Below are 57671 nucleotides of genomic sequence, written 5' to 3'. Positions count from 1 at the left end.
TCGTCCATCACCACCATCAGATATTGTCCTGCCTTGAATGAAACCGGCGCTTCCGGCACCAGACGTACCCGATAAACGGTATCGGTAATGGCCTCTACCGAGGTCACTGTACAGCTCAATATTGTCATGCGTTCCCTCTGTCGGGTCATCTATGCAAAACTGAGAACAAAGCCTGACATACCCACCATAGTTGCAGCCGCATCTTCGTTGGCTTCCCCACACACCCCAGCCTCTTACGCGAGTAAGCGGTCAGGAATGCGTTGCGTTACCGCCGCAATGCCACTCCAATTACGTTGGCTACATTATAATGTCGGTTCTCTGTCACTGAAAATTGCGAGCTCATCCCAGATTTCATCGACGCGCGCGCGCACCTTTTCATCCATCTGGATCGGACGGCCCCACTCGCGCTGGGTTTCACCCGGCCATTTATTGGTGGCGTCCAGCCCCATCTTCGATCCCAGCCCGGAAACCGGCGAGGCGAAGTCCAGATAATCGATTGGCGTATTCTCCACCATCACGGTATCCCTTGCCGGATCCATTCGTGTGGTGATCGCCCAAATCACATCATTCCAGTCACGTGCGTTGACGTCGTCGTCGCAGATAATGACAAACTTGGTGTACATAAACTGACGCAGGAACGACCAGACCCCCATCATCACTCGCTTGGCGTGACCAGGATACTGTTTTTTGATGGTCACCACGGCCAGGCGGTACGAACAGCCCTCCGGCGGCAAATAGAAGTCGACGATTTCCGGGAACTGCTTTTGCAGGATCGGCACGAACACTTCGTTCAGCGCCACCCCCATTACTGCCGGCTCGTCCGGTGGACGGCCAGTGTAAGTCGAATGATAAATGGCATCGCGACGCTGGGTGATATGGGTGACGGTGAATACTGGGAAATGGTCGATCTCGTTGTAATAACCGGTATGGTCACCGTACGGGCCTTCAGGTGCCATCTCGCCCGGCTCGATATAGCCTTCAAGGACGATTTCCGCACTGGCAGGGACTTCGAGATCGTTGGAGATGCACTTGACCACTTCGGTCTTGTTACCGCGCAACAGCCCGGCGAAGGCGTATTCGGACAGGTTGTCCGGCACCGGCGTCACCGCACCAAGAATGGTCGCCGGATCGGCTCCCAACGCCACCGCCACCGGGAAACGCTCACCGGGATGCGCCTGACACCATTCCAGATAATCCAGCGCGCCGCCACGATGCGACAGCCAGCGCATGATGACCTTGTTCTTACCCAGCACCTGCTGACGATAGATACCAAGATTTTGACGCTCCTTGTGCGGCCCACGGGTAACGGTCAGGCCCCAGGTGATCAGCGGCGCGGCGTCTTCCGGCCAGCAATGCATCACCGGAATGCGGCCGAGATCGACGTCATCCCCTTGCCACACCTGCTCCTGACAGGGTGCGGAACCCAATACCTTGGTCGGCATATTCAGTACTTGTTTAAACTTCGGCATCTTGTCGAACAGATCGCGGAAGCCTTTCGGCGGCTCTGGCTCTTTCAGGAAAGCCAGCAACTTGCCCACGTCACGCAGCGCGCTGACGTCTTCCTGGCCCATGCCCATCGCCACGCGATTGGCGGTGCCGAACAGATTGCACAGCACCGGCATGTCGTAACCTTTCGGGTTTTCGAACAGCAGCGCCGGGCCGCCCGCACGCAACGTGCGATCGGCAATTTCTGTCATTTCCAGATAGGGATCGATCGGCTGGCTGATGCGTTTTAGTTCCCCTCTCTTTTCCAGCAACGAGAGGAAATCGCGTAAGTCACGGTATTTCATGCTGATCATTATAACGGCCAGTGAGGAGGGCATTATAAGCCCTCTTCACGGTTGTTGCTGCAATTTTGTTAAACAAAGGGCGATGCTTCGACACTCTGTCAGTGACAATCAAACGACACCAGCGGGCGCAATGCCAGCGTATCGTGATATTCCTGCGGCTCCTGCCCATGGCGGAAAATCTTGAAACCCTGCTCGCGCGCGCTGAAATAATGCAGATCGTTGCCGCTGACTCGCAGCAGACTGCCCTCACGCAACGCCACCACCGATTCACTCGGATTCACCGCACAGAACTCCGCCAAACGTTCATCACGCGTTTCCCCCATATGGCCGCTGATATGCGCGTCAATATAGTGCGGGTTGATTTGCAGCGGAAACAGCCCCAGCGCCGGCAACACCACGCTGTTGCGCACCGGCATATCATTGGTGGTGCGAATACTTGGCGTCGCCACGTTACAACCGGCGCTCCAGCCGACATAAGGCACATTACGCTCGCGTACCGCACGCTGGATAGGCACGATCAGCCCCTGCTCATGCAGTTGCTGGTTCAGCATCCAGGTATTACCGCCGCTGATCAGAATACATTCAGCCTGCTCGATAGCCGCTGCCGGCGATGCCGCATGATGAATGCTGCTGACCGCGATACCCAGCGTTTGTGCCAATTCCTCGGCCCTTTGATCGTAATCACTGCGGATAAGCGCATAGGGAATCAACAGCGCTGAAGTGATGTTACGGCGCTCAATCATCGCCCGCAACTGAGGCTTGGCATACCCCAACAGTTCGGATTCACCTGAAAGTTTGCCGTTACTCAGCAGAAATAGCTCCATTTCTCTCCCTCGTTCGTAGAATGATGAATAGCGTCACATAGGCAACAGCGCCAGCTTGCCATACTGTCACGGTAACAAATTTTTAGCCCCCTGTTATACCCGAGCAGGTTGGCAAAGAGTGTGACAAGGCGCAAAAGCTGCCAATTCAAACAGATAGACGCACATAGCGCGCGAATTCGCTTCACTAGGTATCCGTAATAGCTTTTGTTATGCTTACCTGCTGACTGAAAGGCATGTGAAATTATGGAATCTTGGTATCTACTGTATTGCAAACGCGGCCAGCTGTTGCGGGCGCAGGAACATTTGGAACGGCAGGCGGTGAACTGCCTGAGTCCGATCATTACGCTGGAAAAAATCGTGCGTGGCAAACGTACCGCGGTCAGCGAACCCCTGTTCCCCAATTACCTGTTTGTGGAATTTGACCCTGAGCGCATCCATACCACCACCATCAGCGCCACGCGCGGCGTCAGCCACTTTGTGCGTTTCGGTTCACTACCGACGATGATTCCACTCAAGGTAATAGAAGAACTGCGGGCACATACCAGCGACAGCTATGTCGATCCGGAAACGCCACAGCCGGGCGATACCGTGCTGATTACCGACGGCGTGTTCGAAGGGCTGCACGCGATTTACACCGAACCCGACGGTGAAGCTCGCTCGATGCTGCTACTTAACCTGATCAATAAACAGGTCACACAAAGCCTGGATAATCGCCAGTTCGAAAAAATGTAAACGTAGCGGGCGTGTTTTGTGCCCGATAGCGGCTTACTCAGGTCAATTGGAAGATGCGGCGCGCATTTTGATCGGTTATCTGCCCCAGCCACTGAGGATCTTCCTGCCGCCAGGCGGCGACCTGTCGGACAAGGTGGGGCAAAAAACCCGGTTCGTTGCGGCGAGATGCCGGTTTGGGCTGTAAATCCCGTGGCAGCAGATAGGGAGCATCGGTTTCCAACAGCAAACGGTCCGCCGGGATCTGCGGCAATAATGCGCGCAACGCCAATCCACGCCGCTCGTCGCATACCCAGCCGGTAATGCCGACGGACAACCCAAGGGACAAACAGTCCGTTAACTCTTCTGCCGTACCGGTAAAACAATGCACTACGGCAGCGGGCAATTTATCCAGCCATGGCGACAGCAGTGCAACAAATCGCGAGTGCGCTTCACGGCAATGCAGAAACACCGGCATCTGCAAATCGGCAGCTAACGCCAACTGCGCGCTGAATGCCGCTTCCTGTTGGTCGGGCGTAGAAAAGTTTCGATTGAAATCCAATCCACATTCACCGATTGCCACCACCTCTGGCCTACCGGCCAACGCCCGTAGCTGCTCGGCGGTCTGCGTATTCCATTCACTGGCATGATGAGGATGCACACCGGCAGTCGACCAGCAATAATCGCGATAATCTTGCGCCAGCGCGCTGGCGGCCAGACTATCCTGTACGCAGGTGCCGGTTATCAGCATACCGGTTACGCCAGCCTGACGCGCGCGATCCACTACCTGTGCGCCATCTTTGGCAAATTGAGAACTGGTCAGATTAACGCCAATATCAAACATGGTTTTTCCAAAGCAAAAACCGCCCAATCAGGGCGGTTCAGAGAAACAGATCAAGGCACCGGGTGCTCATCACCCTCGTCTTCTTCTTCCGGCTGTGGCCGGCGCTTGCCAACGTAGAACCTGGCGCAGAACACCCCGACTTCAAACAACAGGTACATCGGGATCGCCAACAGAGTTTGCGAAAATACGTCCGGCGGCGTCAGCAGCATTCCTACCACAAAAGCCCCGACCAGAACGTAAGGCCGCTTCTTGCGCAGATCTTCAGGCGTGGTGACACCGCTCCAGCAAAGTAGAATGATTGCCACCGGCACTTCAAACGCCACGCCAAAGGCCATAAACAGCGCCATGACGAAATCAAGATAGTTATTGATATCGGTAGCAATCAGTACGCCAACCGGCGCGGTTTTGGCAAAAAAACCAAACGCCAGCGGGAACACGATGAAATAGGCAAATGCCATGCCCAGATAGAACAGCAGGCTGCTGGAAAACAGCAGCGGCATCATCAGGCGACGTTCGTGTTTATACAGCGCCGGAGCGATAAATGCCCAAACCTGATACAGAATGACCGGGGCAGAAACGAACACCGAAACAATCATCGTCAGTTTGATCGGCGTAAAGAAAGGCGAGGCCACGTCGGTGGCTATCATACTGGCCCCTGCGGGCAGCTGCTTGATTAACGGTGCAGAAACCAGCTGGTAAATATCATTGGCAAAAAACACCAATGCGATAAAAATCACCAGTACGCTGATAATCGAGTTCAACAGACGCTTACGCAGTTCAATCAGATGACTGATAAGCGGCTGGGTTTCTTCAACAGCCATGTTTTAACGATCGCCATTAGGTTGGTGAGACGCAGGGGTTTTACCCACAACAGGTTCGATGCTGGCCTTGGTCGCGTGTTCGGCAGCCGGCAGCGACTCAGGCGGCGCTACCGGCGGCGAATTTTCCACTGCTTTAGGCGTGGCGGCCGGAGCCGTCACGCTACTTGCCGCCTCAGCAGGGGTGACGCCGTCATGTAGCGCCTCCGGCTCGGTTACCAGCGGATTATGAATCGTCGGAGCAGGGTCATCGCCATGGTCGGTATACGAGCGTTTCAGCGATTCAGCCGCATCTTTCAGTTCATCCATCGATGCCTTCAGCTCTGGCGTCAGATTCTGCAACCCGGCCTGCTCGGCCTTTTTCAAACTGTCCTGCAGTTCTTGCAGCTTCAACTCTTGAGACAGTTCGTTTTGCACCGACGCGGCCAGCGAACGTAGCGCGCGGATCCAGCCCGCAACCGTTCTTACCGCGACTGGCAATCGTTCCGGCCCAAGCACCACCAAACCGATTACCAATACCAGCAGCAGTTCACTAAACCCAATGTCAAACACGGTTTATACCTGCTCTTTGTTCTTCGACTCTTCAGTTTTCGCTTCCGGCTGCTTATCGGTGATAGGCTTAGCCGTAAAGTCAGCATCGTGACTGTTTTTTTCAGTGGTGTTCGCTGGCGGTGTATTATCATCGCCAATCGCTTTTTTGAAGCCCTTGATTGATGCACCGAGATCTGACCCCAGAGTACGGAGTTTATTGGTACCGAACAGCAGCACCACGATCACTGCGATGATCAACAATTGCCAAATACTAATACCGCCCATTCCAATTACCTCTATCTTTACAGGGGTTATTTCAATTTGCCGCATTATACGGCAATTTTTAACCAGGTTACGAGCCCCTCAGCGCCATTCTCGTCATACAGCGGCACCGAGAACGTGGGCAAAGGGGAATATATTCAGCTCGCGCGTTTCCAACCCACTAGCCAGGCGACGACTCCGCCGGCCATCATCCAGGCCGGGAGCACCTCGGTGCCCCCCAACAGTAGCATCGTGCCACTGACTAACAGTGTAGCGCCAACGCCGAACAAATAACGTGATTGGCCTTGGCGAACGCGCTGCGCCTGCATTTGGTGAGTCAGCTTATCGACGCTTTGTTGCAACAGTTTGTGCTGTTGCAAACTGTCATAAAATAATTCAGGTAATTCAGGAAGTTTCTCCGCCCAGAACGGGGCTTTTTCCTTCAGCGCGCGCACCACTGCGGGGATGCCGACCTGATCGCGCAGCCAGCTTTCCAGGAACGGCTTCGCCGTGGTCCACAGATCCAGTTGCGGGTAGAGCTGCCGCCCCAGACCTTCAACATACAACAAGGTCTTCTGTAATAACACCAGTTGCGGCTGGACTTCCATATTGAAACGGCGCGCGGTATTAAACAAGTTCAGTAATACGTTGCCGAAAGATATTTCCGCCAGCGGCTTTTCGAAAATGGGCTCGCATACGGTGCGAATGGCAAACTCAAAGTCCTCGACGTTGGTATCACGCGGTACCCAGCCGGAATCAACGTGCAACTCCGCCACCTTGCGATAATCCCGGTTAAAGAAAGCAATAAAGTTTTCAGCGAGATAGCGCTTGTCGTCTTTGTTAAGGGAACCGACGATGCCGCAGTCGATGCCGATATAGCATGGATCTTCCGGATGTTCGTAGCTGACAAATATGTTGCCTGGGTGCATGTCGGCGTGGAAAAAGCTGTCACGGAACACCTGGGTAAAGAATACCTGGACACCACGTTCTGCCAGCAGCTTCATGTTGGTGCCCTGCTTTTCCAGCGTAGGGATATCGGAAACCGGTATGCCATAGATGCGTTCCATCACCAGCACACTTTCGCGACAGTAGTCCGAATAGACTTCCGGCACGTACAGCATCGGGCTGCCTTCAAAATTACGGCGCAGTTGGATGGCGTTCGCCGCTTCACGCAGCAGGTTCAACTCATCCAGCAGGGTCTTTTCATATTCGCGCACCACTTCACGCGGGCGCAGACGGCGGCCGTCCGGCAACAGCTTCGGCACCCAGCCGGCCAAACGGTACATCAGGCGTACATCGGCCTTGATAATCGGCCCAATATCGGGACGAATCACCTTCAGCACCACTTCCTGACCGTTGCTTTTCAAGCGCGCGGTATGCACCTGGGCAATGGAGGCGGAGGCCAGCGCCTGCTGGTCAAAATCGTCAAACCATTGTTCCAGTGGGCCCCCCATCGCCAGTTCAATATGCTGGCGCGCCAACGCGCCGTCAAACGGCGCTACCCGATCCTGCAACAGGGTCAGTTGATCGGCAATCTGCGGCGGGAACAAATCACGCCGCGTCGACATCATCTGGCCAAACTTGATCCATACCGGGCCCAGCTCTTGCAATGCCAGCCGTAAACGCTCGCCCAACGGTTTGTCCTTGTGACGATTTGGCATCCAGAACAGCAGACGGCGACCAATACGCAACGGCAGCGTCAGCCGTATCCTGGGAATCAGTTCATCCAGGCCATAACTGAGAAAAACACGCACGATCAAATACAGGCGGCGTAGTTCGCCAGGGGTCATCGCTTACCCTCCAACTTGTCCATGCGGACTAACAGGGATTCAACATCGCGGCTCACCGCATCCACTTCTTCATTGAACCACACGACTTCCAGGGAACCTGGCGCCACGCGCCATTCTTCGGTCAACGTTTCCGCCACGTAATGCAGTTGGCTTTGCACCCCCGCTCTAAGCAGGCCGGCGCCTTTGCCGAACACCTGGGTGATACCTTGCGCTGCGATATCGCCGACGTAAGGAGCCAGCCATTCCGCCGGATCCCATTCAGCCAGATCGAGTAATCCCACCAGTTGTTGGACAACCTGTATATCGCCTTCGACAATCAGCTCGCCGCTACGCATCAGCGGTGACAGCTGCTGACGATCGCGCAACTTCAGCAGCACCGGTATTCGGCTTTGCACCGTACAGTCGGCGCTGTCTTCCGATTGGCCGAGCACGTCTACCCGCTGCTCGCTGAAGATCAGTATCAGCGGCGAGGAAAACTCTTGCAGTTCGATACGCAGCACTTTGCCGGCCAAGCGCTGACGGGCCATCTTCATGCTACGATCGCGGAACAGCAGACTATTGAGCGTGGTTTCCAGCACGCCGGTCAGCAAGGGGGTTAACAGCATCGGCATATCCATATCAGAACTTGAAGCCGCGATGTAAAGCGACAATGCCGCCGGTCAGGTTGAAATAGCTGACGTTTTCAAAACCGGCGGTCTGCATCATGCCTTTCAGCGTTTCCTGATCCGGATGCATGCGAATCGACTCGGCCAGGTAACGGTAACTGTCCGGATCTTTCACCACCAGTTCGCCAATCTTCGGCAATACGTGGAAGGAGTAGGCGTCGTAGGCTTTGCTCAACGGCTCCAGCAGCGGCTTGGAAAACTCCAGCACCAGCAGACGGCCGCCCGGCTTCAGGACGCGGAACATGGAACGCAGTGCCTTGTCTTTGTCGGTGACGTTGCGCAACCCGAAGGAAATGGTAATGCAATCGAAATAGTTGTCCGGGAACGGCAGCGCTTCGGCGTTGGCCTGCACATAGCTGATGTTGCCGACAATGCCACGGTCGCGCAGTTTTTCGCGGCCCATCTTCAGCATCGATTCGTTGATATCCGCCAGCACCACCTGCCCTTGTTCACCCACCATGCGGGAGAACTTGGCGGCCAGGTCGCCAGTACCGCCGGCCAGATCCAGCACGCGCTGGCCCCGGCGCACGCCGCTGCAATCGATGGTAAAACGCTTCCAGACACGATGGATGCCAAACGACATCAGATCGTTCATCACGTCATATTTTGCGGCTACCGAGTGAAAAACGTCAGCAACCATGGCCTGTTTTTCTTCACGGGCTACGGTGCGAAAACCGAAATCGGTGGTTTCCTGCGATTGATCTGCCATTGTCCTGCCTGCTATTCAGTCAATTTTGTGTTGTGGAGTGTACCAGAACCCGGCGAAATACCCCACCTTGCAGCGGCGTTCAGCCTTGCGATGCGTGGCGTGATTCCCGGCCGTCCTGGTCATCATGGGCTTCTGACAGCGCGCTGATGTGTTCCTCGTCCGCCGCCGGCGAATCCCCCCGATCCTGAGCGCTGGCCTGCTGCGCCAACAGCGGGTTGATCGGGCGTTTTACTTCGACCCCCAGCGCGCGGAAACCTTCAGTCTGGCCGATAAGATTACCACGGCCTTCACTCAGTTTGTTCATCGCCTGGCGATAGCTCCCCTGCGCTTTGTCGAGGCTTTGCCCCAACGCCGACATATCATCGACAAACAGCCGCATTTTGTCATACAACCGCGCAGCACGATCGGCGATACGCTGGGCGTTCTGGCTCTGATGCTCATAGCGCCACAGGTTGGTGATGGTACGTAACGCCACCAGCAGCGTGGTCGGACTAACCAGCATGATATTGTGCTTCAGCGCTTCGCTGATCAATTCGGGCTCCCGATCTATCGCCAACAGGAAGGCCGGTTCGACCGGGATAAACATCAGCACGTAATCGAGCGAGCGCAAGCCCGGTAATTGCTGATAATCCTTGCGGCCCAGCAAACGAATATGCCCGCGCAGCGATGCGATATGTTCGCTCAACGCCGCTTCTCGCTCCGCGTCGTCTTCGCTGTTGAAATAGCGCTCGTAGGCCACCAGCGACATTTTGGCGTCGATCACCACGTCTTTCCCCTGCGGCAACCGCACTATTACGTCCGGCTGCATACGACTCTGGTGATCCAGCCGCACGTTGACCTGGGTTTCGTATTCATGACCTTCGCGCAGGCCGGACGCTTCGAGTACCCGGCTCAGCACCACCTCGCCCCAATTGCCCTGGGTTTTGTTATCCCCTTTCAACGCCTTGGTGAGGTTGATCGCCTCCCGAGCCATCTGGGCATTCAACTGTTGCAGATTACGGATTTCATGCGTCAGGGTATGGCGCTCCCGTGCCTCCTGACCAAAGCTGTCCTGCACCTGGCGGCGGAAACCGTCGAGCTGTTCACGCAGCGGCAGCAGCAGGCGATCCAGACTCTGCCTGTTCTGTTCATCCACTTTACGACCGCTGTGCTCAAATATTCGGTTGGCCAGGTTTTCGAACTGGGTAGTCAGACGCTGCTCGCTATTGATCAGCAGGCGCTGTTTTTCCTCTGCGGCCATGCGCGTTTCTTCCAGACGGATAGTGACTTCGCGCAGCTCGGCTTCCTGCACGCTGTTCACCTCACGCTGGGCGCGCAGTTCCTGATTCAGCAGTTCGCATTCGTTGCGCCAGTGCTCGAGCTGGCTCAGCTTTTCCTGCGTCGCCGCCAGTTGCCCGTGCACGTTGCGCAGCTCGAGATCGTTTTGCCGCAACTGCTGTTCCTGGCGCTGTAGCGTTTCCTGGCGCAGCGTGATGTCCTGCTGCGCCTGATGCAGCGACTGCTCCAGCAGGCGCAGTTCGGTTTCGTGCTGCGCCTGATTTTGCTGAACCCGCAAATTGGCGATCAACCACCCGAGCAATAAGCCGACCACGCTCCCGCCAATACCGTAAATCAGACTGGTATCCACCCTGCCTCCCGTTACCCTGTTCTATTCCAGCGCGTAACACGCCCGCTGCGGTCACGTTAAGGGGAGACTGTATGGATGTCCAGCCTGATTTGCATGTTGCAGGTAATAATGCGAAACGCTGAGCAAACAGCAAAAGCGCTAACCAAACCACTGGCTTAGCCACTTGATACCAAATGCGCCCGGCGCAAGAATGCCGAACGCCCAAATCATCGCCGAGGTAATATTGGCCAATTGAAAATAGCGCTGCGGCATGGCACAGATGCCGCCGACCAGCGGCACTACGGCGCGCAGGGGGCCAAAGAAGCGCCCGAAGAAGATGCCGAGCACGCCCCAGCGTTCAAAAAACGCGTGGCCACGCACCAGCAGTTGCGGATTGCGTGACAGCGGCCACATATGCGCCACCCGCTGCTGATAATGGTAGCCGACCCAATAGGAAAGCCAATCGCCAAAAAAGGCGCCCGCCGCCGCGGCAGCCCAAATCGGCCAGAACGCAATGCCGCTTTCGCCAATCAGCGCCCCCAACGCCAGCAGGATCACCGTGGCTGGCAGCAACAGCGACAGAAACGCCAGCGATTCGCCAAAAGCCAGGAAGAAAATGATGGGAATGGCCCAGCCCTCGTGCTGCCGCACGACTTCGCTGACCCAGTGGATAATGTCGTTCAGATTCAAACCCGTCTCCTTGATACCGGATATCCTTTGCCCAAGGATACGCAATGCCCGCCGACGTTGGTTAAACCCCGGCTAAACATTGCGCTTGCTGTACGACTATTCCAGATAGTGCGCCCGCAGGGTTTCGCGCTGGCTGTCCCCCAGCCCGTACTCCGCTTCCAGCCAGCGATCGGTGCTGCCGTACTGTGTATCGATGCAGCCAAGCGCAGTCATCAGGAACTCTTCGCGAGCGCTCAATACGAAGGCAAACTGCGCCAGCGCCGCGTCGTTCAGGCGAATGGACAGCTGATCCAGCATATGTTCGCGGAAGCTGGCCAGCGTGGTTTCCGTCAGCAGATAGTCTTCCACAACCGTGGCCCGGTCTGCCCCCAGCGCGAACAACACCAGTGCCGAACCGATGCCGGTACGGTCCTTGCCCACCGCACAGTGCTGAACAATAGCGCCGGCGTCCGGCTGCGCCAGCAGGTTGGCCAACTGCCGATATGCCGCATTGCCAAACGGCAATCGACGATACAGTTCCAGCATGAAGGCCCGCGCGTCAAAGTTTGCCAGGGTTTCGCTGGTCAGGCTTTCCAGGTTGGCGTTAACCTCGTTGCTCAACGGGTTGGCCGGGAAATGGTGGTAATCGGCACCGCTCCACAGCACATCCGGTTTGGCTTGTACTTCGTCGGCATCGCGATAGTCGAGCACTGACCGTACCGGCACGCCGGCCAGAAAGGTACAGTCATTTTCGGTCAACCGTTCGAGCGAACCGGAACGAAACAGTAAACCGCGTTTGATACGGCGGCCATCGGCCACGCTGTTGCCGCCCAAGTCACGGAAGTTGATACCACCGTCAAGCGGCGCAAGTGAAGGATGAAGCAGAATCTGGGCAGTCATAGACATCCTCTTGATTATTGTCGAAGAAAGCACCAGCGGTGCCAAGACAACGCGGCAATCATGACGATCTGCCGACGCCGGAGAAGACCACCGTAACAGATTACGCCTGAATGGAGAAACGGGCCGCGTGAGGGCCCGTTGCATTGGAGGATTACAGCAGGCGACGCGCCGCGTCCACCACGATTTGCACCGCATGGCTTTCGGTTTGCTTCATGGTTTCCGCATTCGGAATTTCCTGCTGGGTACGGTTAACGATCACGCCGGCCACCATACCGGCACGCAGGCCCTGACTGGCGCACATGGTCAACAGCGTCGCGGATTCCATTTCATAGTTCATTACGCCCATGGATTGCCACTCTTCCATCGAGCCTTTGAACCGGCTGACCACGCGACCGGAATAGGTATCATAACGTTCCTGGCCCGGGTAGAAAGTATCGGAGGACGCGGTCACGCCAATATGCGTGTTGGCACCGCTGGCTTTGGCTGCTTCAACCAACGCGGTGGTGCAGGCGAAGTCCGCTACCGCCGGGAATTCCATTGGCGCAAAATGCAGGCTGGCACCGTCAAGGCGTACCGCCGCCGTGGTCACCAGCACATCACCGACGTTGATATGCGGCTGAATCGCGCCAGTAGTACCAATGCGCAGGAAAGTGCGAATGCCCAGTTGCGCCAATTCCTCTACTGCGATAGAAGTGGAAGGGCCGCCGATGCCAGTCGAGCAAACGATAACCGCTTTGCCGTCCAATTCTGCACGCCATGAGGTGAATTCACGATGGGACGCCAGATGCACTGGGTTTTCCATCAATTTGGCGATTTTCTCTACACGCTGCGGATCGCCAGGAACAATCGCAAGCTGAGCCCCTTGTAAATCATTTTTGGTGAGGCCGAGATGGAAAACATCAGACTGAGACATAAGAGACTCCTCATAGATCAGATTATTGGGAGGAACAAAAAAGTACTCTACTGAAAATCAACGCCCTTTTTCGTGACCAACATCACCACCAATAAAGAAACGAATTACGATCTACATAATTTTTGTGATTTATATCACAGAAATGGCCGTTCTCACCGCTGCGTTTTGTCCAAGTCTAGCCACTACAGGCACACGCACCACGATGACAACCGGGCGCAATCTTACCTATAGTTACTTGCAGAACTGCTTTTCTCTTGCATGGAGACCGCAATGAAAACCGAATACGTGATGACATTAAAACAGGCCAAAGAGGGTTTTAATCCGGCCACCACGCCGTTGGCTGCAACCACTGTTTATACTGACGACGCAGGCATTCATGCGGGTGAAACCACCATTCCGTCACAGGGTGACGACCTGCCGGCCTTTATCGCCAAACCGGCCGCTCATAACGGCCCCTTCCCGGTGGTACTGGTGGTACAGGAAATCTTCGGCGTTCATCAGCATATTCAGGATCTGTGCCGCCGGCTGGCTAAAGAGGGCTATCTGGCGATCGCGCCTGAGCTGTATTTCCGCCAGGGTGAAGCACGAGATTACAGCGATATCAGCGAACTGCTGCAAAAACTGGTCAGCAAAGTGCCAGATAAGCAAGTGCTGATCGATTTGGATCATACCGCCAATTGGGCCATACGCCATGGTGGCGATGCCAGCAAGTTGGCGATCACCGGTTTTTGCTGGGGTGGGCGCATTACCTGGTTGTATGCGGCGCATAACCCGCAACTGAAAGCCGCCGTCGCCTGGTACGGCAAATTGGTGGGAGAGAAAACCCTCAACTCACCGAAACACCCGGTGGATATCGCCACACAGCTGACGGCGCCGGTATTGGGGTTATACGGCGGGCAGGACGGCAGTATCCCGCAGGAAACGGTGGAAAGTATGCGCCAGGCGATCCGCGCCGCCAACGCGGATGCCGACATCGTGGTCTATCCGCAAGCGGGCCACGCGTTTAACGCCGATTACCGCCCCAGTTACCATGCCGAATCGGCGCAGGACGGCTGGCAACGCATGCTGGACTGGTTTATCCAGCATGGCGTGGTGGGGGTGAAATAAGCACCGCACGGGCTCGGCCACGCCGGGCCCTGAGAGTTACTCCAGTTGCAGCGTGCCAAATGCCGCCTGCCAATCCTGCTCAAACTTGACCACCGCCGCCTGTACCGCAGGCGCATTAATAAACTGCTGCGCAATTTCCGGTGGCAAGGTTATCGCCCCGCACCCCGCCAGCAGGCAATCCAATGCCTGACGCGGGGTTTTGAAACTGGCAGCCAATACCTTCGCTTGCGCAGCGTGACGTTCCAGTAACTGCTGCAGCTCTGCGACGGTGGCAATGCCGTTGCCTCCCTGCGCATCGATGCGATTAACATACGGCGCCACATAGTCCGCCCCGGCCAATACCGACAGCAGCCCTTGTGCCGCACCATAAACCGCGGTGCCCAAGGTAGGTATCGCCAAGCTTTTTAACGTCTTGATCGCCGCCAGCCCTTCCGCGGTCACCGGCACCTTCACCACCAGCCCCGGCACCCGTTCATTCAGGCGTAGCGCCTCTTCGACTATCTGCGGCGCATTGTTTGCCATGGTCTGGGCAAATAGTCTGCCCTCTCCCCCTAACGCTTCATGCAGCGCCGGTAACACCTCCCACAGACTGGTGCGTGAGCTGGCAATAATGCTCGGATTGGTGGTTACGCCCTGCAAAGGCAGAATACGTGCCAGCCGTTTTACTGCGCCGACGTCGGCGGTATCGAGATAGAGTTCCATCGATGTTCTCCAAAAAATAGGGTGCCAACGCGCCCTGCGGTGAATTACAGTTCAAGCTCTTGTTGCAACAATGCTTCTACCTGTGGTGCCGACGCCGCATTGACCAACGCCGTGCGAAACTCGTCATGCATGATGCGCCGGGCCAATTTAGAAAAAATACGCATATGCCGGTCGCCTGCCGCATGTTTATTCAACGTCAACATAATGACGAATCGCACCTCTTCCTCGCCCCATATCACCGGTTGTGACAGCCTGGCGACGCTGATGGTCGACTGCTCAATATGTTCGGATTTGCTATGCGGTATAGCGAAGCCAAAACCCAGTCCGGTGGAAAACACCGCTTCGCGCGCCCACAGATCGGCTGCCAGCTTGCGCGGGTAACGGCAGCGCCCCGCCAGCAGCAGATTATCCGTCATGCCCTTGATCACCTCCTCTTTACTGCGCCAGTCAGCGCCGAGCGCAATGCAGGATGGCGAAATCAATGGGACATCGCGTTGCTCCATGCGGAACTGCGCCAGCAGGTGTTCAACTTCCAACGAGGTGCGGCACGCCATCGCCCGGTTGAGCAACAGGCGGCATTCGCGGCTATCCAGCTTGACCAGCCGCGTCTTGGTCGCCGGGATCGAGGGGGAGCTCATGCTGATTTCATCCAGTCCCAGTCCCACCAGCAACGGCAATACCGAACCTTTTGCCGCCAATTCGCCGCACAGCCCGATCCATTTGCCATGGCGATGCACCGCAGCTACCGCATGGTCCAGCGCGCGCAGGAAAGCCGGGTTCAGACTGTTGTAATGCTTGATGACTTTGGCGTTATCGCGATCCACCGCCAGCAGATATTGGGTCAAGTCATTGCTGCCAATGCTGAAGAAATCGATCTCCTCGCAACACTGATCGATGATGAACATCACCGACGGCACTTCCAGCATGATGCCCAGTGGGATTTTTTCATCGAACGGGATTTGCTCGGCACGTAACGCCTGCTTAACCTCGGCCAGCTGTTCCTTGACCCACAGGATCTCCTCCATTGACGAGATCATCGGGATCATGATTTTCAGCGCTCCGTGCGCCGAGGCGCGCAGGATCGCCCGCAGTTGGGTATGAAACAGCGGCAGAAACTCCTGGTAGATGCGTACCGCGCGATAACCGAGAAACGGATTGTTTTCTGAAGGAATATTCAGGTAATCCACCGGCTTGTCACCGCCGATGTCCATGGTACGAACGATAATCGTCTTGCCGTCGGCGGCCTCTACCGCCTGGCAGTAAATATTGTAGAGTTCGCTCTCCGTAGGCGCGCTTACCCGATCCATATACAGCATTTCAGTGCGAAACAGCCCAATCGCCTCAGCGCCGTTGCCAAATGCCGCACTGGCCTCCACGGCGTGCGCAATATTGGCTGCCACCTCCATCTTCACGCCGTCACCGGTGCGGCCAGGATGATGCAGATAGGCACTTTGCTGTTGTCGCAACTGGTCATTCAGCCACTGCTCCTGCTGATAGTAACGCTGCACCGGCGGGTTCAATTCGCAGACCACCAGGCCAAGGTCGCCATCGATTTGCACCTGCTGGCCAAGATAGTTTTGCAACAGTTCGGCATTCACCCCCACCAGCATGGGGATATTGAACGATCTGGCCAGAATGACGGTGTGCGACGTGCTGCCGCCGCTGGCTAGCAGCAACCCCTTCAGATGACGTTTATCCAGTTCGAGGAACTGGCTCGGCGTCAGTTCCTCCGCCATGCAAATGCTGGCTTCGCTCAACGCCCGTTGAGAGGGAAAACGCTGGCTGCCATAGATTTGCTGCAGCAGTTGGAAACCGACGTCACGTATATCCAGCTGGCGTTCGCGCAGATAAGCGCTATTTGAGCGCGCCAGACGCTGGCTGAAATAGGCCGCGGCAGCAACGATCGACCGGGCACAGCTTTCTCCGGCTTGTACTGCGTCCAGCAACCGCTGGCGGAAAGCGTCATCGCGTACCAGCGAGCGGTGTGCGACCAACACCGCACTGGTTGCGCCATTCCCTTCCATCAGTTGAAGTTCCAATGCCTTATCCAATTGTTCCAACCCGTCCAACAGGCGGCTTTGCTCCTGCTCCAGGCCGTCGGCTGGCGGTAAATCCGCCAAGGCATTGAGATCGATAGCCGCCAGATGCAGCAGTTTACCGCTGGCGGTGCCCTGACATACCGGGCGGCCACGCACCAGCGTCGGCTGCAGATTGGCCAGCGACAGCGGGACAGGTTCCTGTTCGGCGCAGGGTTCAATCGTCGGCAAGGCATCATCGCAATGCCTGAATTCGTGTGCGATAAACTGGCTCAATCTGTCGAATGCCGCTTGTTCATCAACCCCTTCAATGGTGACCTGGCAGCTATCTCCCAGCAAAATATCCGCGCCAATCAATGACAATACGCTCTTGCCATCGCCGGTCAGCTCATTACGGGTGTTATGCCACTGAAAGCATGATTGAAAACCGTTGCACAGGGTTTCGATGTGGCTGGCGGGACGAGCATGAACGCCGTTAGGCAGCTCGCAGGTAAACGTGACGATTTTGGCCATTGGAATGTCCTCCTACCCTGACAATGATGAACCACAGCGGTTTACCCTCAGAATAAAAGCCGTTCCGCGCTACGCCTATGCGACAAAAATGCCAAATACTGGACAAATGTAATCTAAACACTTAAATGCGATATCGCTCACAAAGCAATACTGAACTCACCGGCAAGTCATTTCGTCGCAATTTGCGTTTGATCTCATTTTTCCACTGACATTACAAAAATCCAGTAAATGGCAATTTTTTCCACTGTTGGCGGCGTGGCCGGATGCCTATGGTGATAGACAACAACCTTTCTCCGTCAGGGGTTATTTCTTACTGATGGTTTGTGTTCTCAAAACCCTCGTGTTCTGACCAGGGAGTGAATGATGAAAGACCTGCTCAACATACTCAAAAACACCCGCCAGCATTTGATGTCCGGCGTTTCCCATATGATCCCGTTCGTGGTGGCCGGCGGCATTCTGCTGGCGGTTTCCGTCATGCTGTATGGCAAAGGCGCGGTGCCTGACGCCGCAACCGATCCCAACCTGAAAAAGCTGTTTGATATCGGCGTTGCCGGCTTGACGCTGATGGTGCCGTTCCTGGCGGCCTACATCGGTTATTCGATCGCCGATCGTTCGGCACTGGCGCCGGCAGCGATTGGCGCCTGGGTAGGTGCCTCATTCGGCGCCGGTTTCTTTGGTGCCATCATTGCCGGCCTGCTGGGCGGCATCATCGTGTTTTACCTGAAGAAAATCCCCGTCCCGAAGATCCTGCGTTCGGTGATGCCGATCTTCGTGATCCCGATTGTCGGCACGCTACTGACCGCCGGCATCATGATGTGGGGTCTGGGGGAACCGGTCGGCGCGCTGACTACCGGCCTGACCCGCTGGCTGCAGGGTATGCAGCAGGGCAGCATCGTGGTGCTAGCCATCATCATGGGCCTGATGCTGGCTTTCGACATGGGCGGGCCGGTGAACAAGGTGGCCTATGCCTTCATGCTGATCTGCGTGGCGCAGGGCGTCTATTCGGTGGTGGCGATTGCCGCCGTTGCCATCGCCACTCCGCCACTGGGGCTGGGTTTCGCCACGCTGATTGGCCGCAAATATTATTCGCTCGAAGAGCGTGAAGCGGGCAAGGCCGCACTGCTGATGGGCTGCGTTGGCGTAACCGAAGGGGCGATACCCTTTGCCGCGGCCGATCCGCTGCGGGTGATCCCTTCCATCATGATCGGTTCAGCCTGCGCGGCGGTCGTCGCCGCGCTGTTCGGCGCTCAATGCTATGCCGGCTGGGGCGGGCTGATCGTGCTACCGGTGGTTGCAGGCAAGCTCGGTTTTATCGCCGCCTTGCTGACCGGCATGGTGATCACCGCCCTGCTGGTTAACCTGCTGAAAAGCCGGGCAGCCAAACAGCAAACCGCTGCTACCCGCGAACAAAACGATCTGGATTTGGATTTTGAAATCAACTGACTACATTGAGGAAATGACCATGGCCAACATTATTGCCGTCACCGCATGCCCCTCCGGCGTCGCACATACCTACATGGCCGCCGAGGCCATTGAACACGCCGCTACCGCCAGAGGCTGGCCATGCAAAGTGGAAACCCAGGGTTCCATCGGGCAGGAAAACCCGCTGACGCCAGAAGACATCGCCGCCGCCGACATCGTGATCCTGACCAATGACATCGGCATCAAGTTTGAAGAGCGTTTTAAAGGCAAAACCGTGGTACGGGTCGCCATCAGCGACGCGGTCAAACGCGCCGACGCCATCATGAACAACATTGCCGCTCATCTGGCGCCCACCGCCTGACGCCCTGTCCCGACGCCGTTGGTCGGGATTACCCCCGGTTTGTCGCAGAAGGATAAAAAGATGACCTCTCGTATCGAACGCCTGAAAGCCGCTTTATTTTCCGCCCCACGTGAAATTTCACTGGAGCGTGCGCTGTTGTACACCGCCAGCCATCGACAAACCGCTGGGGAACCGACCATTATCCGGCGGGCGAAGGCCAGCGCGCATATTTTGGATCGCGTCGCCATCAGCATTCGCGACGATGAACTGATCGCCGGCAACCGTACCGTCAAACCTCGGGCCGGCATCATGTCACCGGAAATGGATCCCTACTGGCTGCTTAAAGAGCTGGATAGCTTTGCCACGCGTCCGCAGGACCGCTTTACTATCAGCGAAGAAGACCAGCGGATTTACCGCGAGCAACTTTATCCCTATTGGGAAAAACGCTCGATGAAGGACTTTATCAACGGCCAGATGCCAGAGGAGGTGCAAGCCGCCACCCAGACGCAAATCTTCAGCATCAACCAAACCGACAAGGGCCAGGGGCATATCATTATTGATTACCCACGGTTACTCAACCTCGGCATGGACGCACTGCTGGCGGAGTTGCAACAGTACCAGCAGCAACGGCCGGAAAACGCCTTCTACCAAGCCGCCCTGCTGCTGCTGCAAGCCGCTCAGCGTCATATGCTGCGTTATGCGCAACTGGCACGCGACATGGCTGCGCAGGCGGCCCTGCCACGGCGCCAGGCCGAACTGCTGCGCATCGCCAACGTCACCGAATGGGTGGCGCATCACCAGCCGCAGGATTTCTACCAGGCCTGCCAGCTGTTTTGGTACATAAACATCATTCTGCAATATGAATCCAACGCCAGCTCGCTGTCGCTTGGCCGTTTCGATCAATACATGTTGCCGTTCTATCAGGCATCGTTGAGTCAGGGGGAAGATCCCGCCTGGTTGCGTGAGCTGCTGGAAAGCCTGTGGGTGAAGTGCAACGACATTGTGCTGCTACGCTCAACCGCCAGCGCCCGTTACTTTGCCGGTTTCCCCACCGGTTATACCATCCTGCTGGGCGGGTTGACCGAAGCTGGCCATAGCGCGGTCAACGCCCTGTCGTTTCTCTGTCTCGACGCCTACCAGAGCATTCAACTGCCGCAACCCAACCTGGGCGTGCGAGTGAATGAATTTATCGATCGGCCATTCCTGCTGAAAACCGCCGAAACCATCCGGCTCGGCACCGGCATACCGCAAATATTCAACGATGAAGTGGTGGTGCCGGCGTTTCTCAACCGCGGCGTATCGCTGGAAGATGCGCGTGATTATGCGGTGGTCGGCTGCGTCGAACTGTCGATACCCGGCAAGACCTACGGCCTGCATGACATCGCCATGTTCAACCTGCTGAAAGTCATGGAACTGGCGCTGCTGGACAACGAAGGCAATACCACGCTGGGCTATCCGCAACTGCTGGAGCATATCCGCAACAAAATTTGCCATTACGTCAGGCTGATGGCCGAAGGCAGCAACGTTTGCGATATCGGCCACCGAGACTGGGCGCCGGTACCGCTGCTGTCATCGTTCATCGCCGACTGCCTGCAAAACGGCAAGGACATTACCGAAGGCGGCGCGCGTTATAATTTCTCTGGCGTTCAGGGCATCGGCATCGCCAACCTGAGCGATTCGCTGTATGCGCTTAAAGGGCTGGTGTTCGATCAACAACGCCTGAGCTTTGACCAACTGTTAGCCACGCTGAAAACCAACTTCGCTACCCCCGAAGGCGAGAAAATCCGTGCACGTTTGCTCAATCGTTTTGCCAAATATGGCAATGACGTTGATGACGTTGACCTTATCAGCGCCGATCTGCTGCGCTTTTACTGTAAACAGGTAGAACAATACCGTAACCCGCGCGGTGGGCAATTCACCCCCGGATCCTATACCGTATCGGCCCACGTACCGCTGGGGGCAGTGGTCGGCGCCACGCCGGACGGGCGTTTCGCCGGCGAGCAATTGGCAGACGGCGGCCTTTCGCCGATGTTGGGGCAAGATGCGCAGGGCCCGACCGCAGTGCTCAAGTCGGTCAGCAAACTGGACAACTACCTGCTTTCCAACGGCACGCTACTCAACGTCAAGTTCACGCCAGCCACGTTGCAGGGCCAGCAGGGGCTGAACAAACTGGCGGATTTCCTTGGCGCGTTCAGCAGACTCAAGCTTCAGCACGTGCAATTCAACGTCGTCAACGCAGAAACGTTGCGTGAAGCGCAGCAGCGACCACAGGACTTTGCCGGCCTGGTGGTGCGCGTCGCCGGGTATAGCGCATTCTTCGTAGAACTATCGAAGGAGATCCAGGATGACATCATCCGTCGTACAGCGCATCAACTGTAGCCTGATCGCTCCCGGCGTCACCCGAACCGACGGACTGCCGCCGCAGGGTCGCATCTTCAATATTCAACGCTATTCGTTGAATGACGGTCAGGGCATCCGCAGCGTAGTGTTTTTTAAAGGCTGCCCGCATACCTGCCCATGGTGCGCCAACCCGGAATCGATGTCCGCCGGCATCCATACCGTGCGCCGCGAAGCCAAATGTCTGCGCTGCCAGCCGTGCCTGAATGACGTTGATGAGTGCCCGAGCGGCGCGCTGGAGCGTATCGGGCAAAACGTGACGCTGGAGACGCTGTTACAGCAATTGCTGCAGGACGAGGTGTTTTATCGCGCTTCCGGCGGCGGCGTCACGCTCTCGGGCGGTGAAGTGCTGATGCAGGCCGGATTCGCCACCGCGCTGCTGGCGCGTTTGCAGGCGCTGGGGATCAACACCGCGATTGAAACCGCCGGCGACGCGCCACTGCGCAGCCTGCTGCCATTGGCAGCGCACTGCGATCAGGTGCTGTTTGATCTGAAAATCATGGATACGGCGCAGGCCAAACGGCTGCTGAATATCAATCAACCACGGGTGTTGGCCAACTTTGCCGCGCTGTCGGCAGCGGGCGTCGCGCTGATCCCCCGCCTGCCGCTGATCCCGCATTACACCCTGCATAAGGAAAATGTGGCGCAGATCCTGGCTTTTCTCGCGCCTTTCGCGTTAAAAGAGATCCATCTGCTGCCTTTCCATCAATACGGTGAGGCCAAATACGCGCTACTTGGACGCGACTATGCGATGCGCGGCGTTGCGCCGGCCAGCGAACAGCAGATAGCGCCGCTACGTGCGATGGCGGAAGCGGCAGGTTATCACGTCATCATCGGCGGTTAACTCAACGCAAAGGGGGTGAGTATGTCGATCAAACTGGTAGCGGTAAGCGCCTGTGTCAGCGGCGTCGCGCACACCTATATGGCGGCAGAAAGGCTGGAAAAACTGTGTGCACAGCAGAAGTGGCCGGTCAAAATTGAAACCCAGGGCGCGCTGGGTATCGTTAACACCCTGACTCACGAGGATTTGGCACAAGCCGACGTGGTACTGTTGATTACCGATATTCTGCTGGCTGACAGTGAGCGCTTTATCCACCATCGCTGTGTGAAAATCGGCATCAATACGTTTTTACGTTATCCGGAAAAGGTCTTGAGCGCGGTGCGTAAGGCGGCCTCTTCGCCGCAGGAGACCCATATCCAGATGGGGTGATTATTCGCGTTGTTTCAGCTCGCTACGGTACTGTCCGCGATATTCAGACGGCGAGCGTTCGGTGTTCTTACGGAAAATCCGGCAAAAATAGTTGCTGTCGACAAAACCACAGGCGTGCGCCACTTCCTTCACCTTCATGTCGTAACGCTTCAGTAAATGCTTTGCCTGTTCCAACCGTACGTGGTTCAAATACTCATTAAAACCGACGCCGCCAGCCTTTTGAAACAGATGCGACAGATAATTGGGCGAGATATAAAACGCCTGCGCCACGGATTCACGCGTCAGTGGTTCCCGATAATGCTCCTCCAGGTAATCACGTACCGCACCGAACAGTGCCTGGCTGCGTGACGCAGTCTGCACACACGAGCCAAACAGGTCGAGCGCATGGCTCAGCAAACCTTTAACCAGAAAACGCGCGGTGCCCTGATCGCTCTGGTGCCACGCCAGTTCATGCAATGCCTGTAACATGAACGAACCGATGCGAGGCCCGCGTCGGGCGACGTTATCCTTGCCCAGCAGCACGGTGTTTTCACCGTCCCATTTCAGCAGGCTATAACCAAGCTGCTGTTTGCCAAACAGCAGGCTCAGCGTGGTCACCGGCCGCTGCCAATGGGGAATATTCCATCCCTGCGCCGGAACGAACAGCACATCTCCTGGCCGCAACGCTTGCTGGACCACATCCAGGTTGCCCTCCCATTCAACCCGCAGTTCGCCGTCGATCACCAGCTCCAGCCGGGGAAAATTGACCTGGTACGCCAGCTCCGGCGCCGGTTTTTGATTACCGGCAAAATAAACCTGACCGATGCCTTTAACATCGTCCAGCATGGGTGACAACACGCTCACCAGTGGATGCTTCATTGCCTCGATCCTGCATCAAAATAGCGATATCACTGGATAATAACGGATTGCCGCAGTGAAAAAGTACCCACAGGACAATAAAAACATCTGACATCAACGCTTGAACAGCATCATCAAGACAAACAGCCCGCCCAGCCCACCGGTGATCACGCCGATTGGCAACTCCTGCGGCGCCATCAGGGTGCGACTGAGCAGGTCGCCAGCGGCCAACAGCACGGCTCCGAGGATCGCCACCAGCGGCAGCAGCGCCCGGTGACGCACACCGCATAACGGGCGAGCCAGGTGCGGCACCATCAGGCCGACAAAACCAATCACTCCGGTAAGGGCCACCAGCGTGGCGGTTGCCAGCGCGCAGCACAGGAAGACTTCACTACGCAGGCGCGTCAGATGTACGCCAAGCGAAACGGCGGTCTGTTCACCGCTCAGCAAGGCGTCCAGCGCTCGCCAACGCCAGCAGATGAATGCCGCCAACAGCAGATTGGCAGCAGCAGCCAGCCACAGATTATCCCAGGCTGCCAGACCCAGCCCCCCCAGTGACCAAAACAGAATAGCGCTCGCCGCACGCTGATCGCCGGTGAAAACCAGGTAATTGGTCAGGGCGCCAAATAAAAATGAAATTGCCAGACCGCTGATAACGATGCGCTCGCTGCCTCTCTCCTGTTGCAAACGTAGCAGTATCATCACCGCCAGGGCAGACGCCAGACCGCCGGCGAAGGCCGATACCGGCAAGGTCCAGTGGCCCAGCCGATCGCCTAACCGGGTTATCACCGCCACCGCCCCTGCCGACGCCCCGGAGGACAGACCAAACAGAAAAGGATCCGCCAGCTCATTACGCGTGGCGGTTTGCAACAGTGCGCCCACCATGGCCAGCCCGGCACCGGTCAAGGCCGCCAACAGCACCCGCGGAATGCGTAGCTCAATCACGATGCGCGCGGTCATCGGCGACACCGGCTGATGGTTGAGCCCCAGCATCGACAGCAGTTGCGTCAACGGTACCCGGGTGGTGCCAATGGCAATACCGGTCAACATCAATGCCGCCAATATGACCAACAAGATCCCCACGACGATGACATAACGCAGCCGCCGGTCGGTCAATGCAGCACTCCCGGGTACAGCACCTGCGCCAGTTTCTCTATCGCCGCGACGTTAGCCGGCCCGGGAGTCAGCTCGGCGTATTGCAGGCGTAAATAGCGCTGATGGCGCACCGCCGGGGTATGTTTCATCAGCGGATGCGTGGCGAGAAACTGCTGTAACCGGTCTGCGCTGCCGGCCTGTTGATAGTCCAGCAGCACAATCACGTCCGGTTGCCGAGTGGCCACCTCTTCCCATGAGGTGGTCGCCCAACTGGCCGCCAGCGTATCCATCACGTTTTTGCCGCCGGCCGCCTCAATCAAGGCAGTTGGCATGGCATATTTGCCGCTGGTAAAGGGTTTATCCTCGCCTGAATCATAAACAAAGACCTTTTGCACCGGCCGTTGGCCAATACGCTGCCGCAGCGTGGCCAGCCGCTGCTGCCATTGGCTGACCAATTGCTCGGCGCGCCGTTGCTGGCCGAATATCTTGCCCAGCTTGAGCATGTCGTCGTACAGCAACGCCATACTGGCACGTGGCCGCGCGTGCTGGGTCCAGATGCAGCTTTCGCTCAATACCAGGGTTTTGACGCCGTATTTCGCCAACGAGCGCGGCGTGACGTCACCGCCAATTTTCATGCCGTAATTCCAACCGGCAAAGAAAAAGTCCGGGTTAACCGCCAGCAACGTCTCCAACGAAGGGTACTTGGCCGCCAACTCGGGAATCTCCCCCTGCTGTCGCTTGAATTCAGCGCTAGATTTATACCAGCCGGAAATGCCGGTCACCCCGACAATCTGCGGTTGCAGCCCTAGCGCAAACGCCATTTCAGCCATATTCAAATCGTTGATCACCGCCCGTTGCGGTGCTGCAGTGAAGGTCAGCGGCTCGCCGCAGCTGTCCACCGTGACGGGAAAGGCCAAAGCCGAGATCGGCGATGCCAGCAGGCCCAGCAAGTACCATAATGTCCTTTTCATCGTATTGTTATCCTGCGCGCTGTGGCGCTTCAAAGATATGTAGCGGTTGGCCGGTGTGTGGGTGGGCAATCACAAAACTGTCGAGGCCAAACACCGGGTTGATACAGTCGGCGGCCAGAGCGCGAGACGGGATATCACAGCGGACCAGCCGGCCTCGTTCGATGACCGCCACCCGATCGGCAAACGGCGCCACCAGCGCCAGATCGTGCAATACGGCGATCGCTGCGATGCCCTTGCGTTTCACCCAGTTCAGCAGGCTGGCGCGGGCCAGTGGATCGAGATGGTTGGTCGGCTCATCCAGCAACAGCAGCTGCGGCGTTTGGGCAAAGGCGCGAGCCAGTGCCGCCCGCTGTCGCTCCCCTCCCGACAGTCGCCCAAGACGTTGATGTCGTAATCCCCGCATGCCGGTTTCGGTCAACGCGTGTTCAACCAGTTGCCGATGACGCTGCGCGCTGTCTCGCCCCTGGTACGGCAATCGGCCCAGTTCGACGTATTCGCTGACGCTAAGCTGTGGATGCGCACTGTCACTTTGCGCCAACAGCGCAATGGTTCTGGCTCGCTGCAAGCGGCTCAACTGCGAGAGAGGACGACCGTCAAAGTACAGGTCACCAGAGGTCGGCGTAAGCTCGCCGGTCAACGTACGCAGCAGCGTCGACTTGCCACTGCCGTTCGGCCCGATGATCGCCAGGCATTCCGCCGGTCGCAGATCCAGGTTGATATCAGACAGCAACGGCTTGCCGCACCCCGTGGTGTAGCCGAGCCGCTGCAGTTGCAATAACGCACCGCCGTGAGAGTCAATGGACAACAGAATACACCCCTAAACAAAAGATATGTTATAACATAACATACATAGCTCATGTGCTTCCTGCAATCCCCTCATTGCGCCACGGCGCGATGTGGCAAAAAAAAGGGAGCCGAAGCTCCCCATCATGATCAACAACCGCAACGCCCCGCGGGTCGGCCGCCAGAGGTCATTATGCGGTTGCGCGCAGACGCTGGGCAGCCAGCACCATATTCGCCAGCGATTGGCGCGTTTCCGGCCAGCCACGGGTTTTCAGGCCACAGTCCGGGTTCACCCACAGGCGTTCCGCTGGAATGTTTTGCGCTGCCTTGCGCAACAGCTCTTCAATCCATTCCACGCTTGGTACGTTTGGCGAGTGAATGTCATATACGCCCGGGCCGATTTCATTTGGATATTCAAACTCTTTAAACGCCTCCAGCAGATCCATATCAGAACGTGAGGTTTCAATGGTGATCACGTCCGCATCCAGCGCCGCAATGGAGTCCATGATGTCATTGAACTCGCAGTAACACATGTGGGTGTGGATCTGCGTATCATCACTGGCAACCGCAGCGTTGAGTTTGAATGCATCCACTGCCCAATCCAGATAGGCCGCCCAGTCGGACTGGCGCAGCGGTAAACCTTCACGCAGCGCAGGCTCGTCAATCTGGATAATGCCGATGCCGGCCTGTTGCAAATCGTCGACTTCGTCGCGCAGCGCCAGGGCGATTTGCCTGGCTATCACATCGCGAGTGACGTCTTCACGCGGGAACGACCAGCACAGAATGGTCACCGGACCGGTCAGCATGCCTTTTACCGGCTTGTCGGTCAGCGACTGGGCAAACGTCGCCCATTCGACGGTGATTGCTGCAGGGCGGCTGACATCACCGATAATCACCGGCGGTTTCACGCAGCGCGAGCCGTAACTCTGTACCCAGCCGTTCTGAGTGAAGGCAAAGCCGTCCAGGTTTTCACCGAAGTATTCCACCATGTCGTTACGCTCGGCTTCGCCATGCACCAGCACGTCCAGGCCGAGACGTTCCTGTTCAACGATCGCCTGTTTGATATGCTCGCCGATGCTGGTGCGATAGTTGCCGCCGTCCAGCCGCCCCTGCTTGAAATCAAGACGCAGACCGCGGATTTCAGTGGTTTGCGGGAACGAACCGATGGTGGTGGTTGGCCACGCTGGCAGATTGAAACGTTCGCGCTGCGCCTGGGCGCGCTGTGGGTACCGGCTACGGCGTTCACTGTCCTGCGCGCTGACGGCGGCCAGGCGTTTTTCTACCCGTGGGTTATGTACCCGACTGGATTGTTGGCGAGCGCGGATTGGCGCGCTGTAGGCGTCCAGCTTCGCCTGTTTTTCCGCATCAGGCGCATTTAACGCGGCGCTCAACAGCGCCAGTTCGGCACATTTCTGTAATGCGAAGGCAAACCAGCTCTTCACTTCTTCATCAAGACGCGTTTCCACGCTCAGATCGATTGGGCTGTGCAGCAGCGAGCAGGAGGTGCCGATCCACAGCGGACGGCTGCCCACCAACGGTTGCAGACGCTCGGCCCAGCGGCTCAGATCCGCCCGCCACACGTTGCGGCCGTTAACCACCCCCAGCGACAGCAGCCAATCTTTTGGCAGCGCGTTATTAACCGCGTCGATATCGTCATCACCGGCAACCAGATCCACATGCAAACCTTGCACCGGCAGGGTCGCGATGGTGGCCAGATTGTGGCCGATGCTGTCGAAATAGCTGGTTAGCAGCAACTTGACCTGGCCTTGCAGCGCGGCGTAAGCCGGCTGGTAAGCGTCCAGCCACGCCTGCGGCAGCTCCAGCACCAGTGCAGGTTCGTCGATCTGTACCCATTCGATGCCGCGCTTTGCCAACTCCGCCAGCAGTTGCTGGTATACCGGCAGAATGGCGTTCAGCAGCGACAGGCGGTCAAACTGCTCGCCCTTGACCTTACCCAGCCACAGATAGGTGACCGGCCCCAGCAGCACCGGCTTGACCTTGTGGCCCAGCGCCAACGCTTCATCAACTTCGTCCAGCAGTTGGGTCCAGCCCAGTTTAAATTGCTGGCCCTGGTGGAATTCCGGCACCATGTAGTGATAGTTGGTATTAAACCATTTGGTCATTTCCGCCGCCGCCGCCGGTTCACCGGTCGGCGCACGGCCACGGCCAATGCGGAATAGCGTATCCAGATCGATGGAACCATCCTGATTCTGATGGCGTGCCGGTACGTTGCCCAGCAGCAGGCTGGTAGTCAGAACATGATCGTACCAGGCAAAGTCGCCGACCGGCACCAGATCCACTCCGGCCTGCTGTTGCTGTTGCCAGTGACGGGCGCGCAGTTCGCGGCCAACCGCCAGCAGTTCTTCCTGCGTGGAGTTACCAGCCCAGTAGCTTTCTTGCGCTTTTTTCAGCTCGCGACGCAGGCCAACGCGTGGAAAACCCAGAGTGTGATTCAAAATTGCCATCGTCATATTCCCCATTTAGCCGTCCAGATGTTTACACATCCATAATCAGCAGGTAGTGTATTAACCACAAGCGCAATTTATTCACTGTCACTGTGAAGGACTCTCATGATCGAACTGAAACACTTACGGACGCTGCAGGCACTGCGCAATACCGGCTCTCTGGCCGCAGCGGCTGCTCAACTCCATCAGACGCAATCGGCTCTTTCGCATCAGTTCAGCGATCTGGAGCTGCGTCTGGGCTTTAAGCTGTTCGTTCGCAAAAGCCAGCCGCTGCGCTTTACCGCGCAGGGAGAGATTCTGTTGCAGTTGGCAGAGCAGGTATTGCCGCAGATTCAACAGGCGTTACAGGCCTGCCACGAGCCGCATCAGGCTACGCTGCGCATCGCCATCGAATGCCACAGTTGCATCCAATGGCTGACGCCGGCGCTGGATAATTTCCGCCAGCGCTTCCCGCAGGTGGTGATGGACTTCAAATCCGGGGTGACGTTTGATCCGCAGCCGGCGTTGCAACAGGGCGAGCTGGATCTGGTGCTGACGTCCGATATTTTACCGCGTAGCGGGCTGCATTATTCGCCGATGTTCGACTTTGAAGTGCGGCTGGTGCTGGCACCGGATCATCCGCTGGCCAACAAACCGCATATCGAACCGCAAGACCTGATTGATGAAACCCTGATGATTTACCCGGTACAACGCCAACGTCTGGATATCTGGCGCCATTTCCTGCAGCCGGCCGGCATTAGCCCGGCATTGAAGAGCGTCGACAATACCCTGCTGCTGATCCAGATGGTCTCGGCACGCATGGGCATTGCCGCGCTGCCACACTGGGTGGTGGAAAGCTTCGAGCGCCAGGGGCTGGTGATCACCAAAACGCTGGGGGACGGTCTGTGGAGCCGGCTGTACGCCGCGGTACGTGACGGCGAGCAGCGACAGGCGGTGACCGAAGCGTTCATCCGCTCAGCGCGCCAGCACGCCTGCGATCATCTGCCGTTCGTGCGCGACGCCGCCCGCCCCAACGCCAGCGTAGCTACGGTGAAACCTTTGGCGCCACCCAACGGCGATGCACCCATAGCGAAGCTATAATCACCGCCCCGCCGATGATAAAGCTCGGCCAGTGCGGTTGCTGTTGCCAAATCGCCAGATTGACCAGCAATCCGGCGGGTACATGCATATTGTTCATGATGCCGAGCGTACCGGCATCCACCTGGGTCGCGCCGTAGTTCCACATGAAATAGCCCAGCCCGGACGCCACCACGCCCAACCACACCAGAATGCCCCATTGCAGGCCGGTGGTAGGCAGTTGGTGCGGATTGCCCCACAGCAGCCAGGCCACCACCGCTACCGCCAGCGCACCAAGGTAAAACCAGGAAAATGCGGTATGCTGTGGCAACGGGTGCACTTCCATCAGCCGCTTATAACCCACCATGCCGATGGCGAAGCTGATGTTCGCCGCCTGTACCAGCAGCAGCCCCCACCAGAAATGCTCGCTGACCTGATGGTAGCGGATAATTGCCGCCCCCAGTACCGCCAACAGCGCGCTGAATACATAGCCCCAGCGCAAGCGACGACGACTGATAAGATCATAGATTAACGTGATATACAGCGGCGTCAGCACGGTAAACAGCAGGAATTCCGGCACCGACAGATACATATAGGCGCGGAAACTCAGCAGATACATAATGCCGAGCTGACAGGCGCCCACCAGCATATACAGCAGGATCACCCGCCCCTTGATGTTGCGCCAGCGCAGGAACGGCAAGAAAACCAGCGCCGCCAGCCCAATGCGCATCAATACTGAAAACCAGCTGTCCACCTGGCCCGCCAGATATTCGCCAATCAGGCTAAAAGAAAATGCCCATAAAATGGTAGTAATAACCAGGAGTAACACGTCAATTGGGTCCTAACAGGGGTAAAAAGGCGATTGTAACGGATAGCCAGCGGCAGCGCGGCGCAAAGTGGGTTTACATGTGACTGATAATTGACCTGTCGCGCGTTTTTGCCACGATAGGTTAGGATTAAACCAGGAGGAACAGATGATGATACGTCAATACGGTCTTATTGCCCTGTTGCTGATGCCCTGGCTGGCATCAGCGGAAAACGGCGTCACTACGCTGAGCGGGCAACAGCAATTTCTTAACCAGCGCAGTCAGCAGCAGCAACAACAGCGCACGCTGAATAATCAGCAACTTGACCAGCGGCGTTTGCAGCAACAGCGCCAGTTTGATAATAACCAGCAGCAATTGTTGCAAACGGCACCGAAAAACCGCCAGATGCTGCCAAACGGCAATCAGCCGAACAATCCGTTCAAGCGCACCACGCCGGCGGTGCCTGGCGTACCGTTACCGGCCGGTTCGCGCTGATTTAAAAATCTGCGCCGATCAGATCGATACGGTCGGTGCAGATGCAATCCACGCCCCAGTCGAGCAGCAGGCGCGCACGCTGCGGGCTGTTGACGGTATACACCAGAATGTGCAGCCCGGCCTGCTTCAGCTGCTGCACGCGCGCTTCGGTCAAGGCCTGATGATCGATATGCAGCGACACGCAGCCGAGCTGCTCGGTCAGTTCACGCCAGTTTTCCTGCCATGCCTCCAGCAGCAGACCGCGCGGCAGTTCCGGCACCGCGACCTGAGCCGCAGCCAGTGCCGCCACGGAAAATGACGACAGCAGCGGATCGGTTTGCCCCTGCCAGAGCAGGTGCGCCGCCAGCGCGATTACCCGGCCGGTTTCCTCCTCACTGCCGGTGGTCGGCTTAATCTCGATGTTGGCCATCAGGCCATGCTGTTTGCAACGCTCCGCCACTTCGACCAGCAACGGCAGACGTTCCCCTTTAAAGGCCGCGCTGTACCAGTTGCCGGCGTCCAGCTGCGCCAGTTGTTCCCACGACAGATCGCCCGCCACGCCCCAACCGTTACTGGTACGGTCCAGCGTGTCGTCATGCAGCAGAAAAATCTGCCCGTCCTGCGCCAGTTTGGCGTCGAATTCGATCATTTTATGGCCGTGACGGGCGCCGACGTCAATGGCCGCCAGAGTATTTTCCGGTGCCAGTGCGCCGCCGCCACGGTGAGCGACAATATGAGGGTAAGGCCAGGCTGGGGTCATCATTCGATCCGTAATCCGCTTTGAGTATCAAAAAAGTGCAACGCGTGTGCGGGCAGTTGTAAATATAACGTGCTGCCCGGCGACGGCAAGTTTTCATGCGACAACCGCACGATCACCCCGACGCCGCCCCACTGACCGTGGGCCAGGTTATCGGCCCCCAGCAGCTCCAGCGTTTGTAGCGCTAACGCAATGCCCTGCTGTGGATCATCGACCAACTGAATGTGTTCCGGACGGATGCCCAACGTCACGCGACGACCGCTCCATTCGCTACGTGCCTGTGGCAGCGGCAGCGCACTGCCGTCGCCCAACAGCAGTTGGCGACCGTCGGCGCTGAGGATCCCCGGCAGCAGGTTCATCGCCGGCGAACCGATAAAGCTGGCGACAAACAGCGAAGCCGGACGCTGATACACCTCGCTCGGCGTGCCAATCTGCTCCGCCACGCCCTTGTTCATCACGATCACCCGCTGCGCCAGCGTCATTGCCTCCACCTGATCGTGGGTGACGTACAGGCTGGTGGTTTTCAGCCGGCGGTGCAGCTGTTGCAGCTCCAGCCGCATTTGTACCCGCAGTTTGGCATCCAGGTTGGACAGCGGCTCATCGAACAGAAATACCGCCGGCTCACGCACGATGGCACGCCCCATCGCCACGCGCTGGCGCTGACCGCCGGACAGTTCGCGCGGCTTGCGCAGCAGCAGCGGCCCCAGCTCCAGAATGCGCGCCGCTTCCTCAACCCTTTGGCGGATATGCTGTTTGCCAAAACCACGGATTTTCAGGCCGTATGCCATATTGTCGTACACGCTCATATGCGGATACAGCGCGTAGTTCTGAAACACCATCGCAATCCCGCGATCCTTGGGCTCCAGTTCGCTGACGCGGCGGCCGTCGATATAGATATCACCGCTGGAAATACGCTCCAGGCCGGCCACCATACGCAACAGCGTCGACTTGCCGCAGCCCGACGGCCCGACCATCACGATAAATTCACCGTCCGCCACATCCAGATCAAACGGTTGAATCACGGTGTTCTTGCCGTCGTAGGATTTGGTGACTGCCTGTAATTTTAAGCCTGCCATTTATTTCTCACTGTCTACCAGACCGCGCACAAACCAGCGCTGCATCAGAAGAACCACCGCAACCGGTGGAATTAACGTTAATAACATTGCCGCCATCACCTGATTCCACTGGGTCGGCGCACCGGAAGTAGAAATCATGCTTTTAATGCCCGCCACCGCGGTTCCCATCGCCGGATCGCTGGTAATCAGAATCGGCCACAGGTACTGGTTCCAGCCGTAGATAAAGGTGATAACGAACAGCGCCGCCAGATTGGTTTTCGACAGCGGCAGTACGATGTCCCAGAAAAAGCGCATCGGCCCGGCTCCATCGATGCGCGCCGCTTCCAGCAACTCATCCGGCAAGGTCATAAAGAACTGCCGAAACAGGAAGGTCGCGGTCGCCGACGCCATCAGCGGCAGGGTCAGGCCGGTGTAGCTGTCGAGCATGTCGAGATTGGCGATCACTTCCACCGTCGGGAAAATACGCACCTCTACCGGCAGCATCAGGGTGAGGAAGATCAGCCAGAAACACAGGCTGCGCAGCGGGAAGCGGAAATAGACGATCGCATAGGCCGACAGCATCGACACCGCAATCTTGCCAACGGTAATCGCCAGCGCCATCACCAGGCTGTTGAGCAGCAACAGCGAAAACGGCGCCTTGACGTTGCCCACCCCGCCCTGCCAGATCTGGCTGACGTTTTCCCACAGGTGACCGCCGGGGATCAAGCTCATCGGCACCTGAAATACCTGCCGATCGTCCAGCGTGGCGGCAACCAACGCCACGTACAGCGGGAACAGGATCAGCAGCACGCCGAGCAGCAGCATGACATGGCAGAAAATATCCAGCCCGCGTCGATTTTCTATCATTGGTAGCGCACCTTACGTTCGACAAAGCGGAACTGGATCACCGTCAGACCAATCACCAGCAGCATCAACACCACCGACTGCGCCGCCGAGCTGGCAAGATCCAGGCCGGCGAATCCTTCGCGATAAATCTTGTAGATCAGCGTGGTGGTGGACTGTACCGGGCCGCCGCCGGTGGCGGCATCGATCACCGGGAAGGTGTCGAAGAAGGCGTAAACCAGATTGACCACCAGCAAAAAGAAGCTCACTGGCGAAATCAGCGGCAGCGCCAGGTTGAAGAAGCGCCGCACCGGACCGGCACCGTCAATTGCTGCCGCTTCCACCAGCGAGCGGGGAATCGACTGTAACGCCGCCAGGAAAAACAGAAAGTTGTAACTGATTTGCTTCCACACCGAAGCCAGCACCACCAGGAACATCGCCTGGCCGCTATGCTGGGCGTGGTTCCAGTCATACCCCAGCGCCGCCAGCGCGTGGGTAATCAGCCCCAACCCCGGGTTGAACAGGAATATCCACAGCACCGCCGCCACCGCCGGCGCAACCGCATACGGCAACAGCAGCAGGGTTTGATACAGTCGGCTGCCGTGCAGTACGTGATCCACCAGCGCGGCCAGAAACAGCGACACCAGCAGACCGATGCCGGCCACCAGAAAGCTGAACACCAGCGTGGTGTAGAACGAATCGAGATAATACGGATCGTGGAGCAACTGGGTGAAGTTATCCATCCCGACGAACTGGCTGGAAAGGCCGAACGGATCGAGGCTTTGCACCGAATACCACAGCGCTTCGCCAGCAGGCCACAGGAAGAATATCGCGGTTATCAGCAACTGCGGCAGCACCAGCGCATAGGGCAGCCAGCTGCAAGCGAAACCGGTACGTTGTGAACTCATAATCAGGAACTCATGCAGACTAAAGACGGGCGACCTGGCGTGAAACGCCATGCGCACAGCCAGAGAGCGAGCGCCGCCCAATCCCGGAATGGCAAAGCACGGTAACCGTTATTACCGGGTCTGAGATTCGAAACGGCGCAGTAACACGTCGCCACGCTGTACGGCGGCATCCAGCGCCTGTTGCGGGCTCTTTTTGCCAGTCCAGACGCTTTCCAGCTCTTCATCCACCACGGTACGAATCTGTGGCATATTGCCCAGACGCAGGCCTTTGGTGAACGGCAACGGCGGCTTGTTCAGCATCTGGCGCGTCGCCACGTCGGCCCCCGGGTTCTTGTCGTAGAAGCCCTGCTGTTTGGTCAGATCATAAGCGGCGCTGGTAATCGGCAGATAGCCGGTCTTCTGATGCCATTCGGCAGCGATTTCCGGCTGTGTCAGATATTGCAGGAATTCGGCGACGCCTTTGTAGGTGGCAGCGTCTTTGCCATTCATCACCCACAGGCTGGCCCCGCCAATAATGGCGTTTTGCGGCGCGTTCTTGACGTTGGCATCATACGGCATCATGCCTACGCCGAAATTGAATTTGGCGTACTGCTTGATGTCGGCCAACGAGCCGGAAGAGGCGGTGGTGATGGCGCAGTCGCCGTTGTAAAACTTCTCGGTGGATTCGTCTTTACGGCCAAAGTAGCTGAAGTCGCCCTTCTGGTTCATGTCTGCCAACAGCTGAATGTGCTGCACCTGCAACGGCTGGTTGAACTCCAGTTTGGCGCTGGTGCCACCAAAACCGTTGTTCTCGCTGGCGAACGGCACACCGTGCCAGGCGCTGAAGTTTTCCAGCTGGATCCAGCCCTGCCAGCCGCTGGCGTAGCCACACTTCATGCCGGCTGCACGCAATTTGGCGCTGTAGGCCGCCAGATCCTGCCAGGTTTTCGGCGGCTGCTCCGGGTTCAGCCCGGCCTTTTTGAAAGCGTCCTTGTTGTAATACAACACCGGCGTGGAGCTGTTGAACGGCTGTGACAGCAGTTGGCCGCTTTTGTTGTCGGTGTAATACCCGGCGACCGTCGGTACAAACACCGACTGGTCGAATTTGATGCCGGCGTCGGCAAACACCTGATGTACCGGTTTGATCGCCTTGCTTGCCATCATGGTGGCCGTGCCTACTTCGTAAACCTGCAAGATGGCCGGCGCCTTGCCGGAACGATAAGCGGCAATGCCCGCCGCCAGACTTTGCTCGTAGTTGCCTTTGTAAACCGGCACGATCTTGACGTCGCTGTGTGTCTGGTTAAAGCGATCCGCCAGCGAATCCACTTCTTTGCCCAGTTCACCTTCCATTGAGTGCCAGAACGGGATCTCGGTCGCCGCCAGTGCCTGAGTGCTGACCGCCAGGGTCAACGCGACGCACAGCGTGGTTTTTCGAATTGTGAGCATGCCTAACTCCTGAAAAAAGCTGGTGTATCCCCCTGGCCTTGATGTCGCGACGGCATTGGCTAACCGCTGCTATCTCAACCAGTTGGCTGACAATGCTGACGGTCAGCGACCTGCTGCGACAGACAATCCCTGGGGGCAATAAGCGCGTGAGCGAAAAGAATCAGTTTTTGTTCGGAAGCCAACATGCCATGCACGGATGACAGATTAATAACGATTGCATGACAGCGATGTGACGGCAGGGTGAAATGCAGATTGCGGTTTGATGTCGGCGGCGCGGGAATAACGCGCCGCCGTGGCGTTTACAGCGAGCGACGCAAGCGAGCGACGGCTTCCTGCATTTGCTGTTCGGTGGCGGTCGCGAACGACAGGCGGAAGGTGGAGCGATCAGGATTATCGGCGAAGAAATATTCCCCCGGCACGAACACCACGCCGTTTTCCAGCGTGGTGTTCAGCCATTCGGTGGCATTGAACGGCTGACGGAAGCGCGCCCACAGGAACATCCCGCCTTTTGGCATATCGAAGCTGATGGTATCGCCCAGCTCACGGGATACCAGTTCAGCGAGGATCTCGCCCTTGTGCTGGTACGCCGCGCGGATCTTGTCGATCTGCGCCGGCAGGCGATCGAGGCCAAGATAGCATTCTACGATACTCTGCGACAGGGCACTGGCATGCAGATCGGCCGCCTGTTTGATGATCGCCACCTTGTGCAGCAGCACCGGCGGCAGAATCGCCCAGCCCAGGCGTAACCCTGGCGCCAGGATCTTGGAAAACGTCGAAGTGTAGATAACGTTGTCGGTATGGCCCAGCAACTGCTGCGAGACCTGATGCAGCGTGGCGTTGCGCTGGTCGGTAAAGCGCAACTCACCGTACGGATCGTCCTCGATAATCAGGAAGTTATGCTCCACCGCCAGCTTCACCAGCAGTTCACGACGCGACGCGCTCAGCGTCAGGCCGCTCGGGTTGCCAAAGTTCGGCACCACGTAAACCCCTTTGATGCGCTGGGTTTTCAGCAGTTCGGCCAGCTCTTCAACCACCATGCCGTCGCTGTCGGAAGACACCGACATCACTCTGGCTTCGGCCAGTTCCAGCGTTTGCAACGCCGCCAGATAGGTTGGCCGCTCCACCACAAACACATCGCCAGGGTTGACGATGGCGCGCATCACCAAATCCAGCGCCTGTTGCGAGCCGGCGGTGACCATCACCTCTTCTGGCCGCGCGCCAATACCGCGCTCGGCACACAGCGTGCAGATGCGTTGACGCAGCACCGGACTGCCTTCGGTCAAGCCATATTGGAAGGCGCTTTTTGGCTGTTCGGTGATCGCCTGATGGGTCGCAATGCTCAGCCCTTCAAAGTCAAACAGCGCGTCCGAGGGAATACCGCCGGCCAGCGAAATCACATTTGGCATTTTGCTGTGCTTGAGCAATTCACGGATGGCGGAGCTTTTGACGTTAACGATGCGCTGGGCGAGCAGTCCTTCTGTCTTCATTTCTTATTCTCGTAATCGTTTATAGGATCCAGCCGGATATCCTCTGGCAGATATTCCACAGAATACCCTATGGATTTCGAGTTACAGCCAGGCAGCCAGCTCACTCCTCACCAGAAGCTTACTCGAGTAAGTAACGGAAGGGAGTAAGAGCAGTTAACAACGCTGTAGCTTGCAAGACGACGGGTAGTTAACCGCCGAGATACGCCGACCTCACTGCTTCATTGGCGAGCAATGCGGCACCGGTATCTTCCAACACCACGCGGCCATTTTCCAGCACATAACCGCGATCCGCCAGTTTCAGCGCCTGATTGGCGTTTTGTTCCACCAGGAAGATGGTCATCCCTTCTTCACGCAGTTGCTGAATGATGTCGAAAATCTGCTGAATGATGATTGGCGCCAGCCCGAGCGAGGGTTCGTCCAGCAGCAGCAGCTTTGGCTGACTCATCAGCGCACGACCGATGGCCAGCATCTGCTGTTCGCCGCCGGACATGGTACCGGAACGCTGACTGCGGCGTTCCAGCAGGCGTGGAAACAGGTTGAACACCCGCTCAATGCGCTGTTGGTATTGCTGACGATTGGCAAAAAATCCGCCCATCGCCAGGTTTTCTTCTACCGTCATGCGCGAAAAAACCCGCCGCCCTTCAGGCACAATCGCCACCGCTTCCCGCATGATACGTGAGGTCTGCCATTGGGTAATGTCCCGATCGAGCAGCGTGACGCTGCCTTCGCTGGCACGCGGTTCGCCGCACAGAGTACCCAGCAGCGTGGTCTTGCCGGCGCCGTTCGCGCCAATCAGGGTGACAATCTCCCCCTGCTGTATGTTCAGACTGACCTGATGCAGTGCCTGAATCTTCCCGTAATGGGCGGAAACCTGATTAAACGACAACATTATGCTTCCCCCAGATACGCCCGGATCACGTCCGGGTTGTTACGAATTTCTTCTGGCGTGCCCTGCGCCAACGGCGTTCCCTGATTCACAACATAGATACGATCGGAAATGCCCATCACCAGTTTCATGTCGTGCTCAATCAACAGCACTGACACGTTGTGCCGATCGCGCAGCTCGACGATCAGATGATCCAGCTCGTCGGTTTCCTTCGGGTTCAGGCCTGCCGCCGGTTCGTCCAGCATCAGCAGCTCCGGCCGCGTCACCATGCAGCGGGCGATTTCCAGCCGCCGCTGCTGGCCGTAAGCCAGATTTCCCGCCGAGCGGTTGGCCATATCCAGCAGGCCGACGCGTTCCAGCCACACCGCCGCCCGCTCCAGCGCATCGGCTTCGGCCCGGCGAAATCCCGGGGTTTTCAACAGTCCGGCGAACACGCCGCTTTTCAGGTGCTGGTGCTGGGCAACCAGCAGGTTTTCTACCACCGTCATTTCACGAAACAGCCGCACATGCTGGAAGGTTCGCACCACCCCCATGCGGGCGATGGCCTGGCCGTTCAGCCCTTCAAGATGCCGATCGCGCAGCCGGATACTGCCGCTGGTCGGGCGATAAAAGCCGGTCAGGCAGTTGAATACCGTGGTTTTCCCGGCGCCGTTAGGGCCGATCAACGAAACGATTTCACCCTGGTGCAAATCCAGCGCGACGTTATTCACCGCCAGCAGACCACCGAAACGCATCGACAGTCCTTCAACCGCCAATAAAGGCTGCGCACTCATGGCCGCTCTCCTTTTACCGCGTGAATATCTGCCGCTTTCAGCTTCAGCTGAGGACGTTTCATTGGCAACAGTCCCTGCGGTCGCCAGATCATCATCAATACCATTAGCGCACCCAACAGCAACATGCTGTATTCATTCAAATCACGCATCATTTCACGCGACACTACCAGCAGAATCGCCGCCAGAATGACCGCAAACTGCGAGCCCATGCCGCCAAGTACCACAATCGCCAGTACGAACGCCGACTCGACGAAGGTGAAGGACTCCGGGCTGACAAACCCCTGGCGTGCCGCAAACAGCGTACCGGCAAAGCCGGCGAAGGCGGCGCTGATGGTGAACGCCGTCAGCTTGATTTTGGTTGGACTGAGGCCAAGCGAACGGCAGGCGATTTCATCCTCGCGCAGCGCTTCCCAGGCACGCCCCAGCGGCATGCGCAGCAGACGGTTGATAACGAACAGCGTCAGTACCACCAGCAGCAACGCCACCAGATACAGGAAGATGATGCGATCGCTCGGATCGTATTGCAGCCCAAAGAAATTGTGGAAGGTGTCCCAGCCGCCATCGCGCGCGCTGCGGCTGAATTCCAGCCCGAACAGCGTGGGTTTGGGGATCTGGCTGATGCCGTTTGGCCCACCGGTAATGTCGGTATTGTTGAGCAGCAAAATACGTACGATCTCGCCGAACCCCAGCGTCACAATCGCCAGATAATCGCCGCGCAGACGCAATACCGGGAAACCCAGCAGGAAACCGAACGCCGCAGTAACGATACCCGCCAGCGGCAGACTTTCCCAGAATCCAAGGCCGTAATAGTGATTCAGCAGCGCATAGGTGTAAGCGCCAATGGCATAAAAACCGCCGTACCCCAGCACCAGCAGCCCGGACAGCCCCACCACCACGTTCAGACCCAGGCCCAGCATGACGTAGATCAGCGTCAGGGTAGCAATATCCACCGTGCCGCGCGACACGAAAAACGGCCAGGCAACGGCGGCAATGATCAACAGCGCCGCCAACAGCTTCTGCCGTAGCGTGGTACCGTCAAAACTCGGCAGCACCCACGACGGGCCGGACATCTTGCCGAGTCCCTGCTGCATCAATGGCCGCAGCAGTTGGAAGAAAAACACCACCGCGCAGCCAATGCCAATCCACATCCAGCGGACTTCCGCCGCGCCATGCACTACCAGCCGGGTGCCTTCCAGGCTCAGCTGCATGCCCATCAGAAACGACGCCATCACCAGCAGCACCAGCGTGGCGATAACCGCATTAAGCAGGTTGAGCTTCATACTTTCTCAACCTCCGGACGGCCCAGGATGCCGGTCGGCATCACCAACAGCACCACGATCAGCAAGGCGAACGATACGACGTCCTTATATTCGGCGCTCAGGTACGCCGAGGTCAGCGCTTCGGCCACCCCGAGCACCAATCCACCGATCATTGCCCCCGGAATGCTGCCAATCCCCCCCAGCACCGCAGCGGTGAAGGCCTTCATGCCCGCCATAAAACCGATATAAGGGTTGATCACGCCATAGAACTGTCCCAGCAATACGCCGGCAACCGCCGCCATCACCGCGCCAATCACGAAGGTCAGCGAAATCACGCGGTCGGTATTGATGCCCAGCAGGCTGGCCATTTTCAGATCTTCGGCACAGGCGCGGCAGGCACGTCCCATGCGCGAATAGCGGATAAACAGCGTCAGCGCCAGCATCGCCAGGAAGGTCACCAGCCAGATGATGATTTGCATGGTGCTGACGGTGGCGGCGAAGCCGTTGCTTTCACCCAATACCCAGCGCCCGGTAACCAGGCTCGGCAGCGCGACGTCACGGGAACCCTGCGTCAGACTGACGTAGTTTTGCAGAAATATTGACATGCCGATGGCGGAGATCAGGGCGATCAGGCGCTTGGAATGGCGCACCGGCTTGTAGGCCACGCGTTCGATGCTCCAGCCGTAGGCGCTGGCAATCACGATCGACGCCAGGAAACCGGCACCGATCAGCAACCAGCTGGCATCGATGCCCATCATCATCAGCGCGGCAATGGCGATAAACGAGACATAACTGCCAATCATGTAGACCTCGCCGTGGGCGAAGTTGATCATGCCGATAATGCCGTAAACCATGGTGTAACCAATGGCGATCAGCGCATAGGTACTGCCCAGCGTGACGCCATTGAACATTTGCTGCAGAAAATAGAGAAACTGCTCTGACATACTCGAACCCTTGGCTGCGCTTTGATAGCAGCCTGGAATAAAATCGCTAAAGACGTTTATGCCCAATGGATTCCACGTTACTGCCAACCACGCCGCAAGGTGAAAAACGCCGGGTATACCCTAAATAATTGGCGCTGCATCAAGGCGGCAAGGCCGTAAATCCCCAGTCGCTTAATCAACCAAACGGCTGGGGCATGGAGGCGGTCAGCCCAGAGGCAGCTGCAAGTATGACGGGTATTTATTTGATTGGCGTTGAGCTACCGTCGGCATGCCATTCGAACACGCCAAACTCAAAGCCTTTCAGATCGCCCTTGTCATCCCAGCTCAGCGGCCCCATCACCGTGTCTACCGGTTTGCCGCTCTTCAGATCCTTGACGATGTCTTCCGGCTCTTGACTGCCGCTGCGCTCCATCCCGGTGGTCAGCGATTGCAGCGCGGCATAGGTGGTCCAGACGAACGGCCCGGTCGGATCCAGCTTTTTGGCTTTCAGAGCATCCACGACGGCTTTGTTGGCCGGTACCTGATCGTAGCGTTTTGGCAGCGTGACCAGCATGCCTTCAGACGCGGCGCCAGCGATGTTGGACAGCGATGAGTTGCCCACACCCTCTGGCCCCATAAAGCGGGTAGTCAGACCGGCCTGCTTGGCCTGGCGCAGGATCTGCCCCATTTCCGGGTAATAGCCGCCGAAGTAGACGAAATCCACGTTCTCTTTTTTCAGGCGTGCGACCAGCGTGGAGAAGTCTTTGTCGCCGGCGGTGATGCCTTCAAACATCACCGGCTTGACGCCGGCCTTTTGCAGGCTGTCACGCACCGAACGCGCCAGGCCTTCACCGTATTGCTGCTTGTCATGCACCACGGCAATGCGCTGCGGTTTGATGGTTTCCATGATGTATTTGGCGGCGGTCGGCCCCTGATCGGAATCCAGACCGGTGGTGCGCATGATCATTTTGTAACCGCGGGTGGTCAGATCGGCATTGGTGGCAGCCGGGGTAATCATGATCACGCCTTCATCTTCATAAATGTCCGACGCAGGTTGGGTCGACGAGGAACACAGATGGCCGATAACGTAGCGGATGCCGTCATTGATCACTTTGTTGGCCACTGCCACCGCCTGTTTGGGGTCGCAGGCGTCGTCATATTCCACCGCCACCAGCTTGTCGCCCTTGATGCCACCTTTGGCGTTGATATCGGCAATCGCCTGACGCGCGCCGGTAAACTCCATATCGCCATATTGCGCTACCGGGCCGGACATCGCACCAACGATCGCTACCTTGATATCTTTCGCCATGGCGGCATGGCCGATCGCCATCGCGATACAGCCGGCCAGCAGCGCTTTACCTGTTGTTAATTTCATCCGCGTTATCCCCTTTGTCGTTGTGAACGTGCCGTTGTGTTTGCCCAACCCAATCGCTAATTATCACTAATATCCATAAGTAATAATGATTTAGGTGTTTATCTGGCAATATTTTCTAATAAGACTTTATTTTTCATGCCATTAAACAGGAATTTTATTCTGCAAATCAACTGGCACAACCAGAAACAAGCGGTGTAAACAGCATAAAACTCGGATGAGATCTGCGCCATTTTGCGCCGAAGATAGTGTGTTGTGCTGGTTAACGATCTGTTTACTAATTTTTTACTCGGAAAACGTGTCTGGCAAAAAACATTCTGCGTAGTCTTCGTACAGAAAAAGTTACACAACCAGCCAGGCAAGATCCATTACACTGACAGCATCGATAATTCGTTCGGAAATCTGCATGAAACTGACCATCGAGCGGTTAACCGCACTGTCCGCCCAGGATCTGATCGACCTGGGTAAAATCTGGCCTCAGCAACAGCCGGCACAGTGGCAGGAATGGCTGGAGGGCGACAAGGCGCTGTTCGGCGCACGTTTCAATCAACGGCTGCTGGGCGCCATGAAAGTCACGCTGGAGGGCGAGCGCGCGCATCTGCACGATCTGCTGGTACGCGACGTTACCCGCCGCCGCGGCGTAGGGTTGTATCTGGTACAGGATGCACAGCGTCAATTGCCACAGGTGGCGCATTGGCAGCTGTCCACCACCGGTCTTGCTCCACGTGAGCGTGGTGAAGTCGACAATTTCATGCGCGCCTGCGGTTTTCGCGCGCAGGGTGATAGCTGGTATAAATGAGACGCAGGCTAGCCGCGTTAGCAATGATCGCGCTGGCGCTGGCGGCGTGGTTTGCCGGCCGCCAGCAAGGATTGCAGCCACCGCCCCTGGATCAGCAGGTCTACCTGTGGCAACGGGTCTGGACAGCGCAACATGCGCAGGCGCTGGCGGACAGCAAGCCGCTGTTTTCCACATTGCGCGTGCTCGGCCTGCAGGTACATGCACACGACAGAGTGCGGCCGATCCCGGTCAATAGCGCATTGCTGCGCCAGGATGGACGCCCGCTGTGGCTGGTAGCACGTATCGACGGCCAACTGCCGCAGCCTGACGCGGCGTCGATTCGCCTGGCGGTGCTGCAACAGCTGCAACGCTGGCAAGCCGCCGGGCTGAACGTCACCGGCATTGAGATCGATCATGACGCGGCCACCGCGCGTCTGCCGCAGTATCGCGATTTTATCCAACGTTTGCGCCAGCAGTTGCCGCCGTCGATACAGCTCAGTATTACCGCGCTACCTGCCTGGCTGAATTCACCGACGCTGGCCGCATTGCTGCGCGAGGTCGACAGTTCGGTGCTGCAGGTACACGCCGTGCTGTCTCCCCGTCAGGGGCTGTTCAACGGCGTGCTGGCGCTGCAATGGGCACAGCGCTACGCGCGGGTGTCCACCCAGCCGTTCCGCCTGGCGTTACCGGCCTATGGCATGGGGCTGGTGGGCTTTGATGCACAAGGCCCGCAGGTAGAAAGCGAAGCGTCGTTGCGGGTGGCTGGCGCCATACAGGAACTGACGGTGGCGCCGCAACAGGTGGCCGATGTCCTGCAGCGCCTGGCGGCTCAGCCGGTCGCTCATCTGCGCGGCATCGTCTGGTTTCGCTTGCCGCTGCCCAACGACCGGCGCGCCTGGTCGCTGACAACGCTGCGTGCGGTGATAGAACAGCAACCGCTGGTCGCCCACTGGCAGGTAAAAATCCGCCCGCAAGCACGGCAAAACGGCTTATATGATCTGATAATACACAATAGCGGTCCGGTGGATGCGCCGCTGCCGGCAGCGGTCGATATCGCCGCCAGCGACTGTCTGGCCGCCGACGCGGTGGGCAATTACCGGTTGGAATCCACCCCGCAACAGCAGCGCTTTATCCGCACCGGCAACGATCTGGTTCGTGCCGGACAATCGCGCCCGTTAGGTTGGCTGCGCTGCCAACAATTGACGCCAGGAGGCACCCTTGTCACACCGTGATGTACGTTCAGGCCGGCCACTACCGCTAGCCTTGTTGATCGGCGCCGCATTGACCGCGCCGCTCGGCCACGCCTGCGGGCCAGACTTCCCGAATCGGCTGCTGATCGATCGCAATGGCACGCTGCTCACCATGCCGGAAGGCAATTTCGATTTTGAAGCCAGCCGTTTGGTTCCGTTCGACCCACAATTGCCACGCTGGCATGCGCCGCCGCCAGCGCTACCGCCCAGGCCAATGCCGCTGTCACCGGAAACGGTGATTATCAACAAAATGCGCGCCGCCAAAACGGTGGAAGAGGCAGATACGGTCAATAGCCAGGGGATCACTGGCGCGGCGCGGCAATACACGCTGGGCGCGGTGGCGTTCGCGGCCAATGACCCGCGTGCGGCGGAATATTTCAAGCAGGTACTGGCATTGCCGGCCGACCAGCAGGGCGACTGGGGATTGCGGGCACAGTATTCCCTTGGCCGTGTGTTGATGAACGATCGCGGAACGCCGGAAAACCCGGACAACGATACCCCGTCGCAGCCGACGCGTCATCCCGGCGCCGCCGAGCTCAAACAGGCGCTGGCGGCGTTCCAGCAGGTGATCGAGCGCGTACAGAACGGTAGCGACGATCCTGACCAACTGGCACTCAGCAGCCTGGGGCAACAGGCACGCATTCAACTGTGGCTGGGCGACATTCGCGCCGCGGCGCATCTTTATGCCCAGCAGGCGGCGCAAGGGGATGCCAGTGGCGGGCAGTCGCTGCAATACGTTTCGAGTATGCTGGTCAGTCCGGCGCATTTTGCCCAACTCAAACAGATCGTCGACGATCCGCTGATCCAGCAACTGGTCACTGTCGAACTGTTTGCCCGCAGCGCGAATTTGCAAATGCAAGATACCGACGCCGTCGGCAGCCGTTCCAAACAGATTACCCGGCAAATCCTGACGCTTTTAAATGCGTCGGTCAAAACCGGCTTTAACGGCAGCGATCGGCTGGCGGCGCTGGCCTACCGTTCTGGCAATTATCCCCTCAGCGCCAGTCTGTTGAAACACGCTGGTGATTCGGGCCTGGCCTGGTGGCTGCGCGCCAAAATGGCCTTGCGCGACGGCGACGTGAAAACCGCCACCGATGCTTATGCCAAGGCTGCAGCAGCCTTCCCGTCTGACGAAAACTGGGGCGAACAACGCGGCGCAAACTTTGCCGCAGAAACCATCATCCCGGATTGCCGTATTGCCGGTGAACAGGCGATATTGGCGTTAAACCGCGGTGATTATCTGCAGGCGCTGGCCCTGCTGTATCAAGGCAGGGAGCAATATTGGGCCGACGTGGCCGATGTGGCAGAACGGGTGCTGACGGTCGACGAACTGAAGGATTTTGTCGATAAACAGGTACCGGCGCCAAGCACGCCGCTAAAACCGCAACTGGCCAATGAATATCCCGGTCAGCAGTTAACCCCGGCGGTGCAGTTGCGTGAACTGTTGGCGCGGCGGCTGATGCGTGCCGGTCGCTATCAGGAAGCGCTGGACTACTTTGCCGTGCCCAACTACCGCCAGACGGCGCAGCAGGTTGGCGAGGCGCTCAGCGCCGCGACCAATGGCGACAATGGCAAGCTGACGCGTGCGCAGGGGTATTATCAGGCGGCTACCCTGCTGGGCAGCCAGGGGCTGAACCTGACCGGTTATGAAATGACGCCGGATTACGGCATTTACCAGGCCAACTATTCCTCTCTGGGTGACGCCTTCGATACGCGCGAACTGAAGCACAAAAGCTGGATCAGCGTTGCCGAAGCCACCCGCGCCGCCAAAGCGCTGCCACAGCAGGATAACCGCTTTCTGCATTACCGCTGGCAGGCGGTGGGGCTGGCGCAAAAAGCCGCCGATCTGCTACCGCCAAAAAGTCAGGCTTACGCCGCGGTGTTGTGCAACGCCGCCAGTTGGGTTATCAAGCGTGACGCCAAAACCGGTCACGCGCTCTATCAGCGCTACCTCAAGAACGGCACGCCGTACGCTTGGGCGAGCAAATTCGGCTACGACTGCCCTGCTCCAGATTTTGCAGCGCTGAATAACGCCTCTTGAACGGTGTTGTATTTCAGGCATAAAAAAACCCGGCCAAGCCGGGTTTTTCATATGTGTAGCGGATTACGCTTCAATCGCCATTTTCAGTTTCTTCATGGCGTTCTTTTCAAGCTGGCGCACACGCTCTGCGGAAACGCCGTACTGATCGGCCAGTTCCTGCAAGGTGGATTTGTTGTCATCGTCCAACCAGCGGGCGCGAATGATATGCTGGCTGCGTTCGTCCAGACCTTCCAGCGCATAGGCCAGCTTGTCTGCGGCGTTGCTTTCCCAGTTGTCTTCTTCGATGCCTTCGGCAAAGTCGGAGGTTTTGTCCTGCAAATACAGTACCGGCGCCATTGACTGGCCGTCGCGCGCTTCGTCATCCGGCGTAGGATCAAAGGTCATGTCCTGCGCGGCCATGCGCGATTCCATTTCCCGCACGTCTTTGCTGGTCACCCCCAGCTCGCGTGCCACCAGCTCCACTTCGTCCTGGTTGAACCACCCCAGACGCTGTTTGGTTTTACGCAGGTTAAAGAACAGCTTACGCTGTGCCTTGGTGGTTGCTACCTTGACGATACGCCAGTTGCGCAGCACGTATTCATGAATTTCTGCCTTAATCCAATGCACCGCAAAGGAAACCAGACGCACGCCAACCTCGGGGTTGAAGCGACGAACAGCTTTCATCAGGCCGATATTACCTTCCTGGATCAGATCTGCCTGTGGCAGGCCATAGCCGGAATAATTGCGGGCAATATGAGCGACAAAGCGCAGGTGAGACAGGATTAGCTGCTTAGCGGCTTCCAGATCGCCCTGATAATGCAGCCGTTCAGCCAGCTCCCGCTCTTCCTCTGCCGTCAGCATCGGATAGGCGTTGGCTGCCCGAATATAGGCTTCCAAGCTACCTTGGGGTACTAAGGCTAAAGTTTGCATTTCTTTGGTCATTCAAACCCTCTCTTTAAAACGGATCATGCAGGTGAGTCATTACGGCGGGGAGTTGTTGATTTTACGGCAGTTGCTGTTGCAAAAGCGGTTCCGCACGCCGGACACCTTAACATTTGCTGCAAGTTTTGACCGTGTTCCACCCTAAGAGTTCACTGTTTTTCGATCACAATGTTGCTGACAATACGTGACCAAGGCTCAGGATGATAGGGAATTTGTGCGCTTGGGAAAAGGCGCGATCCAAAGGATCCGCTGGGCGCTTCTCCTGCCACACGACAAAACGCAGCAGGAGAAGAGTATACCAAAAAAATTTTATTGTGGTGTAAATCGGCGTAAATGTTGCACCGTCGCCAGCCAGGCGGCGATCCAGCCGATCATCGCTGCGACGATCAGCAGCAACAGCGCTTCGTCCCAGCCGAGGCCATGCAGCGTGAAGGTAGTACCGAACACCTTCGCCACCCCGGTCACCACCGACTCCAGTTTCCACACCAGCGCGCCGGACAACAGCAGCGAGAACAGCGCACCGAAGAAACCAAGCATCGCGCCGCCGTTGAGGAACGGCCGCAGGATGAAGCCATCGGTGGCGCCGATCAGCTTCATCACGTTGATGGTATCGCGGCGGCTGAAGATGCTCAGACGCACGCTGTTGCCGATCACCAGGAACACCGCCACTACCATCAGAATGCCGATAATCGCCGCGACCTGCCCAACCAGCCCGGTTAACGCCGCCAGACGGGCGAACCAGCTGTCGTCCATCCGCACTTCGTCGACGCCCTGCACCGCCGCCACCCGGTCACGCAGCGTATTCAGCGTGTCGGAACTCTGGAAGCTCATCTTCGGCGTGATAATCGCCACCGCCGGCAACGGGTTTTCCTCCAGCATATCGAGCGCACCGCCAAAGCCGGACCAGTTGCGGAATTCACCGCGCGCTTCTTCGCGCGACAGGTAATTGACCTTTTCGACGCCCGCCTCGGCCTTGATGACGTCCAGCACCTTGACCGCCGCGTCATCGTCGAGCGACTTGTCGAGATACACCGTCAGCTGCGGTGTCGGATACCACTGCGTGGCAGCGGTACTGACGTTCTTCCAGACGATATAGCACACGCTCGGCAACGTCAGAGAGATGGCTATTACCATCACCGTCAGCAGCGTCGCCAGCGGTTGGCGCAGCATGTCCTTGATGGCGTTCATCCAGGCATAGCGCCATTGTTCACGCCAGCCGCCGCGCAGCGCCTTGCTCTTGGCGGTTTTTGCGTTATTCGCCATGATGCGCTCCTCCTGCCATACGGCCCTGGCTGAGCGTCAGGATGCGGTAATTGCGCCGGGCGATCAGCCCGGTATCGTGCGTTGCCATCAGCACCGTTACCCCAACGCGGTTAAACTCTTCAAACAGGCGTAGAATGCCTTCGGACAGCGCATCGTCCAGGTTGCCGGTTGGCTCATCCGCCAACAGCACCGCAGGTTTGTTCACCACCGCGCGGGCAATGCCGACACGTTGTTGTTCACCGCCGGACAGCTGGATCGGGAAGTTCTTCGCTTTGTCCAACAGCCCGACCTTGTCCAGTGCTGCCGATACGCGACGACGGATATCCTCGGTGCTGGCACCGGAGATGATCAGCGGCATGGCCACGTTGTCATAGACGGTACGATCCAGCAGCAGATGGTGATCCTGGAAAATCATGCCGATCTGACGACGCAGAAACGGCACCTCACTGTTTTTCAACCGGCTGATGTCGTGGCCGCCAAACCAGATATGGCCGGCGCTTGGCCGTTCAATACCACAAATCAGTTTCAGCAGGGTACTTTTACCCGCGCCGGAATGGCCGGTCAGGAATGCCATCTCTGCCGGACGCAGATGAAAATCAACGCCCTGCAGCGCTTGTCGTCCGCCCAGATAAGCTTTACTGACCTGTTCAAAGCGAATCATCCGTATTAATCCTCTCGGGCAAAAAGTGCCTCAATAAAATCGTCGGCCTTGAAAGGCCGCAAATCTTCGATGCCTTCACCGACACCGATATAACGAATCGGAATGCCGAACTGATCGGCAATGGCGAAGATCACCCCGCCCTTGGCGGTACCGTCCAGTTTAGTCAGAGTGATGCCAGTTAAGCCCACGGCTTCATTAAATAATTTCGCCTGGCTGACCGCATTCTGACCGGTGCTGGCGTCCAGCGTCAGCATAACCTCATGGGGGGCATGCTCGTCCAGTTTTTTCATGACTCGGACGATCTTCTTCAGCTCCTCCATCAAGTGGGCCTTATTTTGCAAACGCCCTGCGGTATCGGCGATCAAGACATCCACGCCACGCGCTTTGGCGGCCTGCACCGCGTCAAAAATCACCGAGGCGGAATCGGCGCCGGTATGCTGCGCCACCACCGGGATACGATTGCGTTCGCCCCAGACCTGCAGCTGTTCGACCGCCGCGGCACGGAAGGTGTCGCCCGCCGCCAGCATTACCGACTTGCCTTCTGCCTGGAACTGGCGCGCCAACTTACCGATAGTGGTGGTTTTGCCAACGCCGTTAACGCCAACCATAAGAATGACATACGGCGTTTTGCCACTGACATCCAGCGGTTGATCCACCTTGGCCAGAATTTCAGACATTTCCTCCTTCAGCTTGCCGTAGAGCGCCTCGGCGTCTTTCAATTGCTTGCGGCTGGCATGCAGCGTGAGGGATTCAATGATTTTACGCGTGGTTTCGACGCCAACGTCGGCAATCAGCAGCTGTTCTTCGAGTTCTTCGAACAGATCGTCGTCGATCTTCTTGCCACGGAACAAGCCAATAAAGCCGGAACCGAGGTTCTGTTTGGTTTTGATCAGGCTGCGCTTCAAACGGGCGAAGAAGCCTTCCTTGCTCGGCCGTTCCTGTTCCTGGGTTACCGCCGGCGCCGCGAGGTCTTCAGCAGTTTCAGACGCTGGGGCGGCGACGATCGGCGCTAACGCGACGCTGGCTGGCAACGGCTGCGCTTCCGGCTCGGATGGCAACACCGATTCTGGCTCGGGCTGGGGTACGTGCGGCTCCGCTGGTTGAGCGGCCGCCTGGACCGGTTCCGGTGCGGGTTCCTGCACGGGTTCCGGCTGTGGCTCTGGCTCTGGCTCTGGCTGTGGCTCTGGCTCTGGCTGTGGTTCCGGCTGTGGTTCCGGCTCTTCTACCGGCGGCTGTTCGACCTCTGGCTCCGGTTCCTTCACCGGCACAATGCGTTCTGGTTCCGGCTCGGCCTGTGGCTCAGGCATTGCGTCTATCTGCGGCTCGGTTTGCGCCAGCGCTTCAGATGACCGTTCTGCCACTACCTGTTCCGTGACGGCAACCACCTCGTCAGCCAACCGTTCAGCCGACGCCGTGCGTTCGACGATGCCCGGCACGTTTTCTGCGATCTGTTCCCCGTTGAGGCTGCCATCCCATTCTCCCGGGGTATCAACCGAGGCGGCCGGCTCAGATTCCTGCGCAGGGAGCTTGTCATCCAGCGTGGGGGCCACCGGCTCGGCCGGTGTCGCTACCGCCTGCTGTTCAGCCTGTTCGGCTGACGGCTCAGGTTGCTGCTGTTGTTCTTCCTTCTGGCCAAAGCCCAGCCAGGAGAAAAACCCACGTTTCTTATCTTTTGCCATGTTGTGACCTTGCTCCGTACCGATGGCTAATAACGAAAATATTTTAACCGCCGAGTCTACCACTTTCCCTCGCGTAGCAACACGCATCCGGCTTGGGAAATCAGGTAACAACGTTTTCGCTTTTCCCTCGACGTCTCTGCCCGGTAGAATAGCGGCAACTTTTCGTTAACTCGGCAACACATTAAGATTCTTATGGCAAAATTATCGCCGCGAGCGCCGGTTAAAAAACCGCAGACGGCTGCCGCCGGGCAAATCCGCATTATCGGCGGCCAATGGCGTGGACGTAAACTGCCGGTGCCGAACAGCCCCGGCCTGCGCCCGACCACCGATCGCGTGCGCGAAACGCTGTTCAACTGGCTGGCGCCGGTGATTCAGGGCGCGCGCTGTCTGGATTGCTTCGCCGGCAGCGGTGCATTGGGGCTGGAAGCGCTGTCGCGCTACGCCGGCAGCGTCACGCTGCTGGAGTTCGAACGCCCGGTGGCACGGCAACTGGAGCAAAACCTGGCGCTGCTGAAAGGCAACGGCCTGGTGGTGAACACCAACGCGCTGAGCTGGTTGGCCGGCAAGGCCGAACCTTACCAGGTGGTATTCCTCGATCCGCCGTTCCGTAAAGGAATGCTGACACAGACCATCACCTTATTGGAGCAGCAAGGCTGGTTGGCCGATGAGGCGTGGATCTACGTGGAAGCCGAGGCGGAAAGCGCCGCTACCGACGTGCCTGCCAACTGGTCGCTGCACCGTGAAAAAGTCGCCGGTCAGGTGGCCTATCGTCTTTATATTCGTTCTGGCAAAGAGAAAACCGACAATGCTGATTAATCTGGGCCGCCTGCTGATGCTGTGCGTATGGGGCTTTTTGCTCACCAACCTGTTCCACCCGTTCCCCAAGCCGTTGAAGTACTTTATCGACGTCGCGCTGTTCTTTATGGTGGTGATGCACGGGCTGCAACTGGTGCTGTTGAAATCAACACAGCCGAAAGATCAGCCCATCAGCAAATGGCAGGAAACCAAGATCTTTATCTTTGGGGTGTTTGAACTGCTGGACTGGCAGAAGAAGCAACCACCAATCAACAAAAAATAACCCTCACCTACTATGGGCGTTCGGCGGTAAACGACACAAAGCGCGTACCCTGCATTTTCAGGCTACCCTGCGCGCCCTGCTCTATCTGTTCATACTGCGGCTGTTTCACACGCACCACGATATTCTCACCGCCCCGCAGCGGCCGGAACGTGATTTCATACCGCATGGCCTCATTAACAATATGTTCGCGCTGGCGTGAGCGGTTGTTACTGGCCGGAAAGGCCCGTTTCTCGCTAACGATAACCTGCGTACTGCGCACCGGCGCACGGTCATTTTCCGCTTCCTGCTTACGCTGGCTGAAATAACGCTGCGTCGCCAGTACCACGATCAACGCCAGCACCGCTATAAACAGCATTGGGGGTTTGTTCATTCGTTCAGGTTCCGTTTGAGTTTACCGCTATAAAACTAGGTCTTTCCCCTGCCACTGTACAGGATAAACCGCGAGATAACCCAACGGCAGGTAGCAGGGGGTTGGCTGCGCATTATGCCGACCGGTTTATTTCGCCTAACCGCCGACGGATATAATTTTGCTCATCGCCGCGTCTGTTCCCCGGCGTCAGTTTTTGGCTATTACCGCCACTCGGCTAGCACGGCTGATGTTAATTAAATGTATATCCATGGTTATAAATAAAGGCAAACAGAACGGACGATGCGGTACCCAGGATGAATAATCTCTGATGGTGGAATAGCTCTAAGATGGCGAAGATAAAACTTATTGCTCTACGTCACCTTTTTTGACTTAAGTTAAATTAACTTTTATGCTCAGCGTGTTAGGATTATTGTTATCTTCCAGGCGAGGCAATAATATGCCAGGAAAATACACCTTTATAAAAACCAGGTTGTTTAATGTCAGCAAGCAATATTTATTATTCGCGACATTTACCGTAGATAAGAAAATAATCTTATCTCCGTCGGCAAATGCAGGTCCTATCGTCCTTTTAAAACAGCAGGGAAAGGTTTTGTTGCAGAAGATATCATTAGCGTGCAAGCAAAAAATTCACCAGAGGGAAAGCGTGCCAAACGGCATTGAGCTGACGGGATGGTCATTGTGCCACCCAGATTACTGGTTAGTGCCTGGCGAGCACGCAGCGGTACGCGTATCACGCCTCACCAGATCATCACCGCCATCGCTGGCGATGATTACGCGAGTACGATCGCCCCATCCGGGTAAAAGCCATGATAAAAAACAAAATAAAACCACCGCCAACCTACGCGCCTGGCAATGTCATCACCAGCGAGTAGATAAAAGTCAGCGAGAAATTACCATTACCCTGACGAGCAAACTTTTTTCCATTAACGCCAGAGCCATTACCAACGCATCGCACAATACCGCAGGGCCCCGCCGGGGATTTATCCATAGCGCCCATTATTTAATTCCGCGGCAAAGCGGTACGCATAAATGCACTAGCATAAACACCCAACATTACATCAATATAACGTTAAAAAATGACAGATTAACTTATTGGCGCACTGCCGCCGATCGCCACAGCGTAAAATACCCTGCCAGCACCCATGGCATTAAGAATATCGTTGATTATCTCCCTATTGGCGTTTCGCTATATTATATTAAGGGAAACAGATGAAAAGCTATATTTTTGCCGCACTAAGCATCATTTTCATTGTTTTTGCTGCTTACCAACTCGGCACTTCTATGGTTCATGCTGTACCACCACGCAACATTGACTGCACCGCCGAACTGCAAATTTACAGCGAACAGGGTTCTTTTGCTGGCGTGTGGAAATTGCATGCCGCTGGCGGTAGAGGATTTTTCCGCGTGAGCGGTCGCTATAACCATCGCGCTCAGGTCGGCGGCAATCTCAACCGGACGGTATTTTTTGATTACACCCGTCACCAGAACATGCTGGATATCGTCTCGAAGCGGATCATACCCGCGATTACCGACAATGCGCAGGCAAGCGAACTGGCTGGTCTATTGCCCCGATTCCTTTACTCTGCAGCCACGTCCCACAGTTTTGAAATATACCCGCAGGCCAACGGGTATATTATTACCGGCACGGTGCTGCCATTCACCTACTGTCTACAGGCCTAGCAATCATTAGCCTCGCTGTTTTTGCGCCAAAAAAACGCATCGGCTTTTTGCCTGGCAGACAGTGAGGTATTTTAAATGCATCTTGGCGGAAATACTCCGAAAGGCTTAGTCGGCAATGAGGCCTAGCATAAGTGAGCACATGAACAACTCTGACCTGCTCACTATTGATTAATACGTCGATATATGAGTAATGTATTCACCGTCAGCATAAAAATGCCAGGTTCCGGCGATGAAACCGCTTCGCCTGACGCTGCGCGGAAAACATGGCTCACAGTTCAAGCACCGTTTTATCCTTTGCTTGTTTGACCATAGACAGGAAGAGGTTAACGATGAGAACAATATTGTCATCAGCAAAAACAAGCATTATTTATAATGCGATGATAGGCGCTGTTTAAAACCATGATGGAATTATATAGGTTTGTTTTGACCACTGAACCATCACTGAAAACTATTAATGGAGTCACTCCCATCTGGTTGCGTTATGAAACCAGGCTGACTCATAGCTACGATGAATGCTAGCATCGACGCTATGGCAAACAAACATATAAGTTAAAATAATGAATTAGTTCCCTTGGTAAAAAAGGTAACAACTTTAAAGCTTAAGCACCACTGAGCGTGATGAGCATGACTATTTAACTTACCCTGATCGGTAAGCCATGAAATATCATTCGTTAGAATACTAAAATGCCGTTCATCGTTGTACGCTAATTGTTTTTATTTATTAGTCGGTTTATTAAACATTAACTCAGTGCAAAGATGGCGAGTGGACAAAACCGTATCTTCTTATAGTATGTTAGGATTTGTCTTGCCATCGCATGCAAAGGATAAGTTATGCTAGGAAAGTATATAATTAATGACCGTGTTATTTTTGATCCAGAGGAAAGAAGCCTTATTTTAACCGGGGAACATATTGGTTCAACCAGTAAGTTAATACTGCATACCCCTACCAGCCAATGCTTAGCTTTGCTTATAGAACGTCACGGCGACGTTTTATCACAGGATGAATTACTGGAACTGATCTGGCGGAAAAAAGGCGTTGTCGTTTCCTCGAGTACCGTTTACCAAAATATCAGCCTGCTGCGACGATCCCTCAATCAGCTCGGTCTTTATGATGACGTGATTATCACCGTGCCACGACAGGGCGTCACCCTGTCGCGACACATTAAAATCACCCTGCTGGCGGAGCAGCACGCCGATGTCCGCCAGCAGGAATTGTTACCGGCAGTCGCTGGCGATGTTGCTGCGCCAACCGGAACAACGCCCATTTCTCCCAGCAAAGGAAAGAAATACTTACCAGGGCTGATTGCCGGTCTGAGTATCGCGTTGATTATGCTGTGCATCGGTGCTTTCTATCTGGGCCACAATAATTCATCTAACTATATGGATAGCTACGACCTGGCGCCAACCTCGCTGAGCGAGTGCCACATTTATGTTAACGATAATATGCCGACCGGCAGGCTCGAATATATTGTCAAAAACAGCGCTTTTGATTGTGCGACGCGACCCTTTAATTACGTCACCGCCTTCGCCGGGGTGAACCGCTATTCGGTGATTAGCTGCGTACGGGACATTGCCGGAGCGCGTGCCAGCTGCCGATCAAGCTTCTACCTGGAGGGTTCCAAATGAAAAAGGGATTGCTGGCCTGCATCGTTTTTATCCTGGTGATTATCGCCTCAATGAAATGGCAGTTTTGGGCAGGGTATGCAACATCCCCCGAGTCAAAAGAGATTGATTGCCGAGCCGTTTTAAACATTGTAACGCCCGAACAGTTACATTTTACCGGCGTTATGAAGATGCATGCGGTGAACGGCAAAGGGCTGGCGTTAATCGAAGGAAACTACCATCAGGCATCAGAGGCGCCGACGGTACTCAACAGGAAGGTATTCTTTGACTACAGCCAAAACGAAGACATGCTGAGTATGCACTCCAACAAGGTTGCCAGATTGCCTTCGGACAACGCCGACGAAAGCGTACTGGCAACGCTGCTGCCAACGTTTTATTTCCGACCAGACATTACGCATAACATCGGCCTGTATAAACAGGGAAGCGGTTATATTTTTGCCGGTACCGTCATTCCGTTTGTTTACTGCGTAAAGGGGTAGCGTTCAGCGGCACTCAACGGCCGCCAATGTACAGGGTAAAGGAAGAGGGATTAGCGCCGCCAACGGGATGTGTTACCGCCCGCGTTAACGCCTGGGCATAACTCGCATCTGCGTTATGGCTCAGTCATCCCGGCACCACGCCGGGCAACGCCGGTGAGTGCAGCCAGAACCGGCGGTGTGATAAAGACGAGTATTACTCGCCATAATTTACTCTTATACGAGTTATTCTTTCAATAAATATACAGCGGCATAATTTACAAAAGTAACGTATTTCCGCCTAGGCATTGCCTAATAACCAGATATGATAATCACCGTTGGTGGTTAATCACATGGAGAAAGCGATGAAACATACATCTTTTATACTGTTTTTTTGCTGGCTGTTACCTTTTTCCAGCTGGGCGGACACGGTGACTATTTGCCCAGCACAACAAAATAATAAGCTGGTAGCGATCGAGGTGTTCCATGGCAGTCCGCAGGATATGTTTAGTCTGGCTCCGGAGCCAAAGGACCAGAATAACGGTACCTGGGCAGACCTGACCGACATTTATACCGACGGAGAAAAGGTTACCGTCGGTTGCAGCTATCAAAATGGCCTGTTGCTGAATGTCGAAATCAACCCGGTGATAACTTCATGCAAATCATCAAACATTGGTGGGCTGAATATTTCATGCCAAATGAATTCGCCAAATAAATCATCAGCTAATTGATCCGCTGGTAATCTTGCCGGGGAGCATTCAGCTCCCCCGCCCCTCAACCTTACCGCCGTGGTGCGCCAATAAAACCCTCTGTTAACGCCGGAGGCAACCGCATAACACGATTTAGCATTTAGCCAGCCATTGATTTATCGCCGACGCTATTTCCGTAGGTCGATCTTCTGGCGCATTGTGTTTGGCCGCGCCACAGGGTATGACGTCAAGA

The 57671-nt window shown here is 56.8% G+C and carries 58 protein-coding genes (2 of these 58 cut by a window edge); 19 read left to right on the top strand and 39 right to left on the bottom strand.

The genetic code is table 11. The annotated features are described in order from the left end of the window. From fre to pepE, 3 genes are all read right to left on the bottom strand, one after another. Positions 1-128 carry the 5' portion of an NAD(P)H-flavin reductase gene (gene fre, locus ACCC84_RS20395; RefSeq protein ID WP_198774051.1) on the bottom strand. 574 nt of this gene lie to the left of the window's left edge, so only the first 128 of its 702 coding nucleotides appear in the window; it begins with the start codon at positions 126-128; its stop codon lies off the left edge, out of view. A 174-nt stretch (positions 129-302) separates the two neighbouring features. Beyond that, positions 303-1799 (bottom strand): 4-hydroxy-3-polyprenylbenzoate decarboxylase, encoded by a 1497-nt coding sequence (gene ubiD / locus ACCC84_RS20390; protein WP_088499811.1) that lies wholly within the window; start codon positions 1797-1799, stop codon positions 303-305. 89 nt (positions 1800-1888) lie between these two features. Then, entirely contained in the window at positions 1889-2614 is a 726-nt protein-coding gene (gene pepE, locus ACCC84_RS20385; protein ID WP_004957683.1) for a dipeptidase PepE, read from the bottom strand. Positions 2615-2857: 243 nt separating this feature from the next. Between pepE and rfaH the strand changes: the two genes are divergently transcribed. Continuing rightward, entirely contained in the window at positions 2858-3346 is a 489-nt protein-coding gene (rfaH, locus tag ACCC84_RS20380) for a transcription/translation regulatory transformer protein RfaH (RefSeq protein WP_004957680.1), read from the top strand. A 37-nt stretch (positions 3347-3383) separates the two neighbouring features. Here rfaH and tatD read toward each other — a convergent pair whose 3' ends face one another. From tatD to udp, 11 genes are all read right to left on the bottom strand, one after another. Beyond that, positions 3384-4166 (bottom strand): 3'-5' ssDNA/RNA exonuclease TatD, encoded by a 783-nt coding sequence (tatD, locus tag ACCC84_RS20375; RefSeq protein ID WP_273868742.1) that lies wholly within the window; start codon positions 4164-4166, stop codon positions 3384-3386. A 50-nt stretch (positions 4167-4216) separates the two neighbouring features. Beyond that, positions 4217-4987 (bottom strand): Sec-independent protein translocase subunit TatC, encoded by a 771-nt coding sequence (gene tatC / locus ACCC84_RS20370; RefSeq protein WP_004957672.1) that lies wholly within the window; start codon positions 4985-4987, stop codon positions 4217-4219. Between the two features lie 3 nt (positions 4988-4990). Continuing rightward, positions 4991-5536, bottom strand: coding sequence for a Sec-independent protein translocase protein TatB (gene tatB, locus ACCC84_RS20365; protein WP_371902214.1), 546 nt, complete (start codon positions 5534-5536; stop codon positions 4991-4993). A gap of 3 nt (positions 5537-5539) precedes the next feature. Continuing rightward, positions 5540-5800 carry a Sec-independent protein translocase subunit TatA gene (tatA, locus tag ACCC84_RS20360; protein ID WP_088499812.1) on the bottom strand — a complete coding sequence of 87 codons (261 nt, stop codon included), beginning with the start codon at positions 5798-5800 and terminating at the stop codon, positions 5540-5542. A gap of 134 nt (positions 5801-5934) precedes the next feature. Continuing rightward, positions 5935-7566 carry a ubiquinone biosynthesis regulatory protein kinase UbiB gene (ubiB, locus tag ACCC84_RS20355; protein ID WP_004957665.1) on the bottom strand — a complete coding sequence of 544 codons (1632 nt, stop codon included), beginning with the start codon at positions 7564-7566 and terminating at the stop codon, positions 5935-5937. Next, entirely contained in the window at positions 7563-8171 is a 609-nt protein-coding gene (gene ubiJ / locus ACCC84_RS20350) for a ubiquinone biosynthesis protein UbiJ (protein ID WP_371902213.1), read from the bottom strand. Before ubiJ ends, ubiB begins: the two co-directional genes overlap by 4 nt. Before the next feature lie 13 nt (positions 8172-8184). After that, the gene (gene ubiE / locus ACCC84_RS20345) at positions 8185-8940 is read right to left on the bottom strand and encodes a bifunctional demethylmenaquinone methyltransferase/2-methoxy-6-polyprenyl-1,4-benzoquinol methylase UbiE (RefSeq protein ID WP_004957660.1); all 756 of its coding nucleotides are present in this window, start codon (positions 8938-8940) and stop codon (positions 8185-8187) included. A 79-nt stretch (positions 8941-9019) separates the two neighbouring features. Continuing rightward, entirely contained in the window at positions 9020-10567 is a 1548-nt protein-coding gene (gene rmuC, locus ACCC84_RS20340) for a DNA recombination protein RmuC (protein WP_273868732.1), read from the bottom strand. 138 nt (positions 10568-10705) lie between these two features. After that, a complete protein-coding gene (locus ACCC84_RS20335; protein WP_039991574.1) occupies positions 10706-11236 on the bottom strand; it encodes a DedA family protein in 531 nt (176 codons plus the stop codon). A gap of 96 nt (positions 11237-11332) precedes the next feature. Then, positions 11333-12115: a tyrosine-protein phosphatase gene (locus ACCC84_RS20330; RefSeq protein ID WP_039991571.1), complete on the bottom strand. Its 783-nt coding sequence runs from the start codon at positions 12113-12115 to the stop codon at positions 11333-11335. Positions 12116-12266: 151 nt separating this feature from the next. Beyond that, positions 12267-13028 carry a uridine phosphorylase gene (gene udp / locus ACCC84_RS20325; protein WP_004957645.1) on the bottom strand — a complete coding sequence of 254 codons (762 nt, stop codon included), beginning with the start codon at positions 13026-13028 and terminating at the stop codon, positions 12267-12269. Positions 13029-13298: 270 nt separating this feature from the next. On the opposite strand from udp, the gene ACCC84_RS20320 reads away from it, so the two are divergent. Further along, entirely contained in the window at positions 13299-14135 is an 837-nt protein-coding gene (locus tag ACCC84_RS20320) for a dienelactone hydrolase family protein (RefSeq protein ID WP_039991570.1), read from the top strand. A 36-nt stretch (positions 14136-14171) separates the two neighbouring features. Here the strand turns inward: ACCC84_RS20320 and fsa are convergent, their stop codons facing one another. Beyond that, positions 14172-14837 carry a fructose-6-phosphate aldolase gene (gene fsa / locus ACCC84_RS20315; RefSeq protein WP_004957638.1) on the bottom strand — a complete coding sequence of 222 codons (666 nt, stop codon included), beginning with the start codon at positions 14835-14837 and terminating at the stop codon, positions 14172-14174. A 44-nt stretch (positions 14838-14881) separates the two neighbouring features. Then, entirely contained in the window at positions 14882-17386 is a 2505-nt protein-coding gene (gene ptsP / locus ACCC84_RS20310; protein ID WP_004957635.1) for a phosphoenolpyruvate--protein phosphotransferase, read from the bottom strand. Positions 17387-17749: 363 nt separating this feature from the next. Between ptsP and ACCC84_RS20305 the strand changes: the two genes are divergently transcribed. Genes ACCC84_RS20305 through ACCC84_RS20285 form a run of 5 tightly spaced genes read left to right on the top strand, consistent with a single transcriptional unit; the run spans position 17750 to position 22755 of the window. Continuing rightward, positions 17750-18829 (top strand): PTS fructose transporter subunit EIIC, encoded by a 1080-nt coding sequence (locus ACCC84_RS20305; protein ID WP_039991567.1) that lies wholly within the window; start codon positions 17750-17752, stop codon positions 18827-18829. Positions 18830-18848: 19 nt separating this feature from the next. Further along, entirely contained in the window at positions 18849-19169 is a 321-nt protein-coding gene (locus ACCC84_RS20300; protein WP_371902211.1) for a PTS fructose-like transporter subunit IIB, read from the top strand. A 60-nt stretch (positions 19170-19229) separates the two neighbouring features. Continuing rightward, positions 19230-21527: a formate C-acetyltransferase gene (locus tag ACCC84_RS20295; protein WP_039991564.1), complete on the top strand. Its 2298-nt coding sequence runs from the start codon at positions 19230-19232 to the stop codon at positions 21525-21527. After that, positions 21493-22389, top strand: a complete 897-nt coding sequence (locus tag ACCC84_RS20290) for a [formate-C-acetyltransferase]-activating enzyme (protein WP_198774055.1) — start codon at positions 21493-21495, stop codon at positions 22387-22389. The genes ACCC84_RS20295 and ACCC84_RS20290 overlap by 35 nt, the downstream gene beginning before the upstream one ends. A 21-nt stretch (positions 22390-22410) precedes the next feature. Next, entirely contained in the window at positions 22411-22755 is a 345-nt protein-coding gene (locus ACCC84_RS20285) for a PTS fructose-like transporter subunit IIB (protein WP_004957615.1), read from the top strand. On the opposite strand, the gene ACCC84_RS20280 is transcribed toward ACCC84_RS20285, so the two are convergent. The 5 genes from ACCC84_RS20280 to metE all read right to left on the bottom strand — a co-directional run bounded on the left by ACCC84_RS20280 (position 22756) and on the right by metE (position 28921). Then, positions 22756-23613: an AraC family transcriptional regulator gene (locus ACCC84_RS20280; RefSeq protein ID WP_004957613.1), complete on the bottom strand. Its 858-nt coding sequence runs from the start codon at positions 23611-23613 to the stop codon at positions 22756-22758. A gap of 93 nt (positions 23614-23706) precedes the next feature. Beyond that, the gene (locus ACCC84_RS20275) at positions 23707-24708 is read right to left on the bottom strand and encodes a FecCD family ABC transporter permease (RefSeq protein ID WP_004957610.1); all 1002 of its coding nucleotides are present in this window, start codon (positions 24706-24708) and stop codon (positions 23707-23709) included. Further along, the gene (locus ACCC84_RS20270) at positions 24705-25658 is read right to left on the bottom strand and encodes an ABC transporter substrate-binding protein (protein ID WP_198774057.1); all 954 of its coding nucleotides are present in this window, start codon (positions 25656-25658) and stop codon (positions 24705-24707) included. Before ACCC84_RS20270 ends, ACCC84_RS20275 begins: the two co-directional genes overlap by 4 nt. Before the next feature lie 7 nt (positions 25659-25665). After that, positions 25666-26463 (bottom strand): ABC transporter ATP-binding protein, encoded by a 798-nt coding sequence (locus ACCC84_RS20265; protein ID WP_227745710.1) that lies wholly within the window; start codon positions 26461-26463, stop codon positions 25666-25668. Positions 26464-26632: 169 nt separating this feature from the next. Further along, on the bottom strand, positions 26633-28921 hold the full coding sequence (gene metE, locus ACCC84_RS20260; protein ID WP_371902210.1) for a 5-methyltetrahydropteroyltriglutamate--homocysteine S-methyltransferase: 2289 nt from the start codon (positions 28919-28921) through the stop codon (positions 26633-26635). Between the two features lie 90 nt (positions 28922-29011). Here metE and metR point away from each other — a divergent pair, with 90 nt between their 5' ends. After that, entirely contained in the window at positions 29012-29986 is a 975-nt protein-coding gene (gene metR, locus ACCC84_RS20255; RefSeq protein ID WP_004957598.1) for an HTH-type transcriptional regulator MetR, read from the top strand. On the opposite strand, the gene ACCC84_RS20250 is transcribed toward metR, so the two are convergent. After that, a complete protein-coding gene (locus ACCC84_RS20250) occupies positions 29931-30791 on the bottom strand; it encodes a carboxylate/amino acid/amine transporter (protein ID WP_273868693.1) in 861 nt (286 codons plus the stop codon). The two genes, metR and ACCC84_RS20250, sit on opposite strands and share 56 nt — an antisense overlap. Positions 30792-30936: 145 nt before the next feature. Between ACCC84_RS20250 and ACCC84_RS20245 the strand changes: the two genes are divergently transcribed. After that, positions 30937-31263, top strand: coding sequence for a hypothetical protein (locus tag ACCC84_RS20245; protein WP_004957593.1), 327 nt, complete (start codon positions 30937-30939; stop codon positions 31261-31263). A gap of 1 nt (position 31264) precedes the next feature. Here the strand turns inward: ACCC84_RS20245 and ugpQ are convergent, their stop codons facing one another. The 11 genes from ugpQ to ACCC84_RS20190 all read right to left on the bottom strand — a co-directional run bounded on the left by ugpQ (position 31265) and on the right by ACCC84_RS20190 (position 42933). Beyond that, positions 31265-32002 (bottom strand): glycerophosphodiester phosphodiesterase, encoded by a 738-nt coding sequence (ugpQ, locus tag ACCC84_RS20240; RefSeq protein ID WP_039991560.1) that lies wholly within the window; start codon positions 32000-32002, stop codon positions 31265-31267. Beyond that, positions 32002-33075, bottom strand: coding sequence for a sn-glycerol-3-phosphate import ATP-binding protein UgpC (locus ACCC84_RS20235; protein ID WP_004957587.1), 1074 nt, complete (start codon positions 33073-33075; stop codon positions 32002-32004). Before ACCC84_RS20235 ends, ugpQ begins: the two co-directional genes overlap by 1 nt. Continuing rightward, complete coding sequence (ugpE, locus tag ACCC84_RS20230) at positions 33076-33921, bottom strand: sn-glycerol-3-phosphate ABC transporter permease UgpE (protein WP_371902209.1); 846 nt, start codon at positions 33919-33921, stop codon at positions 33076-33078. Then, positions 33918-34805 (bottom strand): sn-glycerol-3-phosphate ABC transporter permease UgpA, encoded by an 888-nt coding sequence (gene ugpA / locus ACCC84_RS20225; RefSeq protein ID WP_039991558.1) that lies wholly within the window; start codon positions 34803-34805, stop codon positions 33918-33920. The genes ugpE and ugpA overlap by 4 nt, the downstream gene beginning before the upstream one ends. Positions 34806-34916: 111 nt before the next feature. Further along, positions 34917-36230, bottom strand: coding sequence for a sn-glycerol-3-phosphate ABC transporter substrate-binding protein UgpB (ugpB, locus tag ACCC84_RS20220; RefSeq protein ID WP_004957576.1), 1314 nt, complete (start codon positions 36228-36230; stop codon positions 34917-34919). Between the two features lie 299 nt (positions 36231-36529). Next, positions 36530-37717 (bottom strand): aminotransferase-like domain-containing protein, encoded by a 1188-nt coding sequence (locus ACCC84_RS20215; protein ID WP_004957570.1) that lies wholly within the window; start codon positions 37715-37717, stop codon positions 36530-36532. Between the two features lie 187 nt (positions 37718-37904). Further along, positions 37905-38606: a high-affinity branched-chain amino acid ABC transporter ATP-binding protein LivF gene (gene livF / locus ACCC84_RS20210; protein ID WP_004957566.1), complete on the bottom strand. Its 702-nt coding sequence runs from the start codon at positions 38604-38606 to the stop codon at positions 37905-37907. After that, positions 38606-39376, bottom strand: a complete 771-nt coding sequence (livG, locus tag ACCC84_RS20205) for a high-affinity branched-chain amino acid ABC transporter ATP-binding protein LivG (protein ID WP_004957563.1) — start codon at positions 39374-39376, stop codon at positions 38606-38608. Before livG ends, livF begins: the two co-directional genes overlap by 1 nt. Further along, complete coding sequence (locus ACCC84_RS20200; protein WP_004957560.1) at positions 39373-40656, bottom strand: high-affinity branched-chain amino acid ABC transporter permease LivM; 1284 nt, start codon at positions 40654-40656, stop codon at positions 39373-39375. The genes livG and ACCC84_RS20200 overlap by 4 nt, the downstream gene beginning before the upstream one ends. Continuing rightward, entirely contained in the window at positions 40653-41579 is a 927-nt protein-coding gene (gene livH, locus ACCC84_RS20195; protein ID WP_004957558.1) for a high-affinity branched-chain amino acid ABC transporter permease LivH, read from the bottom strand. The genes ACCC84_RS20200 and livH overlap by 4 nt, the downstream gene beginning before the upstream one ends. Before the next feature lie 238 nt (positions 41580-41817). Then, positions 41818-42933, bottom strand: coding sequence for a branched-chain amino acid ABC transporter substrate-binding protein (locus ACCC84_RS20190; protein WP_004957555.1), 1116 nt, complete (start codon positions 42931-42933; stop codon positions 41818-41820). Positions 42934-43336: 403 nt separating this feature from the next. On the opposite strand from ACCC84_RS20190, the gene panM reads away from it, so the two are divergent. The 3 genes from panM to ACCC84_RS20175 all read left to right on the top strand — a co-directional run bounded on the left by panM (position 43337) and on the right by ACCC84_RS20175 (position 46999). Then, positions 43337-43729 (top strand): aspartate 1-decarboxylase autocleavage activator PanM, encoded by a 393-nt coding sequence (gene panM, locus ACCC84_RS20185; protein ID WP_004957549.1) that lies wholly within the window; start codon positions 43337-43339, stop codon positions 43727-43729. Continuing rightward, the gene (locus ACCC84_RS20180) at positions 43726-44940 is read left to right on the top strand and encodes a DUF3142 domain-containing protein (protein ID WP_371902208.1); all 1215 of its coding nucleotides are present in this window, start codon (positions 43726-43728) and stop codon (positions 44938-44940) included. The genes panM and ACCC84_RS20180 overlap by 4 nt, the downstream gene beginning before the upstream one ends. 232 nt (positions 44941-45172) lie before the next feature. Continuing rightward, positions 45173-46999: a hypothetical protein gene (locus tag ACCC84_RS20175; protein ID WP_371902216.1), complete on the top strand. Its 1827-nt coding sequence runs from the start codon at positions 45173-45175 to the stop codon at positions 46997-46999. 63 nt (positions 47000-47062) lie between these two features. On the opposite strand, the gene rpoH is transcribed toward ACCC84_RS20175, so the two are convergent. The 4 genes from rpoH to ftsY form a co-directional block, all read right to left on the bottom strand. After that, complete coding sequence (gene rpoH, locus ACCC84_RS20170; RefSeq protein ID WP_004957540.1) at positions 47063-47920, bottom strand: RNA polymerase sigma factor RpoH; 858 nt, start codon at positions 47918-47920, stop codon at positions 47063-47065. A 309-nt stretch (positions 47921-48229) separates the two neighbouring features. Then, positions 48230-49183, bottom strand: coding sequence for a permease-like cell division protein FtsX (ftsX, locus tag ACCC84_RS20165; RefSeq protein WP_004957534.1), 954 nt, complete (start codon positions 49181-49183; stop codon positions 48230-48232). Further along, complete coding sequence (ftsE, locus tag ACCC84_RS20160; protein WP_004957531.1) at positions 49173-49844, bottom strand: cell division ATP-binding protein FtsE; 672 nt, start codon at positions 49842-49844, stop codon at positions 49173-49175. The genes ftsX and ftsE overlap by 11 nt, the downstream gene beginning before the upstream one ends. Before the next feature lie 5 nt (positions 49845-49849). Continuing rightward, positions 49850-51523 (bottom strand): signal recognition particle-docking protein FtsY, encoded by a 1674-nt coding sequence (ftsY, locus tag ACCC84_RS20155; protein ID WP_371902207.1) that lies wholly within the window; start codon positions 51521-51523, stop codon positions 49850-49852. Positions 51524-51715: 192 nt separating this feature from the next. On the opposite strand from ftsY, the gene rsmD reads away from it, so the two are divergent. Next, a complete protein-coding gene (gene rsmD, locus ACCC84_RS20150) occupies positions 51716-52339 on the top strand; it encodes a 16S rRNA (guanine(966)-N(2))-methyltransferase (protein WP_004957523.1) in 624 nt (207 codons plus the stop codon). Beyond that, entirely contained in the window at positions 52329-52601 is a 273-nt protein-coding gene (locus ACCC84_RS20145; protein ID WP_004957517.1) for a DUF1145 family protein, read from the top strand. The genes rsmD and ACCC84_RS20145 overlap by 11 nt, the downstream gene beginning before the upstream one ends. A 10-nt stretch (positions 52602-52611) precedes the next feature. On the opposite strand, the gene ACCC84_RS20140 is transcribed toward ACCC84_RS20145, so the two are convergent. Next, positions 52612-52971, bottom strand: coding sequence for a DUF2500 domain-containing protein (locus tag ACCC84_RS20140; protein ID WP_004957515.1), 360 nt, complete (start codon positions 52969-52971; stop codon positions 52612-52614). Positions 52972-53407: 436 nt separating this feature from the next. Between ACCC84_RS20140 and ACCC84_RS20135 the strand changes: the two genes are divergently transcribed. From ACCC84_RS20135 to ACCC84_RS20115, 5 genes are all read left to right on the top strand, one after another. Then, complete coding sequence (locus tag ACCC84_RS20135; protein ID WP_371902205.1) at positions 53408-54184, top strand: hypothetical protein; 777 nt, start codon at positions 53408-53410, stop codon at positions 54182-54184. Beyond that, on the top strand, positions 54181-54651 hold the full coding sequence (locus ACCC84_RS20130) for a YqeJ family protein (RefSeq protein WP_371902204.1): 471 nt from the start codon (positions 54181-54183) through the stop codon (positions 54649-54651). Before ACCC84_RS20135 ends, ACCC84_RS20130 begins: the two co-directional genes overlap by 4 nt. Before the next feature lie 831 nt (positions 54652-55482). Then, a complete protein-coding gene (locus tag ACCC84_RS20125) occupies positions 55483-56277 on the top strand; it encodes a winged helix-turn-helix domain-containing protein (protein ID WP_273868668.1) in 795 nt (264 codons plus the stop codon). Further along, positions 56274-56753: a YqeJ family protein gene (locus ACCC84_RS20120; RefSeq protein WP_004957501.1), complete on the top strand. Its 480-nt coding sequence runs from the start codon at positions 56274-56276 to the stop codon at positions 56751-56753. The genes ACCC84_RS20125 and ACCC84_RS20120 overlap by 4 nt, the downstream gene beginning before the upstream one ends. 341 nt (positions 56754-57094) lie before the next feature. Further along, the gene (locus ACCC84_RS20115) at positions 57095-57460 is read left to right on the top strand and encodes an STY0301 family protein (RefSeq protein WP_039991549.1); all 366 of its coding nucleotides are present in this window, start codon (positions 57095-57097) and stop codon (positions 57458-57460) included. 111 nt (positions 57461-57571) lie between these two features. Here the strand turns inward: ACCC84_RS20115 and ACCC84_RS20110 are convergent, their stop codons facing one another. Next, positions 57572-57671 carry the 3' end of a haloalkane dehalogenase gene (locus ACCC84_RS20110; RefSeq protein WP_004957498.1) on the bottom strand. The gene runs 815 nt beyond the window's last position, so 100 of the gene's 915 nt are visible here — the last part of the coding sequence; its start codon lies beyond the right edge, outside the window; its stop codon occupies positions 57572-57574.

The organism is Serratia odorifera (genome assembly GCF_041448735.1).
GTDB lineage: Bacteria > Pseudomonadota > Gammaproteobacteria > Enterobacterales > Enterobacteriaceae > Serratia_F > Serratia_F odorifera.
The sequence above is the reverse complement of the archived record's forward strand: the minus strand, read 5'-3'. Positions and strand labels throughout refer to the sequence as shown.

Coding starts and splice junctions, on each gene's coding strand:
- ubiD (WP_088499811.1), bottom strand. CDS start 1,799: ATGATCAGCATGAAATACCGTGACTTACGCGATTTCCTCTCGTTGCTG.
- pepE (WP_004957683.1), bottom strand. CDS start 2,614: ATGGAGCTATTTCTGCTGAGTAACGGCAAACTTTCAGGTGAATCCGAA.
- rfaH (WP_004957680.1), top strand. CDS start 2,858: ATGGAATCTTGGTATCTACTGTATTGCAAACGCGGCCAGCTGTTGCGG.
- tatD (WP_273868742.1), bottom strand. CDS start 4,166: ATGTTTGATATTGGCGTTAATCTGACCAGTTCTCAATTTGCCAAAGAT.
- tatC (WP_004957672.1), bottom strand. CDS start 4,987: ATGGCTGTTGAAGAAACCCAGCCGCTTATCAGTCATCTGATTGAACTG.
- tatA (WP_088499812.1), bottom strand. CDS start 5,800: ATGGGCGGTATTAGTATTTGGCAATTGTTGATCATCGCAGTGATCGTG.
- ubiB (WP_004957665.1), bottom strand. CDS start 7,566: ATGACCCCTGGCGAACTACGCCGCCTGTATTTGATCGTGCGTGTTTTT.
- ubiJ (WP_371902213.1), bottom strand. CDS start 8,171: ATGCTGTTAACCCCCTTGCTGACCGGCGTGCTGGAAACCACGCTCAAT.
- ubiE (WP_004957660.1), bottom strand. CDS start 8,940: ATGGCAGATCAATCGCAGGAAACCACCGATTTCGGTTTTCGCACCGTA.
- ACCC84_RS20330 (WP_039991571.1), bottom strand. CDS start 12,115: ATGACTGCCCAGATTCTGCTTCATCCTTCACTTGCGCCGCTTGACGGT.
- udp (WP_004957645.1), bottom strand. CDS start 13,028: ATGTCTCAGTCTGATGTTTTCCATCTCGGCCTCACCAAAAATGATTTA.
- ACCC84_RS20320 (WP_039991570.1), top strand. CDS start 13,299: ATGAAAACCGAATACGTGATGACATTAAAACAGGCCAAAGAGGGTTTT.
- fsa (WP_004957638.1), bottom strand. CDS start 14,837: ATGGAACTCTATCTCGATACCGCCGACGTCGGCGCAGTAAAACGGCTG.
- ptsP (WP_004957635.1), bottom strand. CDS start 17,386: ATGGCCAAAATCGTCACGTTTACCTGCGAGCTGCCTAACGGCGTTCAT.
- ACCC84_RS20305 (WP_039991567.1), top strand. CDS start 17,750: ATGAAAGACCTGCTCAACATACTCAAAAACACCCGCCAGCATTTGATG.
- ACCC84_RS20300 (WP_371902211.1), top strand. CDS start 18,849: ATGGCCAACATTATTGCCGTCACCGCATGCCCCTCCGGCGTCGCACAT.
- ACCC84_RS20295 (WP_039991564.1), top strand. CDS start 19,230: ATGACCTCTCGTATCGAACGCCTGAAAGCCGCTTTATTTTCCGCCCCA.
- ACCC84_RS20290 (WP_198774055.1), top strand. CDS start 21,493: ATGACATCATCCGTCGTACAGCGCATCAACTGTAGCCTGATCGCTCCC.
- ACCC84_RS20285 (WP_004957615.1), top strand. CDS start 22,411: ATGTCGATCAAACTGGTAGCGGTAAGCGCCTGTGTCAGCGGCGTCGCG.
- ACCC84_RS20280 (WP_004957613.1), bottom strand. CDS start 23,613: ATGAAGCATCCACTGGTGAGCGTGTTGTCACCCATGCTGGACGATGTT.
- ACCC84_RS20270 (WP_198774057.1), bottom strand. CDS start 25,658: ATGAAAAGGACATTATGGTACTTGCTGGGCCTGCTGGCATCGCCGATC.
- metE (WP_371902210.1), bottom strand. CDS start 28,921: ATGGGGAATATGACGATGGCAATTTTGAATCACACTCTGGGTTTTCCA.
- metR (WP_004957598.1), top strand. CDS start 29,012: ATGATCGAACTGAAACACTTACGGACGCTGCAGGCACTGCGCAATACC.
- ACCC84_RS20245 (WP_004957593.1), top strand. CDS start 30,937: ATGATGATACGTCAATACGGTCTTATTGCCCTGTTGCTGATGCCCTGG.
- ugpQ (WP_039991560.1), bottom strand. CDS start 32,002: ATGACCCCAGCCTGGCCTTACCCTCATATTGTCGCTCACCGTGGCGGC.
- ACCC84_RS20235 (WP_004957587.1), bottom strand. CDS start 33,075: ATGGCAGGCTTAAAATTACAGGCAGTCACCAAATCCTACGACGGCAAG.
- ugpE (WP_371902209.1), bottom strand. CDS start 33,921: ATGATAGAAAATCGACGCGGGCTGGATATTTTCTGCCATGTCATGCTG.
- ugpA (WP_039991558.1), bottom strand. CDS start 34,805: ATGAGTTCACAACGTACCGGTTTCGCTTGCAGCTGGCTGCCCTATGCG.
- ugpB (WP_004957576.1), bottom strand. CDS start 36,230: ATGCTCACAATTCGAAAAACCACGCTGTGCGTCGCGTTGACCCTGGCG.
- ACCC84_RS20215 (WP_004957570.1), bottom strand. CDS start 37,717: ATGAAGACAGAAGGACTGCTCGCCCAGCGCATCGTTAACGTCAAAAGC.
- livF (WP_004957566.1), bottom strand. CDS start 38,606: ATGTTGTCGTTTAATCAGGTTTCCGCCCATTACGGGAAGATTCAGGCA.
- livG (WP_004957563.1), bottom strand. CDS start 39,376: ATGAGTGCGCAGCCTTTATTGGCGGTTGAAGGACTGTCGATGCGTTTC.
- ACCC84_RS20200 (WP_004957560.1), bottom strand. CDS start 40,656: ATGAAGCTCAACCTGCTTAATGCGGTTATCGCCACGCTGGTGCTGCTG.
- livH (WP_004957558.1), bottom strand. CDS start 41,579: ATGTCAGAGCAGTTTCTCTATTTTCTGCAGCAAATGTTCAATGGCGTC.
- ACCC84_RS20190 (WP_004957555.1), bottom strand. CDS start 42,933: ATGAAATTAACAACAGGTAAAGCGCTGCTGGCCGGCTGTATCGCGATG.
- panM (WP_004957549.1), top strand. CDS start 43,337: ATGAAACTGACCATCGAGCGGTTAACCGCACTGTCCGCCCAGGATCTG.
- ACCC84_RS20180 (WP_371902208.1), top strand. CDS start 43,726: ATGAGACGCAGGCTAGCCGCGTTAGCAATGATCGCGCTGGCGCTGGCG.
- ACCC84_RS20175 (WP_371902216.1), top strand. CDS start 45,173: ATGCCGCTGTCACCGGAAACGGTGATTATCAACAAAATGCGCGCCGCC.
- rpoH (WP_004957540.1), bottom strand. CDS start 47,920: ATGACCAAAGAAATGCAAACTTTAGCCTTAGTACCCCAAGGTAGCTTG.
- ftsX (WP_004957534.1), bottom strand. CDS start 49,183: ATGGCGAATAACGCAAAAACCGCCAAGAGCAAGGCGCTGCGCGGCGGC.
- ftsE (WP_004957531.1), bottom strand. CDS start 49,844: ATGATTCGCTTTGAACAGGTCAGTAAAGCTTATCTGGGCGGACGACAA.
- ftsY (WP_371902207.1), bottom strand. CDS start 51,523: ATGGCAAAAGATAAGAAACGTGGGTTTTTCTCCTGGCTGGGCTTTGGC.
- rsmD (WP_004957523.1), top strand. CDS start 51,716: ATGGCAAAATTATCGCCGCGAGCGCCGGTTAAAAAACCGCAGACGGCT.
- ACCC84_RS20145 (WP_004957517.1), top strand. CDS start 52,329: ATGCTGATTAATCTGGGCCGCCTGCTGATGCTGTGCGTATGGGGCTTT.
- ACCC84_RS20140 (WP_004957515.1), bottom strand. CDS start 52,971: ATGAACAAACCCCCAATGCTGTTTATAGCGGTGCTGGCGTTGATCGTG.
- ACCC84_RS20135 (WP_371902205.1), top strand. CDS start 53,408: ATGCCAGGAAAATACACCTTTATAAAAACCAGGTTGTTTAATGTCAGC.
- ACCC84_RS20130 (WP_371902204.1), top strand. CDS start 54,181: ATGAAAAGCTATATTTTTGCCGCACTAAGCATCATTTTCATTGTTTTT.
- ACCC84_RS20125 (WP_273868668.1), top strand. CDS start 55,483: ATGCTAGGAAAGTATATAATTAATGACCGTGTTATTTTTGATCCAGAG.
- ACCC84_RS20120 (WP_004957501.1), top strand. CDS start 56,274: ATGAAAAAGGGATTGCTGGCCTGCATCGTTTTTATCCTGGTGATTATC.
- ACCC84_RS20115 (WP_039991549.1), top strand. CDS start 57,095: ATGAAACATACATCTTTTATACTGTTTTTTTGCTGGCTGTTACCTTTT.